Genomic DNA, 57,671 nt, shown 5'->3' on the forward strand with positions numbered 1-57,671 from the left:
TCAGGTTTTACGGATTCTACCACTTTCTCAAATGGGATGTCCTGATACTCGTATGCTTTTAGCGCTTTTTTTCTTACCTGCGACAAAAGTTCTTGGAACGTCGGATTTTCACTGAAATCAGCTCGATAAACCAACGTATTTGCAAAGAATCCAATTAATCCCTCAATCTCTTTCACATTTCGATTAGCGATTGGGCTTCCAACTATAATGTCGTCCTGTCCTGTATAACGAGAAAGGAAGCTTTGATACGCTGCCATCAATGTCATAAATAAAGTGCATCCTTCTTGCAGACTTAAATCTTTGAGCTTTTCCTGTAGGGAATTCGCCACTATTAAGGACTGACTTGCACCACGATGGGTTTGAACTGCAGGTCGAGGACGATCCATCGGTAATTGTAAAACCGGTAGTTCCCCAGATAATTCTTCCTTCCAATATTGAAGATGCTGATTCAAATTCTCCTCTTTTTGCCATTCCTTCTGCCACATGACAAAATCTGCATATTGGATAGATAACTCCTTCAATTCCACTGGTTTTCCAGTTAGTGCTCCTTCATAAAAAGCCATCCATTCTTCAAGTAAGATTCCCATTGACCATCCATCTGAAATAATATGATGCATCGTACAAATGAGAACCCATTCTTCCCTGTCCACTTTCAATATTCGTGTTCGAATCAGAGGATCTTGTCCAAAATGAAATGGTTCCTCCGCCTCGTTTTGAATAAGGCGTTGCATTTCTTTTTCCCTATCTTCCAAAGAAAGATCTGTTAGATTCGTTTGAGGAATATGTCTGAACACATGAGATTGAACCTGTTGAAAAGGTTCACCCTCTTGTTCTAGAATTGTCGTCCTTAATGATTCATGACGCTCCAACAATTGATTCCATCCGACCTCCAATGCTTCAATTGACCATTTACCTGTTAAGCGACACGCTGCATGAATATTGTACATAGCACTATTTGGCATTAATTGATCAATAAACCATAGACGTTTCTGCGCATAGGAAAGTGGGATAATTTCTTCTCGTTTCATAGGTACAAGAGGAGCAACCTCTCGTTTTTTATCTTCTTTTCGTAACTGATCCACTCGTTTCGCCAATGCTTCCACTGTATCGTGCTTGAAAAGTTCACGTAATGGAATTTTAATTTGGAACAGTTCTTGCAATCTAGAGACGATTTGAGTAGCAAGTAGTGAGTGCCCACCACGTTCAAAGAAGGAATCCTGAATACCAATATTTTCCGTTCCTAACACTTGACTCCAAACCGAGGCAATAAGCTCTTCCGATGGCGTCCGAGGTAGCACATTTAAATCTTCAATAGCTTGCTCATCAGGTGTTGGCAAGGCCTTTCGATCAATTTTCCCATTCGGAGTAAGCGGGAAGTGTTCTAACTCTATAAAGTGCGCTGGAATCATATGATTCGGTAATTGGTTTTGTAAATACTCTCTCCACTCTTGGGTATTTCCATCGCTTATTACATATGCAACCAATCGTTGATCACCTGGACGATCTTCTCTAACTAATACAACAGCCTCTTTAATAAACGAACATTTTTCTAAAGTGGCTTCAATTTCTCCTAATTCAATCCTAAAACCACGTATTTTGACTTGATGGTCCATTCTACCTATAAATTCTATATTTCCATCAGTTAGATATCTTACTGAATCTCCTGTTCGATATAGTCGTTCTCCCAATTGGAATGGATGCGAAACGAATTTTTCAGCAGTAAGATTCGGACGATTTAAGTATCCACGTGCCAAACCAGCACCACCAATATATAACTCACCCTCAATTCCTATTGATTGCAAGCGTTGATTTTGGTCTAATACATATAATTGCGTGTTCTGTATTGGTTGCCCAATAGAAACAAATTCTTGATTAGGCTGAATATCAAATGCATTCACATAAATAGTGGCTTCAGTTGGCCCATAAAAGTTGGTTAATTTCACTTGTCCACTATAATCCCATTTCTGTTGAAAACGTCTAACTAACCCTGAACTTAGTTCTTCTCCACCAGAAAATACATGGCGTACGGACGAACAATTCATGTTCAATTCAATATGATTGAAGTGGTCTAAGAAAACAGATAACATCGAAGGTACAAATTGAACTATAGTAACCTGATGTTGTTTAATCACTTCAGCTATAATAGAAGGATCTTTTTCTCCACCTGGAGGTAGGAAAGATACACTTGCACCAACGTGAATGCCCCAAAACAATTCCCAAACAGAGACATCAAATGAGAATGGCGTTTTCTGCAAGACCACATCCTTTTCAGAAAGCGGATATTTATGTTGCATCCATTCTAGATAATTAATTACTGAATGATGCTCAATCATTACTCCCTTTGGATTCCCTGTAGATCCTGAAGTATACATAACATACGCTAAATTTTCTCCTGTTACACCACTTATACATGGGGTTGTTTCTTCTTTTTCAATTGCAGTGTAATCTTTATTCATACAAATCGTTTCTATATTTTCAGATACAAACAAATTTTTAGAATTCTCTTCCGTCACTAGTACTTCGATTCCAGCATCCTCTAATATATATCGAAGTCGACTCTCTGGATAAGTAGGGTCAAGTGGAACATACGCTGCTCCTGATTTTAGAATACCTAATAACGCTATCATCATTTGTAATGAACGTTCCATATATACCCCAACTAGAGACTCTGGGCCTACACCATGCTTTTGTAAATAATGAGCTAGCTGATTTGCACGCTTCTCCAACTCTTTATAGGTAATTTGTTCATTTTCGTAACTAGCCGCGATTGCTTCCGGTGTTTTTTTAACTTGCTCCTCAAACATCGTATGAATCATGCCTTCAGCCGAATAATTAACTTGAGTATGATTCCATTCCTCTAGTAACTGTATCTGTTCTTCTTCTGTTAAATGAGTAATTTCAAATAGTTTTGAATCTAGGCTCTTCGTCATCTGAATTAATATTTGCAATAAGTGATTCTGAATCCGATTTATTGCTTCTTCATTAAAATAGCTTCGATCATACATCAACTTTAAAGTAATTTTCTTACCGGGTATTACAATGAGTGTTAAAGGATAATTTGTTTGTTCCGTGCTTGTAACATCTAGTAATCTTAAATCATCATTTCTCTCACCTTGAATTGGATAATTTTCAAACACATACAAGGTATGAAATAAGGAGCTATTTCGCGGAACCTCACTCCAGCCTTGAATATCTATCAACGAATTATACTCATACTGTCTTCGTTCCATTTCTTTCATTTGTATTTTACGAAGCCAATCTACTACTGATGTATTATCCGCTAATCGAATTCTGGTAGGTAATGTGTTAATAAATAGCCCCACCATATTCTCTGCTCCCATTAAATCAGTAGGACGTCCAGCGCTAGTTACGCCAAATACGACGTCACTGTCACCGCTATACCTACTCATCAAATAAGCCCATGCACCTTGTACTAACGTATTCAACGTTAATCGACTATTTCGTACCCACTCTTGTAAATTCTCAGTAAGTTCCTCAGATACTTGATAAGCACACTCCCCATAACCCTTCTCTTGTCCTTGATCCTTTCTTTCCATTGCTAATGGAGTAGGTGCATAGAATCCTTTTAATTCTTCTTTCCAAAATTCCTCTGCTTGACTTTGATCTTGTTTATTTATCCATTGAATATATTTTTTATAAGGAAGAGATTTAGGAAGATTCAACAATTCTCCCTTTATCATCTTGAGATAAACTTCCATCACTTCACTAAAGACCAATGACACACTCCATCCATCTAGCAAAATATGATGATGTGTCCAGATAATTCTCGTTTCCTCTTTTGCTTCTTTAATCGCAGTGACTCTCATCAATGGTGCTTCATCCAATAAAAATCCTTTCCTACGATCTGCAGTCAAAAACTGTTGTAATTTCTTCTCCTTCTCCTCATGCGAATAGGTACTCCAATCCTCTTGATGAATAGTAAAAGGAAGACGTTCGTAAACTGCTTGTAGAGGTTTTTCTACTTCTTCCCAAACAAATACTGAGCGCAGAACCTCATGTCGTTGAATAACATATTCCCAAGCTTTTTCAAAAGTAGCAACATCCAATTGCCCCCCGAGCAAGAAACCTACTTGTACAATATAGGAAAAAGAATGTTCATCATCTTGATCGTATAAAGTATGAAACAGTATTCCTTTTTGCAAAGGTGATAAACCATATATATCAATAACGTCTCCCATTTTTACACCCTCTTCTTTGTTAATTTAAGTAATACTTTGCTTAAGCCTTCTTCCGTAAGATCCTCTGCATCAGCAAAATCTGATACCGTAAAAGCAGACTCTGTTGTTGGTTTATTTATAAGTTGACGGAGATGCCTTAACATACCATCTGCTATCACTTGAATTTTTAATTTAGAAAACTGTTCCCTACTATACATCCAAATAAAATGTAACTTTTCATCTTTCACCATTCCGATAACTTCAATTAGATGAGATGGTTTGGAATCTGGAGCATGATCTAAAAATGTAAATCCTGTCTCTTGCATAAACAAAGAGTCCCTTGAAAACACCTGATCAAATTGGCCCAAATAGTTAAAGCTTATTGAAGGCTTTTGCTGATAAAACGGAAGTAATCCTTTATTCAAGTAACGTAAAATACCATAGTCAACTCCGCGATTTGGAATTCGACGTAATTGTTCTTTGACAGCCTTTAACCCTTCAATAGGTGTCTGAGTTCCTTGAAAATTGAGATGAACGGGATAAATACTCGTGAACCAGCCCACTGTTTTTGATAAATCAATACCTTCAATCATCTCTTCTCTTCCGTGTCCTTCTAGATGAATAGAAACGGTTTGCTGATTTATACAATCAACGATAGCTTGTCCTAATGCCGTTAATAGTACCTCGTCAATCCTTGTCTTATGAGTGACTAGAACTTCGTGTAACAATGTTTGTGTTTCTTCTATTCCTAAAGTCCTCTTCACTTGATCAATCGATTCTTCTGTTGTTTCTTGTATTGGATAGTCCATTGGAATTTTCATCGTTTCTTTTTCTACTTGTTCATTCCAATAATTTTGTACTTCTTTTGAAATCCCCGAATCACTGTATGTCTGGAGTCGTTCAGACCACTCTTTAAAAGATGTACTTTTCGCAGGTAAGCGAACTTCTTGACCTTGTTTCATCTGGTTATATACCACCTGTAAATCTTCCAATAGAATCCTCCATGACACTCCATCTACTACTAAATGATGAATCACCCAGAATATTCGATCATTTCCAGTCAAGTTATCTTCAAAGTACACTACTCTCATTAACGGACCAGTAACTAAATTGAAACTAGCTTGATTAATGTTCATCTCTTCTTGTATTATTTTATTCCACTCTTTTTCATTAACTTGATTACGTTTTACAACATGGAGTACTGACAGCTCATCAGTCCCTTCATTTCTCTGCCTCCACGTTCCGTTTGGTAACTGTTCGTACCGGAAACGTAAAGCATCATGATGTTTCAGTAAATTTAATATCGCTCCCTCTAGTAATTTCACATTCAATCTTTCTTTTACTCTTAAAAGCATTGATTGATTCCAATGCTCTGTATGTGGATGTTCTTGCTCGAAGAACCAGCACTGAATTGGAGTAAGAGGCACATCACCTATCACAATTCCCTGCTCCGCTTGTACTCCCTGCGTTTCTATAGCCACTTGTGCCAGCTCAGCGATAGTTGGGCATTCAAACATTTGCTTTGGAGTAAGTTTTAACCCCACTTGACTTGCTTGAGATATGATTTGAATACTGAGAATCGAGTCGCCACCAATTTCAAAGAAATTATCATAGATTCCCACCTTTTTAACACCTAATACTCGCTTCCAAATGGTAGTCAGTATCTGTTCGTTACTATTCCGAGGGCCAACACATTCACTATTAATCTGCTTTTCCTCTGGCATAGGTAAGGCCTCACGATCAACTTTACCGTTAGCTGTAAGTGGAATAGCTTCCATCGCCACAAATCCCGAAGGAACCATATAACTTGGTAGTTTCGCTTTAAGATACTCTCTCCACGCATCTACATTTCCATCTCCTACAACATATGCTACTAATCTTTTATCGCCCGGCTGATCTTCTCTTACAATTACAACTGCCTCTGTTACAGATGCATATGTATTTAAAGTAGACTCAATTTCCCCAATCTCAATTCTGAAACCACGTATTTTAACCTGATGATCAATTCTTCCACGATAATCTAGATTCTCATCTGGCAAATACCTAGCTAAGTCTCCTGTCCGGTATAATCTTGCTTTCGGATTACTACTAAATGGATGAGATATAAAACGCTCTGCTGTTAATTCAGGTCTATTTAAATATCCACGTGCCAATCCTGCTCCACCAATATAAAGTTCACCATCAACACCTATAGGAACAGGTTGTTGATAAGCGTCTAGTATATACACTTCTAAATCGGGAATCCGCTTTCCAATATTACTTCTTGAAGCATGCTGCACATCATCTAGAGTAATTGGATAATATGTAACATGAACTGTAGTTTCTGTAATTCCATACATATTAATTAACTGTGGTTTTTTCTCCCCATACCTTTGAAACCACGGTAACAAGCCAATAGGTTCTAACGCTTCTCCGCCAAATATCACGTAACGCAGCTGCAAATTTTTATTCTTATCTTCTTGTTCACACACTCGTATTAATTGGCGGAATGCGGAAGGTGTCTGATTTAGAACTGTGACTTCTTCCTCCACCAATAATTGATAAAAATCCTTAGGTGATCGACTAATCCAGTACGGAACAACAACTAATTTTCCACCATATAATAACGCTCCCCAAATTTCCCATACTGAGAAATCAAATGCATACGAATGAAAAAGCGTCCAAGTATCTTTTTCATTAAACTGATACAAACAATCCGTCGATTTAAATAACCGTATAACATTGTGATGCTCTATCATAACACCTTTTGGATTTCCTGTTGATCCCGAAGTATAGATCACATATGCCAGATTTTGGGGACCGACACTAGAAACCGGCAAAGTCTTACTTTCTTTCCCAATCTCATCTTGATCACAATCCAGGCAAATCGACTCAACATTTTCTGGTAACCAGTTCAATTCTTTTAAACTTTCTTGCGTTACGAATAACTGAATGCTAGCATCTTCTAAAATATATTGAAGTCGCTGCTCTGGATATGTTGGATCAAGTGGAACATAAGCCCCACCAGCCTTCAAAATTCCTAAAATACCTACAATCATTTCGAGGGAACGTTCAACGCACAGTCCAACTAAAGTATCAGGTCCTACTCCCTTTTTCTGCAGATAATGAGCTAACTGGTTTGCACGTTCATTAAGCTCCTTATAAGTAATTTTTTCTTTTTCATACGTAACTGCAATAGCATTTGGATAAATCATCGCTTGCCGTTCGAACATTTCATGAATAGTTACTTGAGGTGGGACATCCAGTTTAGGATTGTTGAACTCAACTAAACTTTTTCTTTTATCTTCCTCAGAAATGATTTCTATTTCAGCCACCTTCTGCTTTGGGTTTTCAAAAATATTTTCCAGTATCACTAGCATAACGTTAAAGAATCGTTCTATCTCTTCCTTAGAAAATAGCTCCTCACGATAATCAATATGTACATGTAAAGAGTCTATATCAATTAGATTTTCAATATGAACTGCAAAATCTTGTACTTCTTCACGGTTTGGAATCCATAGTGAGTCACCACTTTCATCACGATCCCTATAATCAATCGTAGTTCCGAAAAGTCTCACATTACTGTTATTCTCTTTATTAATCTGCTTTAATAACAAATCAAATGGATATTTCTGGTGTCTTAATGATTTACTTTGTTTTCTGGACACTCTACTAATAAATGAAAGTACTTCTTCTTCTGGATCAATATCCATTCTTAAAGGAACTGTACTCACCATCATTCCAATCAATTTTCGTTCCATTTTAGTCATACGGTTGCCGTAAGCCATTCCTAAACCAATATCAAGCGATGAGGTCCACCGATACATGGACAACGAAAAAGCAGCAACAAAAAGAGTATATAAACTATTTTTGTAATCTTCAGAAAATTTTTCTATCTTTCTCTTCAAATGTTCCGTTAATATAAACGTCTCACGCGATGCTTTTGTACTAACTTGGTACGTATTATAAGGCTTCAATCCAGTCACAGATGGCAGTGTTTTAAATTCCTCTAACCAAAATTTTTGATCTTTTTGAAAGCGACTACTATTCAAGTATGTTTGTTCGTTGGTCAGAAATTGAACATATGAATTTTTAATTTCGCCTTCCTCATTCTCGTTATGCATGTCATAATAATATTTTGCAATCTGCTCAGTAAATATTTGAATTGATAAACCATCCATAATAATATGATGAACATTTCCAAAGACTGCACATTCATTATCGTTTAATTTTATTAAAGCGAAATAGTATAAATTTGAATTAAATAATGTAAACGTTTCTTTTGTTTTCTGCTCAATCCATTCCTCAAGCAAATTTGTATTCTCCACATTACTGAAATCAAAAAACTCAAATTCTTGTTCTTCATGTTTAGTAAAATATTGTTTCGGTTCCTGATGCCCATTTTCTTTTAACCTAATGCACAGACCGTCATTTTCACTGATAACGCGATTCACAACTTGGTTTAATTTTGAATAATTCATTTTTCGATGAAGTTTAAATAAAAATCTTAAATTACATATCCCTTTATCAGAATGAACGACTTCTGTATACCATATTCTTCGCTGCGGATGGCTTAATGGATAGCATTCCTCATTGGTCATAAAAATCTTCCCTTCAAAAATTATTTGCTCTTATAGGTTCGTGTTTATGTTTAGCCCATAAATATTTCTGCAGTGAAACTCCAATTACTCCAATAATAACAAGCCCAATCCCTCCATAAACATAGAGTTGAGTTACTCCAAACAAATGCACTAATGGACCACTCATAGCAGGAGAAATAATTAGAACTGCGTTTGTTAAACTGCTTTGTATACCAAATACTCTTCCTACTTGATCTTGATCGGATTCTATTTGTAAAATGACTTGATTAGATACAAGCATCAGCCCACTTCCGATACCAGCGATAAAACTAATTAAATAAGCTAAAACGAAGACCGTACCGGGCGTTATCAAACCAATCCCCCCAAAACCAATTCCCATTAAAACCATACCTCCACATACTACCCAGCCATATTGAAATTGTTTTAATTTCTGAGTTAGTAATGCACCAAGTATTCCGCCAAGACCAATAATAGAAATGATATATCCCATTTTACTTTTATCATGTGGGAATAAGCTCTTAAATAAAGTTGGGAATTGTGAGTCTACTAATTGTAATACTGCCATGGCTATTGTAACGAAAATCATGGTTGATAATATTATCCGATTAGATAACACATAACCCCACCCTTGTACCCAAGCGGTCCAAGTACTTTGTTTTTGCTTTTCAACAAATTCTTTCGATATAGTTTCTTTAAATTTTATTGTGGGTATCAGAACTAAGGTAGCTAATAAACAACTTATAGCTCTTATAATGAGGCAGAACTCTGGTTGAAACCAGCTCAACAACATGCCCCCTATAAGGGGGCCTACTATCTTGGTACCCTGCTCTACTATTCCGTTGATACTTACTGCTTTAGTAAGCAAGTCCGGGGATACAATCTGTCTTGTTAGTGTTTGCTGTGCAGGATAATAGAAAACAATAAAAATGGAACGAATCATTAATGCCACTAAGAGCCAGTGGATATCTTGTACAAATAAAAGAGCAATTGTTATTAGACCAACCATTAGATTACAGAACATCATAATTGGAATTTTTCTAAAACGATCTGCAATAACACCTGCCCATGAGCCAAAAATAATTCCAGGAAGTGCATATGCAACAGGAATCAATCCAATCATAGTAGGATCTACTTCCCATTCAAACCCAACTATAGTCATAATCGCTAACATATCAATAAAAACACCAAGCATAAGCAATGAATAGGCAGAGAAAACTTGTAAATAAACCCTATTTCCTAATAGGCCTTTTGAATCAGTAGTTTTCATAAAAGCAAGCTCCTTAGGTTACTAATATAAACGCTTTTGCGTATAAGGTACCTCTTTATTAAACCTAATTAATCATTATTGACATCTCACCTAGAATTTAACTTCGCCAAAACTCAAACCGGTCTTATTTTTTATTTATTTAAAATAGTCAGACAAACGAAAGCGTACCTATTTCTTCATTTTTATATCAACTGTTACAAAATATATCTTTACCTTACACTAATAACAGCTAAACGTTGCCTTAATATAACCCTTTACAGTCGTTTACACATTCAATTCACATCCTTTTTAAAGTTGGCTTTTTTCTATCTCAAATACTATCACACAAATATTTCACCTACTATATTCATAAAGTTGAAATATTTGAATCAGAAAATTCGGATAAAAAACCAAATCCACAAATCATAACAAACTATTATTTATTTATATTTTCATTTTATAGATAGCTTTAACCATAAGGGTATCAAGAATTAAGTTTTTTAATTTTATTAACATAATAGTTTAAAGAGACCGTAAATCCTACTAAACAAAAAAATATACAATAAAGTATATTTTTTTCTTATCCTACATATTTTCTATGCAAATTAATCCCAATAACTAAAGTTGATAATAAAAATATAATATTACCAATCACTAATGTACTCATAACAAGAATTGAATAATATAGTATTAATACTTCTGCACCTACTACCTATTTTATTTATTGGATATTTATACTTCAAAAAATTACACATCATTCACAATTAGGATACATACCCAAAATATGTTTTGAACGTTTTATTATATTTTAAGATAATATAAAATCAGTTTTTCTATAAGAGAACTTAATTTTTATGTAGTACGAAACTGTTAGTAATACAGTATATACTAATTTAGTTATAAAAACATTTAAAGACCACCTATTTCCATAAGTGATCTTTCTTTGTGATTCTGTATTTGTGCACTACTGTAGAAATATATCGTAGAAACGCTTTGTTTGCTAAATGTTTAGTTCTTTCCATTTACTAAAAAACATAGCTTCATACACTTAATATCATATTCGTTACATTGCAAACTATTATTTTGTCTTCTGTACAGGCAAACTACTAAAAATTAATTCAGCAACTTTTACATATCCTTTTGAGTTTGGATGAATTAAATCCTTAGACCAAAGCGTATTGTCATTAACTAAATGATGATTCCAAAAATCAACATGATGAAGCTTATACTCTCTGCTCAGTGAATGTATAACTTCATTTGCCTCTAATAATTGTTCTTTTATTACTTGTTTTTTTTCAGAAGCAAAAGGAAGCCTAACTGTAAAATCTGGAAGGTTTGCTATAATAATATCAGCCCCTGCTTTACTTAATGTATCTATTATAAATTCCATATCGTTCTTATATGCATCGTGATTCCAACGTCCTTTTAAAACATCGTTTGCCCCTGCAATGAGACTAACCAAATCTGGATTAAAAGTTAGCGCTTTTTCCAATTGCTGCGAGCGAATTTCTTTAGTTACTAACCCACGCTTTGCAAAATTGGCATATTCTATATCGTTTTCACACAGTTGAACAAAATAATCTACCCAGCTTTTTAATGCAATTCCCTCAACTTCATCCCCTATCCCCTCTGTAAAACTATCGCCAATTGCTACAAATCGCTTCCACATATGTATTCCCCCTTTATTATTAACCATATCTATACTATACAATAGCTCACACCGTAATTGTTATTTCTAAGTGGTTTTCGATTTCAATTATATTCCACTTTACTATATTTATATTTAGAATCCAAAATTGACCGATTCCTAAGTATACTTAAGAATCGGTCATATTCATAAATTTACTAAAGAGATAAAATCTATCTAGAAATTATACTTTTTTCAAAAAATTTATTGTTCTTTGTTTTGCCCAGTTGATACATTTCTTTTCGATTAAATGATATGAAACTATAGAAAAAAGTAGTGTCATTGCAATGCACAAAGTAAGAAGGAAAAAGATAGGTATCTTTGTATACAATAGTTTAAATAGTACCATCATGATTGGAAAATGACACAAATAGATACTGTATGAAATTTCTCCTAAATATACAAATACACTCTTATTTAGAAATGCTTTTACTTTTAGGTTACTCATAGCCATTATAATAAATATACTAACCCCCATTACGACACCCCAATCTTTTAATAAGAAAGTTGTATCATTACGGGAAAAACCATAAATTAAAATGGAATATAAATATAGGATAACCCCTAATGCAATAAGAAATCCTTTTTTAAATTTTTTCATATTCCTATATGAGTAGATAAGTTTTTCCTGATACTTAAAAAGTAACATTCCAACCATAAACATAGATGTAAAATGCAGTGTATCAGCATAACCATTATAAAATCCTTCAGCTTTCCCAATATGCAACATATTAAGAACAACACTAATTAATGAAAAGCTCAAAGCAAATAGTATCGTTTTCTTCCAATTCAGTTTATAAAAAAGAAGGAATAACAAAGGAAACACAATAGATATACGCATTTCTTGAGCCAATGACCAAATAACTGGATTATAATTTTCCGTAAAAAAGTTATTAAGAAGCACAAAGTGGTTTAGAATATCTAATTTTGTTATAGACCCTTGCCACCTATCATAGAACCAATCCCGTAATCCTACCACTTCATACGACGAAAATAAAATAAATAAAACAAAGGTAACGATTATCCAAAAATAATAAGGAATATAGATTCTTACAAATCTCTTAATTAAATATCCCCAATAATTTGTTTTTGAATGATAAAGTGCCATAGATAACACAAAACCACTTAGTACATAAAAAACGATAACAGCTTCCCCACCCGCCCATAAAAACCTAAGCGGGGAAAATTTAATAGAATTAGGCAACGATGGTAGCATTAAACAAAAATGTCCAAATACCACAGTAAGTGCCGCTAACCCTCGTATCGAATCTAATTCTTTTATTCTCTTACTCATAAAATGTTCTCCTTGTAAAATATAAATCTTGCTGTTCATAAAGGCCACTATAAGAATGTAGTGTAGAATTGTACATATTGTTTCTTTAAATTTCTAATATAAGCAGTACAAAGTTAATTTTACCTCCATTTCTTTATATACATAATTTAAAACAAAACATTTAATACAAAGAAAAGATTTTATTAAATTTTTATAAAGTGAAACATTTAGTTGTATCCTATAAAATTAGCTTTTTATTATATCAATCGCACTATCCCACATACCACTAAAAAAAGATCCTGTTTTACGCATAAAACGTGTAAACCACTTTGCTTGTTCCACATCAGATTTTGTTACAAGGTCTATTTGTAATGATTTACCTGATAAGAACCCAGGATCTGTATTATCTTTAGGCGAGATAATCATTTTACTAATTGTTACACCTTTTTTAATAGGCGCTTCTTGTTCTTTATTCAATACTTTAAATTCTTTTTTATAAATGTCTTTATTGCCCTTCGACATTGGAAGTGAAACAGCTTGCTTCGTTTGAACTACTACATCTTTGTCTTTTGCATTTGCCACTCGAACTGTTTCATATCCTTTTATTACTGAATCTTTTCCATAGAAATTCTTCACTTCAAAATTCGCAAATCCATAATCGTATAATTTCTTTGTTTCATCAAAACGTGCCGTATGAGATTTTGCTTTTATCACTACAGAAATTAGGCGCATACCATTTCTTTCTACTGTACCAGTGAAACAATCTCCCGCTTCTGGAGTCGTTCCTGTTTTCAAACCATCTACACCTTCATATTGCTTAATTAAACCTTTTAACATCCAATTAAAGTTCGCCATATCAATTGGATATTTACCACCCTCTTGGAATGTTTTTTTAGGAATTTTTGCTGTATTTAATATTTGGGGGAAATCTTGAATAAGACGTTGCGCTAAAATTGCACAATCCCTTGCAGACATTTTATTTTTCTCGTCTAGAGTTGTCCCTTCTGGGTGATATCCTTTTAAATCTTGATTTGTTAAGCCTGTAGAGTTTACAAATTTATAATCTTTCATTCCAAACTCTTTCGACTTATCGTTCATCATTTTTACAAAATTGACTTCTTTACCAGCAATCTGTTCAACTAAAGCAATTGTTGCACCATTTGCAGAGTAAATTGCCATTGCCTCATATAACTCTTTTACCGTATAAGAGCCACCATTTTCTAATGGAACGTTTGATAATGAACGATCTTGCGAAATCTTATGTGCATATTCAGAGATTTTAACTTTTTGATCCCATTTAAGTTTTCCTTTATCCACCGCTTCATGAACTAAGTATTCGCTCATCATTTTTGTCATACTAGCAATTGCCAATGATTCATCTGCATTTTTTTCATATAAAATTTTTCCGGAATTTGCTTCTATTAAAATTGCTGATCCCGCTTCAACGTCTATAGCAGAAACTGTTTCCGCTGCTGCTCTTCCAAATGTAACGAACATGCTAAAAAATAGTGTAAGCACTGTTACTATTGCAATAAATCTCTTGCAAAACATACCTTTCACTTCTGTTACCTCCAATACCTTTGTACTCAAAAAAACCGTTATTCTAACATAATCTCAAAAAAATAGACAGTGTTCTCAAATTATATATACATATTAGACGTTAGGATCGCTTTCATATAGACCATCTCATCCGACACTTTTAGGTGCCCTGATACTTTGTACTCCCACACATATCCCTATTTTTAATCCCCTTATATTTTTCAAAATGATTCGCACTTTCATATTTTTTAGGATTACAATTAATAGACAATCTAGATGCTACATTTGTTCCATATTTACAAAAAATAAAGTGAAACTTTAATCAGTGGGAGTCTTACTGCCCGTTAATGCTTTATTAGCTATCAAGGATTTTAATTATTCAATTCAGCTATTTGCTAGACCTATATTAGAGATGAATTTTATTTAGTCTAAACTATTAGTTTTTTGTAATAAAAAAACTACACCCTATACTGGATGTAGTTTTTCTAACTGATTTATTTATTTTTCACTTCATTTTTATAAAAAGCAAATAATGGTTCGATGGATGGACTAGATAACAGCGGAATTGCCTTCTCAATCAATTTCCTATCCCAATCAAACCAACGCATTTCCATTAACATATTTGTCTCTATATCAGTGAATCGTTTCTTTATTTCCTTAGCAGGATTTCCACCAACTATTGTATACGGCGGAACATCTTTACTTACGACAGATCCTGCAGCAACAATTGCCCCTTCACCAATAGTAACGCCAGGCATTATTATAGCATTCATTCCAATCCAAGCATCACTTTGAATGACTGTATCGCCCTTTGGTTCATATGATTGTTTGATTTGCTCAGCGAATGGATATACTGTAATCCATTCTGAGTGATGATTATGATTACCACCCATTAAAATGACTACCCCACTTGCAATGCAAACATAATTCCCAATAATGAGTTTATCAAGATGCCATCCCATCTGTTCAATTGGATTGAAAAGTGCTTGAGACTTAGCATCTCCCCACAAATACCTTACACAGCCATCTTCAAAATTTTGATGGCTATAATAGCCTGAATAATAGGAGTACTCTCCTACTTCAATGAGTGGATTTGTTACTATATCTTTTATATACTTTGTTTCTGACCAATGATTAAATAATGGATACTTCATAACTTTATTCCTCGCTTCTAAGTATTATATATTTTGCTATTTACTTAGAAGCTTACTACGACTGCTACATTTTTTAGCTTTCTCAAACGACGAATCATTATCTTCAAGCCTTTCTTTTATACTAAAAAAAGCATAACGCAATATATTACACTAGTCAAATTGTGTAATTTTGAACACATCTTAAACAGCGTAATACTGCAATAAGAACATGAAAACACTCTAACTTTGATCCAAATAATATATTGATTACATTTAGTTTATATTTTGTAAAAAAATTTTAATTGCCATGACAAAGCAAACAATAACCACTATTGGTCGTATTAATGACGTCCCTTTTGTAAGCACCATCTTCGCTCCAATATACGATCCTATAATTTGACCAAGCATCATAATCAACCCAATTGTCCAATCGATTTGGCCAAAAATAATAAAATATAACAAAGCAGCGAAATTACTTGTAAAATTCAAGATTTTAGCATTTGCAGTTGCTCTCGTAGCACTATATCCACATAAAAGAATGAACGCTAAAGCAATTAAACTACCTGTTCCTGGGCCGAAGAAACCATCATAAAATCCAAGGAATGGAGCCACTGTTAACGCAAACAACAACATACTTATTTTTCTCGGTCGATCTTCGTTTGCTATATTTGGAGATAATAGAAAATAAAGACCAATAATAATAAGTAAAAAAGGTAATATCATGATTAAATATTCTGCTCGTATCTGTAAAACAAGCCATCCACCCAAAACCGATCCCAAAAAGGTCATTAAGATGGACAAACGCATTTCTTTAAGATTAATTTCTTTCTTCTTAATAAAAAACACTGTTGCCATGAGAGTTCCGCTACTCCCTTGTAGTTTATTAGTCGCTATCGCTACAGAAGGAGACATACCTACTAATAACATTATCGGGATAGTTATCATACCACCGCCCCCAGCAATCGTATCTATCCATCCTGCTAATACAGCTACTAAAAATAGTAGTATAAGTAATTCAATAGTAAAATCCATACAAAGAATATGGGGAGGCTTGAGCTATTATAACCCAAACCTCCCCATCGTCCCTCCTCTCTTTAAACTAGTTAATTAAATCTGTAAAGTAACTTTCTTTTTGATCACGTAATCGACTGGAAACGTATTGTCTGCAAACAATTCTTCTTCCATATTTATTGTTTCCAATCGGGATTTTATATTCTTCCTCAGATAACCTTTCCCTACCATGAGTTACATTTGTTTGTTTACCATAGTATGAATTTGGTATAAGTAATAAATCTTCAGATGTAAGTGGAACCTTATAAGTAGGCGTTGTTCGTAAGAGTTCTAAAAACATGTCAAATTTCAATTTTTCTTCTTCACTTTCTCCCACATAAATTAATCTATTTTCCGCTCCATTCAAACAAGTTGCAATAATATCACCATTATCATCTAAAAATATAATTTGGTTTATTTCTCCTACAAATCCCGATATTTCACCATCAGCCATTCCTGAGATATGAGCAATAGGCATTTTACTTACCGCCAATATGTCATCTTTACTGAAGTGATTTTCTTCAAGATGCTTTTGCAGTAATTTTGGCGTTCCAATATGAGTTTGAGTTTTTAAATTTAACACTCCTTTTAATAAAAGAGCATCAACTCTAGTAAATTTTCCACAAGTAATTTCAGACACTATTCGTTCCACGGATTTATTAAGTCTATTTGATACAATTTCTAAATTCGTATTGAATGTTTTCAATCTTGCTTCAATATCTGATTGATCTTTCATATCTGTATACACTGTGGCATCGTTATGTTGATAAAAGTTCCCGCCACCGGTGCTTGCACCGACATTTCGCAAAACTTCATCGTTGTTTAAAGGTGAAATAAGATGAAATCTATTTTTCCCTGCATGTTCGGATGGGTGAATTAAAGCATCATAATTAAAAAGTGTGGCAAAAAGCCATGTGACCCATTCTGCATAAAAATATTTTTTCATTCTATCGTGTTCGTCTTCGCCATAATTAAAACCTCTGCGATTTTCCCCAGGTAATAGTGTTTCCATAGGATCACATGGAGTATTTTTAATAAGAGTAGGTGGTACGTTTCCGCCACAATTCGCTATTTTTATTATATGTAGTAGGTTTTTCATATCTGAATTCGGATTTTTCTTTGAATAGTCAATCAAACAATTAAGCCACTCTTTTGAAAAATATGCTGCTATTTCTTGATCACAAGTATAAGGATTATGAGTTTTCAATTCATTTTCTATCAGATTCTTCATTTTATCCTTCAATACATTAGGAATGCTAATTTCTTCAATTTCTGTAATCTGCAGTATTCCTTTATTCATTATAAAACCTCCGTTGTTTTATTTTTTATACCCTATCTTCTATTAAACAAACTATCCATTTCTTTTTTGCTCCTTCGCTTTTCGTCAGAGCTATTAGAACTACCGATTTACAAATAAAAAACGTGGATTATAAGAGATTTCTTCTTAGGTACATTTCCCCGACGAACCTCTATTGAATTGGTAAATTTAATTTAAAAATCTCTTTCATTTTCTAAAGTTTTCCTAATTTTAAAATCAGAATTTTCAATACAAATATGTTAACATTAAAAATATAACACGAAACCAAAAAATGTAAATGAATAGTTTTTTTATAAAAAATAGTCAGACTATTTATGAAGTAATTCGTATTCCATTGAACGAACTACGGCCCCTCAATTTTATTGATAACAATAAAAAAACCCCTAAATTGATAGAGGAATTTTTTTCAAGTATATTCTATTTTAAAGTTCTTACTTACCTTTTACCCCGCTATTTGCCGGGCAGTAAGACCCCTACCTTAAAATACAGCGGAAGCAAAGAAGTTAGGTGGGGGTTCGGGCTGCCCATAAAAGCAAGATTGGTGAGGGCTGATAATCAGTGGGGATGAACAAAACTCCCCCTGATTAAAGTTTCACTTTATTTTAAAAGATATTGCTGTAACTTCTTTATTAACAGTTCCATCCCGTTTGGACTTACAATAATCTTCCCATTCGCTAACGAAATATTGCTGTCTGAAATATCCCCTGTAAGTGCACAAGCTCTTGGAGATTGATATTTTCGTAAAATAATCTGGTCCTCTTCTATAAAAATTTCAAGAGAATCTTTTTCTACAATTCCTAAACTCCGTCTTATTTCCATTGGAATAACAATACGCCCCATGCTATCTGCTTTACGAGTAATTCCTCTTGATTTCATAAAATGCCACCCTTTATATTTATCTAATATTACGGTATTTATTTTAGCAATAAACAACAATTAGGAATAGTTCGTATTACAGTACTTTTTTTAGAAAAAAATAACAATTAGGAATAGTTTATGTTAGAATTCTTTCTTGTTTATTCTTGATTTTTAATATATTTTTCCTTGATCATTTTTATATATTGTTTTCTTTCAGTTAGTTCAAATATAAATAATGCTTTTTTTATGTCTGTTAAACCAACTTCATTAGAGTGCTGAACTTTCAATAAAATTGCACCTTTTTCAAAAAATAATTCACCTAATAAGTATAAAGTATTCATATTTATCGCTAATTTTATACCTATTTCACTATACTTTATTGCTTCTTCATATTGATTTGCAAGGTGTAAACATTTTGTTAACGTATGAATGAGTCTTAATTTGATTTCTTTTTCTCTAGGAAATTCTATCTTATTAAAATTAATTAAACTTTGTTTTAATATATTTATACTTTTCTCATACTCTTCATTTTCTGCATGTATTATAGCAATTGAATTCATTATGCTTATTTCTTTTTCTGATAAAAAGTTACTACTACTTAAGGTTTGTTTTAGTGCTCTATTTAAAATGTCAAAGGCATTACTTGTTGCTCCATTTACATAATATATAGCAATCGCTTCATGCCATAATAGAAATTGTTTATCTTCTTTTGATTGAAAATTATTCTCATCTTTCTCTTTTTTTACTATTTCGTAAAGCTCATTATATTGTTTTTGTTTCACACAATCTCTCATTACACATTTTACATTTTCAATATATTTTATTTTTTTATTTTTGGTTAGTGCGAATATATAATTTGGATCAATACCAAGTCTTTCAGATAATTGATACAACAATATGCTAGATGGATAAATAATACCTTTTTCTATCTTACTAATTTGACTTTGTGAACATATTCCATGACATAATTCAGATTGTGACATGTTTTTTTTCTTTCTAAGTTCTTTAATAATAATACCAAGATTGTAGAATTCCATCTTTCCTCCCTCAAATGTAACACTTTATGAGTATAAGAATATTTCCCAACTTTTAATGTAATGTAAAATTAATATAGTTACAATTACTAATTATATGGATTTATAGTTTCTTTTACAAACTTGTATTACAATACGAGAAATTATTAAAATATGGTTCACTAATAATTAATGGGAGTTTTATCCCCCCACTGATTATTAGTCCACTCCAGGCAGGCTTTTACAGGGAGTTCGACTTCTTTGCCACATCTAAATTTTGAGGTGGGAGTCTTACTATCCGCAAATAGCCTGATTAAAATAAATATGATTTTTCACCTTTATTTCTTTTAATAGTTTCTTTTGATTTTTATATAAATAATTTCGAAGGAGCGTATTTTATGAAAAGAATGTTGACCGAAAGAGAGTTAGAAGTAGCTATTTATGTAGCAAAAGGATATACAGATGCAGAAATTTCCAAAAAAATATATGTTACCCCTCGAAGAATTTCAACGATAATTAATCATATTAAAGAAAAATGGCATATTAATTCTAGAGTGGAATTAGGTATTTTAGTTTATCATTATGGTTTTATAGATGCACCCTTATTTTCAAATAAAAAAATTCAGCTATGTAAAAAGGTTGTACAATAGATAGCGGAATATAACGAGTTTAAATTGCAAATAAAAATAGAAGAGCAGACAAATTTTTATTATTTGGTTTACTCCATCACTTTTTAAATTTCATACATTAATATAAAAAGGTTAGAGAATTAACTTCTCTAACCTTTTTATATACACTATTAGGTTTCAAACAGTAAAGATGCCCTAATGCTACCATTGATCCTGTTCCCTATTCAACCCTGTATAAACACAAAAAAGAATCAGACATTACCACTATTCAAAACCAGTTACAATTCTCTCTTTCATTTTCTGTAATACTTCACTGCTCAATACTTTTTGACCAGTAGGAAGTTTTAATATGGCAGCGGCACCTTTACTAAGGTATATTTCTTGATCATTATTTTGATTTACTACCAATATTCCTTGCCCTTCAAATTCGAAATAACTAATATCTTTTGTTTCATTTGTATTATTCTTTATTGCTGTATATAATCCATATAAATCTTTACTTCTATTTTCTCCGCCCGTTCGAATCGGTTCAATATCATTCGCAACAATTAGTCCTTCTGGCTGCTCACCCTTCATAATAAACCACAGCTTTTCATTTGTTGGTAATAGTAAATTCTTAAATTCAGAGCTATTTAAAATTTGCTGTGCTGGAATTGTTGCATAGATTGGTAACGAAAATGGAGATGTTGTTATTTTTTCAAAACTTAAATTTTCAGAAGAACTTCCCTTACTATATTGATAATCTTTTAATGCGATCGATTGTACTGATTCACTTTTATTTTTTGATGCATAACTAATTTTACTAGCGAAAATAATAACGGTCATTAAGCACATGCACGGTATCACAAGCTTAAGTAGTTTTCCCATTTATGAACCCCCGCTTTTAATATTATTAGTTTGCATGGATATTATAAACAGTTTCACTCCACCAAAAATTATTATTGTTATGGAACGTACTGAAATTATGATTATAATGATCACCATACCAAGGGTCCATGTACGTTATATAATCTGTTCCATTTGTCCCTTTATAAAATCCATCAAGTACTAGAAAGTGTCCGATGTTAGCTCCATTTTGCCACATAATGAGTGCAATCATCGGCTGATTACTATTAATTTGTCTTTTGAACCAATCATATGATTTTGCTCCAGAACTTATAGCTGAGCTAACACCATATCCTGATAATCCATATTGTATTTCACGTGAAGTTGCAGGATTATTATATGATCCACCCTTAACATACCTAACGTACTGATCTTGTGAAGGAGTTTTCCCAAAATAATTTAAAACTGAAACCGAAGTGCCTGCCCAACACCAATTTGATCTTTCTTGTAATATGTTAGGTACAGATAATTTACGATCTATTGATGTATTTGGAGGATTTCCATTAATATACGCTGACGTTACATATACTTTTTTTCCATCTTTAAAATAATAAAACCAACGATTATCTAAATTTCCTGTCCAGTAATCTTTAACCGCTTCACCATACTCCCATCCTTTAAAAGATACTGTTGTATTTCCGGGAATCACATCTACAATATTTGCATTCAAACTTTTTGCCCCTCTAACATTTACATTCAATGGAGCTGTTGTTCCTGTAAATTCAACTTCCTCTGCTATTATTTTCTGAACACCAATAAAACTAAATGTGAAGAACAATAAAAACATACAAACAATAAAATGCTTTCTTCCCTTCATTTCTCCACCCCTTCATCAGTACTAAAAAACATCAACAATTCATCCTTATTAATTGTTCAAGCTTAATATTACATACTAACGAAAAATGACTTCTCATAAAGTGAAACTTTGATCAGTAGTGGTTTTATTCATCCCCCACTGATTGTTAGTTAAACCAATCGGGCTGCTCTGCAAATAGCGGGATAAATTCCAATACAAAAAAGGAGCCTATAAATTTTTATAGGCTCCTTTTTATTTCGTCGTTATTACTTAGCTAATTCTTTTGTACCCTTCATTACATCAATGAAGAATCCCCAGTTATTCACTACAGAAGAGATACTGATATGTTCATCTGGAGTGTGGACGTTAAAAATGTCTGGTCCGAATGAAATTGCATCTAATTCAGGCATTTTTTGAACGAATGCGCTACACTCAATCCCCGCATGCACAGCGAAGATTTCAATTTCTTTATTGTATTTTTCTTGATGCACTTTTTCAAATAAATTACGAATTTGTGAGTTTGGATTGTATGGCCATTCTGGATACTCTGACTCTATTTCAAATGTAGCACCAACTAATTCAGCAATATATTTTATTTCTTCTGCAACATGTTGTTTTAAACTACTTACAGAACTTCGCACTTCGTTACGTAATTTAATTTCATCTTGCAACGTTTCAATAACGCCTAAATTTGTTGAGCTTTCTACAAGACCTTTAATATCCATGCTCATACTTTGAATGCCATTTGGAATTAAGAATAATGATGAAATAAGCTGCTTTTGTGTCTCTTTAGCAAATACTTTTTCAACTGTTTCATCCAATTTTGTCAGTGTAACATGAACATCTGGATCAACAGCACGCATTTCTTCTTGTAATACACGTGTCCATGATTCTAGTTTTTCTTCTACTTGTCCTACATCTTCTGTACGAATTAAAATTGTAGCTACACTTTCACGCGGAATTGCATTCGTTTTTAATCCGCCGTGAACTTCACTTATGTTAAACTCCGTATGTGCTGATAAATCACGTAATACTCGTCCTAATACTTTGTTCGCATTACCGCGTTGTTTATCAATTTCCATACCAGAATGTCCGCCTTTTAGACCACCAACATATAGACGGTATGCATCCATATTCGCTGGCGTTTCATCCCAAATTACGGGAATTGTTTCAACAGCTTTCGCACCACCTGCACTACTTACAAGTAATTTATGATCTTCTTCAGAATCAATATTTATAAATATCTTTCCTTCAAAATGATTTGGATCAATAGCAAAAGCCCCGCCCATTGTCGTTTCTTCTTCAGTAGTGATAACGACTTCAAGTGCTGGATGCGTAATTTCTTTTGAATCTAATAAAGCTAATGCATACGCAACTGCAATACCATTATCAGCACCTAAAGTTGTTTGATTTGCATATAACATATCCCCAATGATTCTTAATTCAATTGGATCTTTTTCAAAATCATGTACTGTTGCTTGATTTTTTTCGCAAACCATATCCATATGACCTTGAATAATAATAGCTGGTACATTTTCATAACCAGCTGTTGCTTCTTTTTTAATAATGACATTTAATGCTTCATCTTGAATGACTTCTAAGTTACGCTCTTTTGCAAAGCCCACTAAATAATCACTAATTTCCTTTTCATTACCTGATCCTCTAGGAATCTTTGAAATTTCTGCAAAATGATAAAATACAGGGTGCTTTGTTAATTGTTCTAAGGTAGAATACATTTTTCAAGCTCCTCTCCAAATGACAAAATAATATGTAAGTCTCATATCATTATACCATGATTCATTATTTTACCTTTCTTTTAACTTTTATTGTTCATTTTATGTAAAACACTCTTACAACATTGTAAGGGCATTGTAATCTATATCGATTTTTCTCATTTAATAATAGCCGTATACTTTTTAAAGAAACACATTAAAGGAGATAAAGAAAATGAAAAAGTTTTTAGCAATTATTACACTATGTTTATTATTTTCTAGTTTTACTATTGGCTGTGAGAGAGCGTCACTAAATAGAATTGGTAAAGATGTATATTACATGCAGATAAAAGGCGAAGGAACTATCGAAAAGGTAGATGGTAGAAACTTACGAAACTATACGCTGCCCGCATATGATGAAGATGGCGTCAAAAAACAAATTACATTTAGAAGTACAAAAAAAGAAAACAATCATAAATTAAATGCAGACGCGTTTTTACGCCTTTATGTAGATCAAGATGATAATAATAAAAATGAAATATCATCAATTGAAGTAAAGTCCTATGAAGAGATTCAGAAAGCAGATTTGCCTGAAAAAATAAGAGAAAAGTTTACTATTAAATAAAAAAAAAAAAAGAAAATGCTCTATGCATTTTCTTTTGTTCTTTTCACCTGTATATATTTTGAACTACTATTATTCATCAGTTTCTCTAACCGATTTATATTCTCCGTTAATGCACCTTTCACAAGAGAGAAATCTGTATTTGATTCTTCTTTTTTTTCTTTAAAAAACGAAGACTTTTGCACATTGACTTCAGCCATCTCTTCTCCCCCTTTTCAAAAAGATACAACCTTTTATTTATATTATATAGCAAATGTAGAAAGAGTGTACACTTATGATTTTCTTTTTAATTCTTCTTCTAATTCTTCTACTTGCTGCAACGTATCCCCTTTTATTAAAGAGAAATCTGTTGTATCTTCGTTACCTTCTTTAAAAAAATCATTGTCATAATCTTTTACCACTACAATCACCTCTACATGCTAGTGTAGGAATGATTGTCCAATTTTATTCAACTTTGTCGGATTTTGTTTTTAATTTATGTATAGAAGAAAAGGACAGAAAAAGATTCTGTCCTTATTTACTAAAATAACTATGATGTATTGTTAAATTATATACATTTTCAAAATCCCGATCTTGCAGGTTATTTTTCTTTCCATCAATAACAATGAAAACGTCACTTACTATTTTTGCTGGTATAATCCCGACATTTTCTACTTGCACCGCTTTCTGCTCATTCAATTGCTCGATATGTTCTAACGGAACGATAATACTAAATTGCGAGCGAATACCACGAAAGTTTGTATTTAATTCCTTCGCGGCTTCAAAAACAACAATTTTCGCGCCAATCTTTTCCCCATATGAATCTAAAAATGCATTTAAGCTCTTTGTATATTCCTCTTCCGTATGCCATTCCATCGTACCGAATACTGCTGGATTAACATTTTGAATAATTGTCGTGTATATTTCCCCTCTCGCTTTAGATGCAATTAATGATCGTTTTATTGATTGAACTGTCTTGCCAATATCGCTAAATTTCGCACCCCATATTTCTGAAATATTAGGCGTTAAAATGAACGCAATATCAACAAAAATAACCATTGCAGTAAACATTAAAAGATTTTTCCAGAGGGTTAAATCAATTCCTTTTATCATGAAATACACGGTGACAGATATGATAAACAAACCATACCAAGTCTTTCTAATACGTTGCTTTTTCTCCTCGTACAACTCCTCATTTTTCCAATAAAAGAAAACAAGGACTACAAAGACAATCGCTAAAACAAATAAGCCAATTCGAATGTTAGAGATCATTAATCACATCACCCTCCATTCAAAAACTACTCACGATATCATTACATGCGCAAGCTGCTCTCTTTATGACAAAAGACGTGGACAAGCTTCTAAAATTAGCTACATCGCATATATATTAGAAAGTACCACGTCTTTTATCCTGTTATTTGTGGGAAATAAGACCCCCACTGATTAAAATTTCACTTTACCATGAGTCTATATTGTATATGTAGACAAGCATTCATTTCAAATTTTCGTATTAAAAAGAAATATGTTTCGGAATTTCCCCTTCAGGTACTTCTCCATCCATACTTAAATAATAATGACGAATCGGACGTAAGTTTTCGTCTAATTCATAAACAAGCGGAATGCTAGTGGGAATATTTAATGAAACTACACCATCACTTGAAAGGTTGTCTAAATATTTTACTAGCGAGCGAATTGTGTTACCGTGTGATGAAATAATTACTTTATTACCACTTTTTAATGTCGGCGCAATTTCTGAATGCCAATAAGCAAGTACTCTCTTCTCCGTATCCTCTAAACATTCAGTTAATGGAAATTCACCTTTTTTGAGTGTTTTATATCTTGGATCGGTCGCTTCATATCGAGGATCGTCTTCAGTGAGAGCCGGTGGTCTTACATCAACACTTCTTCTCCAAATATGAACTTGCTCCTCACCATATTTTTGTGCAGTTTCATCTTTATTCAGCCCTTGCAATGCACCATAATGTCTTTCATTTAGCTTCCAAGATTTATGTATTGGAACCCAAGTAAGATCCATCTCATGAAGTACAATCCATAACGTCCGAATTGCGCGTTTTAATACTGATGTATAAGCCACATCAAAAGTATATCCGTTTTTCTTTAATATTGCTCCTGCTTCTCTCGCTTCACTTAATCCATTCTCTGATAGATCAACATCTGTCCATCCAGTAAAGCGATTTTCAAGATTCCATAAACTTTGTCCGTGACGAATAAGTACAAGTTTTATCATTATAATTCCCCTTTCGGAAATGTGAATTTTATTGTTCCATTGCGTACACGTATAAAGTATCTAGTAATGTATCTTTTTATCCATTCACTCTATGACCAAATCATAGTTGCCAAATGTATGGATAAAATTTGTTCTTTTTCAAACGATAAAAACAGAAGTTTTTTCATTATTTTTGATCGACTGGTAGTTCACGTTTCGTTATCCAAGCATCAAAACCTGATCGGCTATTTGCCATTTCATTCATAACTTGGTGCCAATTGTCCTCACATGATTCACCAAATTTTGAAAAAATAGCACCCATTTGTTGTCTTTGTACATCACTCAGTTTTTTCTCTAAATCTGTACCTTTTTCTGTTAAAGACAACTGTTTCACACGTCGATCATGCATAGCTTCATTACTCTCAATTAAGCCCTTTTCCACAAGTTGACGTAGCGGTCCGTGGAGAGCTTGTTTACTTATTTCTAATAGTGATAATAACTCATTTACACTTATCCCTGGAAAACGTGCGATAAAAAATAAAATTCGATGATGTACTCGTTGAATGCCATATTCTTTTATAATTTCATCTGGCTTTTCAGTAAATGTTTTATATGCAAAATAAAATAATGCTAATGCCTCATTCATCTGTTCTTCTTTATGTTGTGTCATCTACTTTCCCCCTGTATGTAAATTATACCACAATCTAGTAATGAATATTTTAATCAACGCATTAGAACTTATTTAGTCTATTGAAACATTCATTGCATAATTAGGAGATGATTCATTTGAAAAAACAATATACTGTAAGTACATATTTATTGGATAGACTACATGAATTAGGAATTGAACATATATTTGGGGTTCCTGGTGATTATAATCTTGCCTTTTTAGATGATGTGGTAGCACATGAAAATTTAAAGTGGATTGGCAATTGTAACGAATTAAATGCTGCATATGCAGCAGATGGGTACGCTCGCATAAAAGGAATCGCTGCTCTTATTACTACTTTCGGAGTTGGAGAATTAAGCGCTATTAACGGTATTGCTGGCTCATATGCGGAAAACGTGCCAGTTATAAAAATCACGGGTACGCCACCAACAAAAGTAATGGAAAATGGAGCAATCGTCCATCATACGTTAGGAGATGGAAAGTTCGATCACTTTTCCAATATGTATCGAGAAATCACTGTGGCACAAACAAATGTAAAACCTGAGCATGCTGCTGAGGAAATTGACCGTGTTTTACGTGCATGTTGGAATGAAAAACGCCCGGTTCATATTAATTTGCCGATTGATGTATATAATAAACCAATTAATAAACCTACAGAACCAATTTTATATAAACCGATTTTAAGTAATAAAGAAGCGTTGGATAAAATGCTACTACATGCTACTTCAATAATAAATAACGCCAAAAAACCTGTAATTTTAGCTGATTTTGAAGTAGATCGATTTCACGCTAAAGAAAATTTACATCAATTTGTAGAAAAAACTGGGTTTCCCATCGCGACGTTAAGTATGGGAAAAGGAATATTCCCAGAAAAACACCCTCAATTTATAGGGATTTATACTGGTGATGTAAGTTCTCCGTACTTGCGAAAAAGAATTGATGAATCTGATTGTATTATTAGTATTGGTGTGAAGTTAACTGATACTATTACAGGCGGCTTCACACAAGGTTTTACAAAAGAACAAGTTATAGAAATCCATCCCTACACTGTGAAAATTATAGATAAAAAATACGGTCCAGTTGTAATGCAGGATGTTTTACAACATTTAAGTGATTCAATTGCGCATCGTAATAAAGATACTCTTGAAATTAAGCCATTTATTTCAGCACCATCACCTTTTACTGAAGAGTTCAATCCAAAAGCACAAATGGTCACACAAAAACGTTTTTGGCAGCAAATGTACCATTTCTTACAAGAAAACGACATCTTAATTGTAGAACAAGGAACACCTTTCTTTGGTAGTGCTGCTATCCCTCTACCTAATAACACTGCATATGTAGGACAACCGTTATGGGGATCTATCGGATATACACTGCCCGCTCTACTTGGTACACAGCTCGCCAATTTATCACGGCGCAACATTTTAATTATTGGTGATGGTTCTTTCCAAGTAACTGCCCAAGAGTTATCAACTATACTACGTCAAAATTTAAAACCGATTATATTTTTAATCAATAACAACGGATACACCGTTGAACGTGCCATTCACGGCCAAAACCAACCTTATAATGATATACAAATGTGGGATTACAATAAACTATCAATGGTATTTGGGTCAGAAGAAAAAAGTCTAACATTTAAAGTAGAAAATGAAGCAGAATTAGCAGAAGTCTTAACAAATATAACTTTTAATAAGAATCAACTTATCTTTATTGAAGTTATAATGAGCCAAAGCGATCAACCTGAATTGTTAGCTAAACTCGGGAAAAGATTTGGTCAGCAAAATTCTTAATATAAAAGCATAACCTAATTATACAATTGGTAGTGTAAAACTTGTTTTGAGAATAGTTTCGACACTCAAAATACATAAGGAAAAGGATGAAAGCACCATCCTTTTCTATTTTAAGAGCATTCTTCGACTGACGCCCCGTATGACAAGCAAAAATTCTTAATCCATCTTTAACTTTATAGCTTTTGTCGCAATAAATGTTTTAATATGCTTATCTAATATCCTTGTCCCACCAAAATCATCCTCATAAAAACCTGTTATAGCAAAACCAGCTTCAATTTGGCCTTGGATTTGGTCTTCTAAAGTATGCGCATATTCTATTGTTTGATTTGAATCGATGTAATCTTGAACTTCATCCTCTGGTAAATAATCCAATGTTGATGAAGGAATTGAATGTTTAACATCAAGAATACCTTTTTGCTCTTGGTTATCATCAAAAATCCATAGTAACGGATTTGTAAATCCAGCAATAAGAATACCTTTATTCTTTAAAATCCTAGAAACTTCATTCCATACAAGATGAACATCTTTTACAAACAAATTAGAAACAGGATTTATAACAATATCAAAATATTCATCCTCAAAATCACCAAGGTCTGACATATCTCCTTGTACTGTTTTCAAAGTCAAACCATCCCGTTTTGCTACCTTTTCATCTTGTTCCAATTGCTTCTTAGATATATCAGTAACTGTTACATCTGCTCCAGCAGCAGCTAGAACAGGTGCTTGTTGTCCGCCACCTGATGCTAAGCAAAGTATCTTTAATCCATCTAATGACTTTGGAAACCACTTTCTAGGAACTGATTTTTCCGTAGTGACTGTAATCTCCCATTCACCTGATTTGCTTTTCTCAATAACCTCGCTACTTACAGGCTGCGTGTATCTAGAACCTTCTTCAACCTTCTTATCCCATGCATTACTGTTTTGTTGTGTAATATCCATTGCGATTAGTCCTCCTAACGATCTAGTTGGATTTTAAGTGTAAACTTATTAACTATTTATGCTTTCCTTTTTCTATTAACCGGCCTGATAGTTCATACATAGTTGTCTATATTTATATTAACAGATAAACACTAATAATTACTAAAAATTCTAAAAAGACACAAAAAAAGCATTCCAAATCTGTTGACAGTTGGAACGCTTTTTTATGTTATTTCATTTTTCAAGCTTTTAACTAAATCCATTAAACAAATAAGCTATGCTTTTTCTTTTTTATTCAGCAAGAGTTAACTGCCAAGATACACCATACTTATCATTTAACCAGCCAAACTTTTTACTAAACGGATAAGAACCTAAAGGCATGAGAATTGCTCCATCCTGCGCTAGTTTATGAAAGACCGTTTCAATTTCTTCTTCTGTCTCACAAGTTACATAAAGAGACATAGCTGGAGTGAATGTAAAATTATGATTTACATAACTATCAATACACATAAACTCTTGGCCATTTAGCGTAAAAGTTGCATGAATTACAGTTCCCTCTTTACCAGGTCCATTTTCATCGTAGCGAGAAATACTTACAATTTCCGATTGATCAAATAGCGACGTATAAAAATTCATTGCTTCCTCAGCTTTGCCTTCAAACATTAAAAACGTAGTAATTTTTTGATTTGTGTTACTCATATGGAGACAGCCCCTTGTTATATATTTATGTAAAACATAAGTCGGCAAAAAACCGAACGTACATTCCTATAAGTGTATTGTCTATAAAAACGATGAGTTTGTCAATTATCTACTTTATTATTTCTTCTTAAATAATGCTGTCCAAAGAAATGATTCTCCAAACATTTCTTTCGGTTGTTTCATTTGTTTCATCCTTCTAATCTCAATTACCTCAAATTCTTTAAATATCTCTCTTAACTTTTCTTCCGAGTATGCAAGACCACCTTGTAGACTCCATCCTCTATATACATCCCAATCTGTTATTTCCGATCCATTTCGCTCATCTAAATCGCCTGCCGCAAAACATGTTAATCCGAAATAACCACCCGATTTTAATGAGTTTTTAATTAAATCCACATAATTTATTCTTCTATGCGGTGGAATGTGATGCAAACAGCCCGAATCGTATACAAAATCAAATTCGTTTTGAACCTCTAAATTAAAAATTGAATCACAAATAAAATGAATTGCTACCCCTTTTGCCAATGCCCTTTCTTTAGCCCAATTAATGCCTTCTACAGATAAATCCACTGCTGTTACATCAAATCCTTGAGTCGCTAAATAAATGGCATTTCTACCTGGACCACATCCAAGTTCTAATACCTTCCCTTTTGAAACTCTCTCTTTTTGTATATACGAAACTAGATTCTCATCTGGAACATTTTCAAAAAACGGAACATCCTTTTCTCTATTCTCATAAAAATCATTCCAAAATGGTTCTGCAGGTCTTAATAATGAATCAAGCATTTTTAAAATGTCTTCTTGTGTGTGTAACGTTTCAGTTTTCATTAATACCCCTCCACAAATTAATAGTCAGAAAATTATTATATATCTTTTCGAACTTTCAAACAAAGAAAAAACTCCTATATTCAATAGGAGTTTTTGTCTTTAAAATCCGAGTACAGCTAACCATTTTAACAATTTCTCTTCTCGCGCTTTTAAATCATCATTCCTAAACTTGCCTAGTTGTATTTCACTAACAACTTCTCCGTCCTCCATAAAAAGAACTCTTTCTGTTTTCTCTGCTACCTATACAACATGAGTCACTTAAGAAGGTTACTTTGCTGAAAAATAAAGCCGATTTCGTTAAGGGATATTTTTGCTAACGCCTCTTCTTTCATACATGTTATTTCATACAATCATACTTTTCTAATAAAATAACGCTTTTGTTCACTTTTTTGATACATTTACGAAACATTCATGTGTTACCTTCATTAAGTTCTTTTCTTTTTATAATGTCGTGTGAGATATACCAACAGAGGAAGCCCTAGATCCCCTAATCCTAGGGCTTTTTTATAAGAATTTTATACATTTTATTATTTCCACTAACTCTTTAAATTGTATATACATAATATAAAATTTTCATGTTGTTATATTTTTTGATGGCCTCTTATCTTTCCTTAAAAGGCTTTTTTTCAAATAACGCTTTTATTTAATTTATATTTAAAAAGTTCCTTTTCATAAAGACTTCCCTTATATGCTATACTCATTATTAAATAATTGTATAAGGAATGTTAAAAATGGATGATAGATCGTCAAGACAATGGAAATTGCGACAAAAGTTAAGAGCACTGAAAACCAAAAACAACAATGACACAAACCCTTTGTTTAGTGAATGCCTTGAATCCCTAGGAAACGAAACTCTCATTTTCTCCCAAGAAAAAAGCCAGCAGATTGCTATTATTTTAATGAATTCATTTCCTATAACTGTCTCGGGAAGAATAGATTGGGAACAGATAGATAACCAATTCATAGCTTCGAACAAAGAACAACTAATTTCCCTTATTAGAGCAAACCAACTAGATTTTGACGAACAGATTTTTATAATATGGGATAACTATGAAATCCCTGTAGTAAGTACAAATCTTGATAAAGTATTCCAATCATTAGTTGACGTTGATGCAGTCAGTTTTTATTACTGGATATTAGACAAAGAATATAGATTCGTAATTGAAATAAATGATAAAGAATTGATTAGGATTGGGTTTCGCTAATACTCTAAGCATATGAAGCTAGTTCCCTTCATTTCTTAATATTTTCTTCGTCACCACCGCTATTATTATCATTATGAAACTTATAGCTAATATAGGTAAATAAATTTTCGTACTGAATCCTTCAAACATAAAACCATATACGACTTGCCCAATTGGTGCCATACATTGAGATACCGCTGTTATAATTGCCATTACTTTTCCTAGATTTTCATTTGGTGTTTTCTTTTGGACTACAGTAATCACATAGATGGATACAATTGTCATAATCATTGCGATTAGAAGAGAAGAAAGTATAAAGAGGATAAATGGTGGATAGTATCCTAAATTAAGAGTAAACGGTGTAACTGATAGTGCCACTGGTATAACTAATAAAGCTATGATAAGCATCCAATTATATAATGTTTTCATCTGTAACTTTTTAGCAAAGAAACCGATTGACAATGCCCCTAATATGGTTGCAAAATCAATTAATCCCATTCCAATTCCATACATCGTATCGCTACTCTGCATAGTTACTCGTAATATAATAGGTCCTCCAACAACAAATAACGGTGTCAAAATTAAGTTTAGTAAAGCTGCAAGTAACATAGCCTTCAAAATAAAAGGTTGCTTTAAAACATAAAGAAAACCTTCTTTCATATCTTTTATAATTGTCGGTATGATATGGCTTTCTTGCGCTCTTTTTATAAAAGGTATTGTAATAAACATTTCTAAAATTGCAGATAAAAAGAAAGCAAGACAACTTATTATGACGAGCATTTTCAAACCAATTATGCCATATAATATTCCTCCTAGTACAGGTGCAACTATATTAGATAATGCTTGCACACCATTTATGATACCGTTTGCTTGTTCTAACTTTTTCTCTGGAACTAATTGCGGAATACTTGCCATAACAACTGGTGCGTACATTGCACTAACGACTGCTAGTAAAAACATAATTGTTCCAATCAATAAAATAGATACCGATTCAGTTAATAACAAAACTATAAAGCTTAATACAATAGCAGCGTTTATAAAATCCAAAATGACCATTACATTACGGCGGTTGAAACGATCTGCTATCGCTCCGCCAAGAGGAGCTAACAAAAACGGGATACTCGTTATGGCATATAACCCTGCAAATATATCGGCACGTCCTGTTATATCTAGCACATATAAAGACAGTGCAAAACGTAATAGTGTTGAACCTAAAATAGTAATAATTTGACCACTTACCATTAAGTGAAAATCTTTCAAGGAAGATTGAATACTTGCTGGCATCCTCATCACATCCTTCATTTAGTCTAGACCGACTGCCGGTCTATAACACCCAAACAGAAAAAAGCTATTTCTGTTTCATTAAAACCTCGATCATATAATCAAAGGACCCTTCTTTCGCTCCAACAGATACTTCCATCATTTTAATATAAGCCTTAGCTCTTCTCATCATTTCTTCCGGTTTCCACTGAAATAAACCATCATCAAATATGACTTGTGCTGAAGAGAGTAATAATTCAATTGTTTCTTGTGGGTATGGAGTATAAAATATGCCTTCTTCTATTCCTTGCTCTAAAACTTCCGTTAATACAGGAGATAAATGTATAATGGATTGCACTAAACTTTTCTGATGCATTTCTGCATTATTTGGTTGATGGAATTGTTCAATCATTTTTTCTTTGACATCTCCTGATTTTGGTGATTGTTCCATTAAAATTTTAAATAACTTATCTAAAACGTGGATATCGGGATTGGAGACAATCCTTTTCGCCTTAGTGACATCCTCTTTAATAATCCTCATAATGATTTCATCCATTACTTCCTCCTTCGACTTAAAATAATGATAAAACGTCCCCTTTGCTATACCAATTTCTTTTAAAATATCATTCACGGTTGTTTTCGTATAACCTTTCGTAAGAAACAAACGTTCAGCTGTTTCTAAAATTTCCTTTCTACGCTCCTCATACTCCTTTACAATTCGCATTCAAGTTCTCCTTCCTACCAGACCGACTGTCGGTCTATTAAAATTATATGTTTAGTTTGCAAAAAGTTTCCTATTATCGTACATATACAACACCATACTTTCTATTTCCTTTATAAATTTTTATTTTTTAACGTCCGCTCAATTTGTTTAAAACGTATCTCATGTTTCTTATCGTCACCTTTCATTTTAGGAAAAGAACGATGCCTCCGTTCGATCTATGTACTTATCAATGGAGTATTTTGTTGAGTTCCAATATGTAATATTGCATATTTCGTACTTTTATATTTTTATATATAATAATTTATTTATAAAAATATAAATTATTAATAAGGGTGATTTATATGAGCAAGTTCCGAAAGAAGATGATTAAATATTTGCAAACATTTTGGGGATGCTTAGCATTTGGTGTATTAATGTTTGCTATCTTCTTAATTACGGATTTAACATATGTATCTTTAAATATATTAGGCTGGAGAGACTGGCTAGGTTCTGTAGCAGGCGCAACCATTTTATCTGTTGGGATGTTTACTTTAAATAAATTGAATTTAAAATAAATATTCGGTCAATACTGAATGTGGGCTGTATGCCAACATTCATTTAAAGTAGTCTTCTCTGTATCTCCTTGTATTGAGCAGTTAGCTTTTGCTAGCTGCTCTTTTATTTTGTTCCGGTTCTTGCCTCTTAAAGAACTCTTTATCTACTTTTCCCCAATAAGTACACATATCTATTCCCCTTTGCTACAAAATGAAATTTTTATTTTGTTTTACGCGTCGCTTCTTCAATCAGCCAAGATACAATATTAAAATCATTAGCTTCACCCTTTAAAGATGTTCCGTTCCAAAAGCATTCTTTCATCACTTCAAGTAATTTTTCAACAGCTTCAATTCATCTCATATTCATTTTCCCTTTCTCCCAAATAACTATTTTGTTTTATTAATTAACTGATTAATAAAACAAACACCTTTATTAAACATTCCATGTTTCTTCACCCCTTGAATATTTTTCAAATAAAAATACATACTACTTTCAAGCTGCCGTGTCCATGGCTAATACCTCTTTCTTTTGATGTATATTTTTTAAGAAATCGAAAATAATACCAACAAGCTGTTTGAACTAGCAGCTTCACTCTTCTCGCAATGGGGATGCAAATTATCACAATTAGCTAACTCATTGAACTCACTGGCAGACAACCAAAATCGTTGTCTGCTTTTTGTATGAGATTTTTCGTTTTACATATACTACTTTTGAACCTGCAGACCAATACGAGCCATTTTGGTACTTGGGATTTCCCTTCCGGGGATAAGTATTTTTTACTTATCCCTTTTTTGTATAGACACGTATATTTAGGGTAAAACTAATTACAAGCAGATTTTCTGTTTATGCCTAGTTCTAAACAAGATTACTTTTTCTCCTATTAAAGGACGGCAGGTACGACTGCTAGTCCTTTTTTCTTATTTCGCATATTATCACTACATTACCTTCATCGTCGTCGTAAGCAATTTCCCCATAAGGATGGCAGTGGTGCTTCTCGAGTTCCTCATCGATAAAAACTAACAAATTAGTTTTCCAGTTTCCAACGATCGTACACCAATACGAGTTTAATCCTTCATAAACTTCTCTTGTTCTATTTCGATAATTGCGGAATGTATAATGAAAATACTCGCTCGCTTCAATACCTTTTCTTTTAACCAAAGTGTTCTGCTGAATGACAGTAATACCCTTTCTCTACTGGTTTTGAACTATAAAATTCCCTTTATAAATTTCAAATACGGTGAATGAAATTTTTCTTGCCATCATCCTTGTTGTATACAAACAAAAAAAGAGCCACAATATTTCGGGACTCTTTTACAATTATAACTATTTAACGACCACGTCTTTGCTGACCTTGCTTTGTACTACCTTTTTTATTACTTGGCTTATTAAATGATCGGTTATTTTCATTTCTCGAACTATTTCTTGAATCACTTCTCGAGCTATTTCTCGAATCACGTCTTGATTCACTTCTTGAACCTTCGCGGCTATCTCTTTGACGATTTTGACCTGATTTCTTCGGAGCCGGCTTTGGTACCGGTTTTCCATTTTCATCTACACGTTTTATCTTCGGTTGTTCGATTATTTCTCTTTGTATTGGTGCACCAAGCGTTTTTTCAATTTCTTCTAAATGTTTTTCATCTTTCGCTGCAACGAACGTAATTGCAAGACCTGATCCACCTGCACGTCCTGTTCGGCCAATGCGATGAATGTAACTTTCTACATCTTCAGGGATATCATAGTTAAATACGTGCGTTACACCATCTACATCAAGTCCACGAGCTGCTACATCCGTTGCGATTAAGTACTGAATTTTAGCTTCGCGGAAACTCTTCATAACTCTTTCACGTTTCGCTTGAGGTATATCACCATGAAGTTCAGCACAATTATAACCTAGTCCTTTTAAATTATCATAAAGCTTACTTGCTCTAACCTTTGTACGACAGAAAATAACAGCTAAAAATGGCTGATCACGATCCATAACAAAACGAAGTGCATCTGGCTTTGCACGGTCTGTCGTCTCAATGACACGCTGCTCAATTGTATCAACCGTTACTTCTTCACTTTGTACTTGAATCATTTGCGGTTCATCCATATAACGCTTCGCCAATTTTTTAATATCTTTTGGCATCGTTGCTGAGAATAACATCGTTTGTTTACTACCTGGTGTCTCATCTAAAATATCTTCAATATCATATAAGAAACCAAAATAAAGCATTTGATCCGCTTCATCTAGTACAATCGTTGAAAGATTACTTAAATCAATTGTTTCACGTCGTATATGATCTAATAATCGTCCTGGTGTTGCAACAACAATATGTGTATTACCTTTTAATTTTCTCAATTGTTGTGCTACATCTTGCCCACCATAAATCGCTAGTACATTAATATCTTCTCTTTGAACAAGCATTTTTTTAATTTCAGTTGTAATTTGCAGAGCTAGTTCCCTTGTTGGTGCAACAATTAAGGCCTGAACATCACTAGATTCTGGATCGATTTTTTCTAAAATCGGTAACACGAATGCTAACGTTTTACCCGTTCCTGTTTTCGCCTGCCCAATAATATCTTTACCTGACAGAATAACTGGAATTGCCTTCTCTTGAATTGGTGTTGCTTCTGTAATTCCATTTTCACGTAATGTATGATTAAAAGTTTCACTAATTCCTAATTCTAAAAAGTTTTTCAAATAGACCACTTCTTTTCCTTATTTTTCACATTAGCTTTCATTGTACCATTTGTTTCGCCAAATATGAAAAATAAAAAAATTCTTATCTTCTTTTTTTATATTCATCCTGTACTAGATGAACAAATTCTTTTTGCTTTTTCTCAGATTTTATTAATGCTTCCATGTTAGTAGAAGACAAAATATACTTTTTAATTTTTCTATTACTCCAAATTAAACTTGTATACTTCGGATCTTCATTTAGATTTCGAAACCACTCTAATTCACTTAATTTTGCGATATAGTGTTTCAATTTCATGTCATTTCGAGGATAAAATAAAATGATATCTGCTATTACATCAAATAACGAACCCATTTTCTCCCCCCTATACCCTTGCTCAAATTATATATATTCTTCTTTACATATATATTTCAATTTTACCGAAATATAATGTTACTGATTTGGTTGAAATCGCAAAATATATGAACTAAAAAACCGATCTTTTCGATTTAGGAAAGACCGGTTTTCATTAATTTATACAGTAAGCTTTCCTCCATGATAGCAATAATACTGTGCTGCTTTAAAACTTTTAATCCTATTTAAAGACTGTTTCGCTTTTTCTATATCCAAACAAAAATTCGGATTAGCTATTACTAACTCACGATTCTCTTGAACAGCCGCATCTCCCGTAATTACACAGTCTAAATTCGGAAAATATAATGAAATATGCCCCGAAGTATGTCCTGGCGTCGCTACTATTTGACATTCATTATTCAAAATCATTTGACCATCATGCACTTTTTCATCGACGGAAATATGTTTTATATTTTTTAACTGTTGTATAAACCATTTACCAAATTCTTTTTCTTCATTTGGCATACGTTCTAACATTTCTTCAGCTTGAACTAACCTCTCTGATTTTATATCACCACTAATATAGTTAGATTCAATTTCACTAGCAATAACATTAATATTTGGGTATTTCACTTTAAAATCATATACAGCCCCTATATGATCGTCATCATAATGGGTAATAATTATATTCTTTAAGTTTTTCATCTCATATCCATGTTTTAATATTGCATTTTCAATTAAAGGTAAAAAACTTGGATATCCTGTATCGACTAACGTTAATTCATTATGTAATATAATTAAACTTGGATAAATACATTGTTTTTGCCCGTTAAATTCGAATTCAATTGGTAGTTCTATTATTTTCATTTTTCTTCCCCCATACCGCTATAAAATGCATAATAATAACTAAATCATCCACATACATCTTACAATATATATACTATTTAGCGGAACACTGTGAATCGTTACATAATCCACATTATATTATTTTGAACAGGTATTCCCCTATTTTTATGGAAATATATAATTAAGAAAAACAATAAAATTGATTAATCTCTCTCTTCTTTGTCCATCCTTTTAAAAAATCTATGTTTTTGTAAAAGGAGTGTTTATGTGGAGAAACAGACCCTTTGGAAAAAGTTCAAAAAAAGCTCTGTAAACCTCGGTAAATCCAGCGTATATGAAAGTATTATTTTATTCTATACAATGAAAAAGAAAGAATTACCTAATAAAGCGAAATTCATAATATTAGCCGCTTTATCTTATTACGTATTAACAATTGATTTCATTCCAGATATAGCTGCTATTATTGGGATCGGCTTATTAGATGATGTTTTAGCAATCGCTGTAGCGCATAAATACGTGATGAGACACGTAGATGCTGAAATTCGAGAGAAGAGCAAAGTAAAGATGGAGTCATTATTTACTTCAGCACAAGCATAATGAAACTATCTAGTCATTTACCATGAGAGCATTGCAGAATAAATTCCTAAACAGTAAAAGAATTTCTCTTAGTCCTCAAACCGTAAACAAATAGGGAATCAGCACTTGTTCCTAAGTTCTGACTCCCTTTTATTTATTCTTATATCTATCTGTTATACAGTTTCATGCGTTCCCTTATATAAACTGCTATTGCCGCTACTATAAGAATCATACCCATAAAAGCAGGTGCGGCATGACCAAGTGATACATAGATTTGTCCTCCAAGAATAGGACCAATCATTCTTGCTAAAGCTTGAATAGATTGGCTTCCACCTTGAATCCTTCCTTGTTCACTAGAACTGACAGACTTTGAAAGCATCCCGTTGAATGAAGGTCCGAAAATTGAATCCCCAAAACCATACATCAGCATCCCAACGATAAGTAGTGGATAGAGTGAAAACAAAGCTGATGCCGCAATAAAACTGTATCCTATAATCTCCGAAACCATCCCAAGAATTGCTATTTGTTTATCACTAAGCTTGATCAAAAGCTTTGGCATGATAAAACTTTGTGAAACAATGTCTTGAAAGCCCAAAATTGAAAACATAAGTCCGATTAATGCAGGTTTCCAACTGAAAGTATCCATTGTAAATTGCGTGAAAATTGATTGTAAAGATCCGTTAGGTATCCAAAGTAAAAACGCTGAGACAAGTAACCACTTTAAATTTTTCATGGAAAGTATGTTTGCTAGCTGCGCAAAAGGATTTAACCTTACAAACGTTATCTCTTTCAACCTATTATTTTTGTCAAGGCTCTCAGGCATATATTTGATCCCATATACAACATTTATTAACGTTATGATTGCACCAAAATACATAGGTACAGTATCACCAAACTTGGCAAGTACCCCCCCAATGGTTGGGCCAATGATAGTTCCCGCACCTACAACTGCACTCACCCATCCAAAGTATTTCGTTCTCTGCTCTTTTGGAATGATGTCTGCAAAATATGCGAAGATAGTACTTATGCTCCCACCTGTTATACCTTCTATTATGCGTCCAGCAAATAGTACCCATAAAGCTCCTCCTATTCCCAAAACTAAGTACCCAATTGCAGAACCAAATAAGCATATTAAAAGTAATGGACGACGGCCATACTTATCGCTTAAAGCTCCGAGTACTGGTGCAGTTAAAAACACGCAGGCCGCATATACGGAAGTTAGTAGTGTAACAACCAATGCTTGTTCTTCCGGATTACTTGTATATGGCTGTACTAAGAATGGGACTACAGGCATGATGATACTGAAACCTATACCACAAAGAAATACAGAAATAAGTCCGAATAGTAAAGCATGTTTATCTATGCTTTTTTCAGTTCCCCTTTCATTTTTCAATCTAAATATAGACATTTAACTTCTCTCCTAAAAAAATTGTTGCTTTGTCAACAAAAATAAAATAATAAAAAAGCAGCCTATTCTCATTAGAGTAAGGCTGCCCGTAAAAGCCCGATTGGTGAGGACTGATAATCAGTGGAGATGAAGCCCCTCACTGATTAAAGTTTCACTTTATTATTAAAATATATTACGATTTAATATGTATACCTTGTTTCTTTATTTCTGCATCCAAATGTCTACTATACTTTTCCACAAAGCTAATTATACTGTTGAATTCTTCTTCAGTCACTTGTTCAAATACAGCTTTATCTCGCTCTTGAAACTCTTTATGCAAATTTTCATGGATTTTATAAATTTCTTTCCCTTGTTCGGTAAGCCTAAAATAAATTTCTTTCTTATTTTCTGACTTTTGGTAACTTTCAACAAGGCCTTTTTGTATGAGCTTCTTAGTCATTCTACTTATAGCACCGCGAGTCACATAAAAAGCCTCTGCGAGTTGTGTCACGTTAGAATCTGCATTGTTTTCAATATATTCAATGCAGTGGACTTCAGAAGACTTAAAACCTTTAAGACCCTCTTCCATCTTATCTTTATTAAGCCAAACCAGCTTATTATATAATTCCCTGAAACCGTTCATGACCTGTTCTTCTTTATTCATGCCCTGCCCTCCTCACCGCTCATTAGCACATTAAAACTATTATATTAAATTTCTGCTTACGTTTCGACAATATTGAAATAATTATTATAACATTAAAGATATGTGTAAAAATAGGCGCTTAAATAAAATAATTTTTAAACAGCAAATTTTGCAAGTTTATTTCTACTTACAGTAAACGGTAGACAAAAAGTAAGAGCTAAGATCCTTTCTCTTAGCTCTTCTTTCATAAAACTATTTCACTTCATTAGCGACAAAAAAGTGCTCACATACACTTGATATGCGCTGTAAGTCCACATTCCCACCAGATATAACAGCCACTACTTTTTTCCCTTTTATATAACTATCAACTTTTCCTGCAAGAAGTGCAGCAGTTGCTAATGCACCTGCACCTTCTACAACAGCTTTCCCACGTTGTAATAAATCTTTCATCGCTACTTCCAGCTCTTTTTCTGATACAGTTACAATATCATCTACTAATTCTTTTACAATTTCAAATGTTAATTCACCTGGTATTTTAACTGCGCAACCATCTGCAATAGTAGGCGCCTCATAGTGTTCTACGATTGCTCCTTTATCGTAAGATGCCTTCATTCCATGAACATTATCTGCTTGGACACCAATTATATTAATGGATGGATTAAAAGATTTCAATGCTACAGAAATGCCAGAAATAATTCCGCCTCCACCAATTGGTACAATGACAGTATCTACATCCCACATATCATCAAGAATGTCTAATCCAATTGTACCTTGACCAGCCATTACCTCTACATCATCATATGGATGTAAGTATGTTTCACCTGTTTCTCTTATAATTTCTTCACATTTTGCCTTTGCATCATCAAAGGTTTCACCATGTAAAATCACTTCAGATCCATATCCTTTAGTTGCTTCAACTTTTGCCTGAGGTGCAGAAATTGGCATAACAATTTTACTCTTAATACCGAGTAAATGAGCAGATAATGCAACTCCTTGTGCATGATTACCTGCTGAACATGCAATTACACCTCTTTCTTTTTCTTGATCCGTGAGCCGCGACATTTTATTAAATGCGCCACGAAATTTAAAAGAACCCGTTAATTGCATATTTTCTAATTTCAAATGAATTTCTCCACCCGTTTTACTAGTCAAGTAAAAAGATTTTACTAATGGCGTTTTACGAGCATTTCTATCTAGAATTTTGTGAGCTTTTTTAATATCGTCTATATGTAATGGTAGTTTTCTAGTTATCATACTGACACCTCTTCCAATGTTCTATTCCTAAGTTTTCGTAAGTCGTAGCTCCTTTATACGAAAAGAAAAAGTCTTTATATATGTACCCCACTCTGAAATAAACACATTTGCAAACAATTTAACATCCTCTTCATATCGCGTTCTTTATAATGATTTAAACATGCAATTTGGATCCAATTATTCTTTTGTAAATAAGATGACTCATAATGAACGATGTATCCTTGTAATGCTAATGTATCGCCTACTACTTTAGAAGAATAATCTTCGCTCAATACAATAGTATGTATAATTGGCGCGGCATGTTCTTTAGGTGAAACAAGCTTTAAACCCATATCAGTAATAACTTCTTCAACATAATCATATGTCTCTTTAATTTTTACAAATGCCTTTTCATCTTCAAATCTCTTCAACGCTTCTTGCAATGCATAAATTAAATTCCATGATTGTGAGTATGGAATACTTTCATTTTCTTCATACATGCCAATGTCCATATAGGCCGGCACAGCCTCGTTTATTTTTACAATGTGGTTATGAAAAACGAAAGAAATTCCTGTATATGATTTAATCGCTTTACCGCTAACACCACTTGCAAAATACACATCCTTCAAGTCTAATGGTATTGCTCCAATTGAGCTTATGCAATCTACACACAGTTTCATTTGATTCTCGTTACAAAGAGTATTTAGCTCGTTTAAATCGTTTAACATTCCAGTAGATGTTTCATGATGAACAAACCAAATCCATTCATAATTTCCAGTTGTCATAATTTCTTCTAATTCGGTATAAATAAATGGATCTCCCATTTCCTTTTTATACGTATCAAAATGTAACCGTGCTCGTTTTGCATGTCCAACTAATCTATTACCAAATTCCCCATTTGTTAATACTAGTCCTTTCCCTTTTAAAGAACGTAACTGTAAAGCAATCGCATCATTTGCTAACGTCCCTGTTCCTAACATAAGCTGTACATGTTTTGCTTTTGTCATGTGAAGTAACCGTTTTTTCACATTGTCCATCATCACTTGAAATGACTTAGAGCGATGGGAAATAGGTCGCGTAGAAAATGCCTTTCGAACGTTCTCTTCAATATCTACTGGACCAGGTAAAAACGTATATTCTTTCGTCATAATCCCCCCAACACTCGACTCTTCAAACATAGCAGGGGTAACATACATTGGCTGGAAGGCTGCTTCTTCTGTACCAACTAACGTATGGAAAGATTTGAATCCCATTTGCTCATATAAAGCTAGTTCACGTGTTGTTGCAGAAATGAGTGCTAATTCATATCCATTTAGAAGCAAATAACGATGTAGAAAACGAATTAATCCTAACAACGCTCTTCCATTTCTATATTCACGTTCTACTGAAAGTAAACGAATTTCATACACTTTTTCTCCATGCTCTTGCAAATAAATATCTAAATTTGAAATTTTATAATCTAACGAGAATGGTCGTTTTCCCCGCACTGCGACCATACCTACTAATCTATCCTCATCTAAACAAATTAAATATGTATTTTCTTTATGAAACCGATCTATACGAAACCGTTCTTTCGTTTCTTCATGTTGTGGTATCTCTTCTACAAAAGTTTTATAATTCAATTTATGTATACTTTCAAATTCCCAATCTTGATCAGCAACTTTATAAATTAACCCCATGCCTTATCTCCTTTATCTATTTAATAAAAAATGATAAGTGGAGATTATCCCCACTTATTAAACATTCATTTTATTCTCGATTTACATATAGAATGAGTACAATAATTATTCCACTTAATATAGTGGTAACAATAGAATAAGAATAAAGAATCATACAAATTGGTAAACAAGCAATCGTAATTAGTCCTGGCTTCGTAAACCCTTTAAATATTAAATAAAATACAATAAAAATGCATAAGAGGGTAAGCGCTATCAAATAATCAAATGCGATTAGTCCTCCTATAAATGTTGAAATACCTTTACCGCCCTTGCCTTTAAATAAAACTGGATAAATATGTCCAATAATAACGGTCAATAATGTTAACATTACGAATGTAGGATCTTCAAAAAGGTATTTTGCTACAGCAACAACGATTGCCCCTTTAATTGCATCACCTAAAAATGTAGCGATGAAATACCCTTTTCCATATACGCGCCCCATATTTCTTGCGCCAGGATTTCCGCTTCCTTCATCCCTAATATCAACGTTATGTCTCAATTTTGTTACTATATAAGCGGTCAATATGTTTCCAATTAAATAAGAAGCCACCAAATATAAAAACTGCATACTATTAATCATGTAATCATTCACTTTCTACATGGGAATACATATACAATATTCAATTACTACGTATATTGTACGTTTTTAACATACATCCCTTTTTACATTTTAACATCATATTTTTACAAATCATACAAAAATTCTCATACCTATTTTTAAAAATATATATCCCTCATTAAATAATATGTTCCTTTCACTGCCATTTCTGCTTGTGATACGAATGTAATTTCTTTCATACTTTCTTCACACCATTTCTTAAATACAGCAAATATTTCAGGAACTAAACGCAATATACTGCCACTTACTGCAATTGGCGTTGAGTGCTTAAAGTTCAACTTGTTATAAACATTTACTGTAATCCTTGCTAATTCCTTTCCAGCTTGCATCATAATTTCATGCGCATCATCATTGCCATCTCTCGCTTCCTGAATAACTAATGGGGCGATTGCTGCAATTTTATCTTTAGAAGAAGTATATACTAAGCTTTTTATATGAGACGGTATCAAAAGTTGAAACTGCCTTTGAATATTCAAACTCAATGGACAAAGACTGATTCCTTGATCGAACTGAATTGCCATTTTCTTTAAAGCTTGTAATGCAATCCAATATCCGCTCCCCTCATCTCCTAAAATATGTCCCCATCCACCGCTATACTGATATACTTCTCCTTTTTTTCCTATACAAATTGCACCTGTACCACCTATAGTTAATATTCCATCCTTACCTTTTAAAGCAGCTGCATGTGCGATCATTGCATCATTAAAAATTTCAATTTTTGTTCCGTATTTCTTTTTTAAACGTAATGTTAATTCATTTGTATTCGCTCCGCTTATACCAGCTAATCCTAAACAAACACAAACACAATGCCCATTTATTAAACTCTTCTGGCATTGATTAATTGCTTCCATAATATGCACAAGAGCTTCTTCTAAATCTATTAATATGTTTCCAAAACCACTGGTAGCTCTTACAAGTTCATTTCCGTCTTTATCAAATGCAATTGCCTCGGTCTTCGTTCCCCCGCCATCTACTCCAATCATATACTTCATATGTTCGCCTCATTTTCATTTGCGTATGGAGGGAATGTTATATTCCCTAAAATTATGGAATTCTTAGCACCTGTTGCGCTCGGCACATTACTCGGATTACGATGATACGTTTCGTTTGCTAAAATAGCAAATGCAATTGCTTCTTTCGCTGCTGAAGAATGACCAATATCTTCTTGTATACATATGCTACATTTCTCTTCTCTTAATCCATTCCGTAACATTTCAACAAGTGTATTATTATAACTTCCACCACCACCTAAAATCACCTCATCAATTTCATAATACGGCAAAATAAACGCCTTATAATGATGAACAATTGAACATGCTGTAAACATCGTGACAGTTGCCAATATATTTTCTTTACTATGCTTTTTAAATCGATTCAATAATTCAGTCACAAACGCTTCTCCAAACTGTTCTCTACCTGTTGATTTTGGTGGTTTCATGTTCAAAAATGGATGGTTCATACAGTATGTTAAAATTTCATCTACAACTACCCCCTGCTTTGCAATCCAACCATTTTGATCATATGGTACATGAAATAATCTTTGACATACTTCATCGATTACCATGTTGCCTGGTCCAGTATCGAAAGCAATAACACTCTCTTTACTTCGTTTACTTGGAACCACTGTAACATTACCAATCCCACCAATATTTTGTAGTAGTCTATTTTTAGTTTGATGCCGATATAAAATAATCTCTGAATATGGTACAAGTGGTGCACCTTGTCCCCCTGCCGCCATGTCCATCGTTCGGAAATTCGAGATAACCGTCGTGTTCGTTTCATATGCTATTACTGCTGGTTCCCCAATTTGCAATGTTGAAGAAATAATATTCCCTTCTTGCTTTGGCTGATGATAAATCGTTTGTCCGTGAGAGCCTATTAAATCTAATTGTCTCAAAGGAAAATTGGCCTCTTTACAAACTTCCTTTACAGCATTGGCGAAGCATAAACCAAGTTTAAAATTTAAACTACATATAAGTTGGACATTCGAAGTTTCAATTGATAACGCTTGTTGGATCTCATTTTTCATATCATTACAAAATGGAACAGTAGTAAAATGGATGAGTTCGATTTTAGAATCTACACCACTTCCTTCTATATGAACGAGCGCTACATCTATTCCATCTAATGAAGTACCAGACATTACCCCTGCAATATACATAACGTGCATGACCTCCTATTTACTAAAAAACAATCATGTAAGTAACGAACGTACAACCAATCGAAAACAATATAAATCTAAAAAACAACTGAGATTTCGATGCAAACGATCCATCAATGAAAGAAACAACTACCGTAAGCAAAACGCTTGCCGCAATACTTGTAACAAGCCAGATACTATGCATTTGTGATAGATTTAGCATGCCTAATAAAGGGACAAAAAGTAAATTTGCACAAATCACTCCAAATAATAATAAAAATACGCCTTTATAACTAAATTTTATATTCATTCTATTTCCCCCTTTCTAGTTTTAATGTGAAAGAAGTGATAGACAAAAAGTCTATCACTCAAAATAACAGCGTGCAGATTAAGGATTAACAGATTCCCCGTCACCATTTTTTTCAATTTCAAGCATATTTTTGTCGTACATTTTAAAGAATGGTAAATAAATAAGGAACGATATTGCTATATTTATAAAAACTAATACAATCGCACGCCAATCTCCACCTGTTGCTAAATATGCACCAATTGGAGCAGGTAATGTCCATGGCGGCATAATATGCGTTGGTGTTACAAATCCCATCGCAGTTGCTGAATATGCAACAGTTGCTGTTACAAGTGGTGTAATGATAAATGGGATAATTAAAATTGGATTTAGTACAATCGGTAATCCGAATATGACTGGTTCATTAATATTAAAAATACCCGGAACAATACAAGTTCTTGATAATGCTTTCGAATATTTCGATCGACCAAATACAATCATAGCTAATACAAGCCCTAACGTCGCACCAGAACCGCCAATCCATATAAACCATTGATATAACGGCTCTGGTGAAATAAATGGCAACTGATCTGCTCCACTAGCAACTGCTTCACCATTTTTCCCTAGGTATACTTCCCATAATGGCCGAGCAACAGTTCCAACAACCGACACACCATGGATTCCGAATGACCAAAAAAACGTAATTAAAAACACTGGAATCATTACACCGAAGTAACTATCCCCAGCTTTTACCAATGGTGCTGCTAATTTATCAACAACATGGTGTAAATCAATGCTAAAAACGACAGTTACTAGACTCATTATAATAATAACGAATGCTGCAGGTATAAGTGCTTCAAATGAACGCGATACAGATGGCGGTACTTGTTCTGGCATTTTAATCATTACATTTTTCTTCTTACAAAACCTTAAAATCTCTACGGATAAAATAGAAACAATCATCGTCACAAATAATCCATGACCTCCGAGATTTGTCATCGGAAGCATGAATCCTTTTTTATCAATTAACTCAGGCGTTAATGTTAAAAGTAGTGAACATACCGCGAGCTGTGCTCCTGATAAAGCATCTAATTTATAACTTTTCGCTAAATTATATCCTATTCCAAATGCGATATATAAGGACATAATAAACATGGTTAAACGATATGGTATCAATATACTTGTTTGATTCTTTAATGCCCAAACTGATATAAAACTATCTTTCGGCAGTGGTGGAAATGCTACTATTAAAAAGAAGCTTCCTACTATAATAAATGGTAACGCCGAAATAACTCCATCACGGATTGCTTGTAAATGTCTCTGCTCAGAAAGCCTTGCCATCGGTCCAGATAAGTTTTTATCAAGAAACGTGACAAACTTATTCATAACGTTTCCCCCTAACTGATTAATTCATTTACAGTTTTTAATAAAGTCGGGCCGCCAAGCGGTGTGTATGCTTGCGGCGGTATGATGCCACACGGAATAGATTCCTCCTCTGCAAATTTTTTTACAGAGTCAAATCGGTGTCTTATTTGAGGTGCCACCATTACGACATCCCAGCCATTCTTTACTTCTTCCTCTACCTCATTCGTTCCAATTGCATGCACTTCCATGTTCACACCATTTTTCTCCGCTTCTTTTTTTAAAGCGTTTACAACAATTGCACTGGACATTCCTCCAGAACAGACGAACAAAACTTTCATTTATTAATCCTCCTATACTTATAATTTATTACCCTTCAAATAAAAGGAAGTTTCACTTTACTAACAAGCATATGAAGTAGTAAATGAATTTAGTTATAATGAAAGTAAATTTCATTAAAAATATTTTTCCTATTAAATTAATGTTTCAATATGCAATTTTCTCTATTGCAAGGTCAACCTCGCCTCAGATATTATTTTAAATAATCATATGATAGGGAGGCGTATAAATGATCGTTAAACGTTTATTAATGATATGTTGTATCGTTATCTTGTTCATCCCTTTCTCTTTCATTCCCCCTCACTCTACTTATGCTGAAGTAAATACTACGTACAAAAAACATGAATTACGTGCTGTATGGATCGCATCAGTTCTGAATATTGATTGGCCCTCAAAAACTGGCTTACCTATTGAAAAACAGAAGCAAGAATTTATAAGATTATTAGACGATGTAAAAAGCACTGGTATGAATGCAGTTGTTGTACAAATTAAACCAACCGCTGATGCTTTCTATCCTTCAAATTACGGTCCTTGGTCTGAATACATTACAGGAACACAAGGAAAAGATCCTGGTTATGACCCGCTCGCATTTATGATTGAAGAAACTCATAAAAGAAATATAGAATTCCACGCTTGGATTAACCCATACCGAATAACGATGAATCACACCGATATAAATCGATTATCAAATAATCACCCTGCAAGGCAACATCCCGATTGGGTTGTCACTTATGGCGGAAAGTTATATTACAATCCCGGTATTCCGGAAGTGAAAAAATTTATAACAGAAGGCGCTTTAGAAATCGTACAAAATTACGATATTGATGCGCTGCATATGGATGATTATTTTTACCCATATAAAGTAGCCGGTGAAGAATTTCCAGATCAGAAAACATACGAAACATATAATAATGGTAGATTTACAAATATAGAAGATTGGCGACGTAATAATGTAAATGAACTTGTAAAAGATTTAAATACTGCTATAAAACAAGAAAAATCATATGTAAAGTTTGGCATTAGTCCGTTCGGCGTATGGCGAAATATAGCTGACGATCCCACTGGCTCTAACACAACCGCAGGCCAAAGAAACTATGATGACCTTTATGCTGACACACGTGAGTGGATACAAAAAGGATATATTGACTACATTACACCGCAAATATATTGGAATATAGGTTTCACCCCAGCTGCATATGACATATTAGTAGATTGGTGGGTTAAAGAAACAAATAACAAACCGCTTCACCTATACATCGGTCAAGCGGCCTATAAAATTAATAATAACTCCGTCCCTGCTTGGTCTGATCCAGAAGAATATCCAAAACAAATTGCATTAAACCGGCTATATCCTGATATAAAAGGTAGTATGCATTTTAGCTTAAAAGATATTAATAACAATCCACTCGGAGTTAAAGATAGACTTTCAAAAAACATATATAAACATCCTGCATTAATCCCGCCTATGCCTTGGCTTGATCATGATCCACCAAAACAACCGACTTTAAAAGGCGCCATTCCAAGAGATGAAGGTATTGCAATCGGTATCATTGACAATAGAGATAATGATTCTGCTTATTACGCTATTTACCGCGTGAATGGGAAAAATGAAGTGGATATACAAAATCCCAAAAATTTACTTACTACTGTAAGAAAAACAAAACTTGGAGAAATTTATGTAGATAAAACCGCTATTTCCGGAGAAACGTATACCTATGTCGTAACTGCAGTTGATCGATTGCATAATGAAAGTGTGGCTTCTAGTAAATCTACTATTCAAGCAAAATAAAAGTAAGAGCCCCCATTTTTTTGAATGCGGGCTCTTACTTTTATTTTCGTAGTTCACTATATTGAATATGAATTCTATTCTCAGGATTTTTATCTACTGTGTAAAGTACAAATAAGAAGAACCATTCTAGTGGCTTCATTAAAATATAAACAAAATCAGCCGACCATTTCGTATTAATATGTTTACTAATTGGATAACCGTATTTATCATAAAAATTACGAATCACTTTATGACATTTTGGTACCCGCTCCTCAATTACATTTTCAAAAGCGTTCGCAATTAATAACTGTCGATTAACTGTAATTCTTTCCCCATGCCTAATTCCTGCTCGTAATGGCTTAACGATGTTTTTATGGCCTTTCACAGAAACTGTACATAAATAATGCCCATCCCCGGAGACAATTTGAGGACTTGGGGCAGGAATCTTAGAATAATTAAAACTACTTGTTTCCATAAACACTCTTATAAAACTATCTGGTTTTTGGCCAAACAGTATTAAAATAAATTGAACAATTAACAAGACAGGAAATAAACTTATCATCCAGACTGTAGCCATTTTTTGATATCCAAAAGAAATACGATACAGCAATAATATAATTCTGTTGCTCTGCGTATAATCTTTCTCATTCTGAGATTGTATGAAATAACCTAATGTATTTCTTAATTTAGCTAAGAATAATAGACTAAAGGCAACCATTCCAACTTGAATACAAAAGACTGGAATGTATCTCAATCCTCCGAGTTCCGTATAAAAGGCAAAGCCTGTATGGGTAATATAGATGAATGTATATACAATGTTTACTATCATTAAAGTACTATAAAAAATATAAAATATTGGTGAAAGTTTTATTAAGCCTGTTGTTAATTTCCAATACGAAACTCCACCTAAAATAACTAAGAGAACTACTATCGTAATGTGGTCATGGGCTAAAGAAGCATATTGATCAGACATCATTCCGTTCTTTTCAAATTTATGTAATGGTATTCCTGCTCTTACATCATTTGCATTCCACATAATACCTAAACCAAAGATAAAATAACTCAAACCCAGTGATAATATTTCCTGTGGCTCGAACTTTAGTATACTTGAGGAATTTTCCTTCTTCGATTGGAAACTATCCCAAGCTTTACTAATGGGATAGCCCAGAAATAAAAATAAAATTACAAATAGGATGACTAACTCAAATAACACAATACCATACCCCTTTTATAATAATTATTTACACAAAGTACAAAAAACCACTCTATATTTTACCATTTATTTACGTTTGCATATACAATTTTACAAAAGATTAAACGCTCTCAATTTACAAAAAAAAACGCCTAAAAGCTGAAACATTCAACTTTTTAGGCGATCTCTTCTATTTATTCTTAAACTTCTCAGTCGCTGCTCTCATCTTCACATTTAAATCGTGATCAATTGAGTCGCGAATATCTCGCTCTACTACTTCCATTTCTTTTTGGAAATTTTCCAAGTAGATTTTCAGTTCTTCTTCCTTCTCTGGTCTTTGTGAAGGTGGTAATTGTACTACCAGCGATAACATGGCCGTTAAATCTTTCATTAAGAATGTTTCAAGTTTATGTTGTTGTTCAAACATGCGTTGCTCTTGATAGTACGGAAGTGCATTTAATACTGAAATTGTAATATCATCAACCGTTCTTTGTAATGAAGGATTTATTGAGCGTTTATACGCTTGAATTGTATTTAATGCGTCTGGATAACGGTCATAAAAATACAATTTGTAAAATGATAAGTCTGTCGGTTTTACAGTTTGCTGCGCTTCTTGTCTTAAGAAATCTTTCACTTTCATCGTAGCCACATCAATATCTTCATTCGTAAGCTTTTTCGTAGTTTTTGCCATTACATGCACTTTTTTCTGCTTTTCTTTCGGTAACATCGAGAAGACTTGCTCTCTCGTACGTTGACCTGATGCACAAAATAGAGTATTTAATGTATTTTGTTCTTTCTTTCCTTCGGTGCGAATCCAGCGATAAAACAGTGGATGTTGTGTAAATTCTTGTAGAAACGGTATTGATTTGTTTGATATCTTATCTAAAGAATCTTGCGCTCTTTTATATGGCTTCGTCCATGAAAAATACAGTTTCCGCCCGAAGTATACGACTAAAACAACGACAGTAAATGCTATTAAAAGCAATGTACCGAGTAGTAATAGTACTGTTTGAATGAAACTCATTTGTTCACCTCCTCTAATAATCCGTTATTTCCTTGGACGCTGAATGAGTTTCTGCTTCATCTCATCATTAAATGTGTCTAGTTCAATAACGAACTTCTTGCTTGACTCAATAATACGTTCTGACGATTTTTCAGATGCTTCAATTGCAGCGAACACATTTTGGAATGATTCACGTAATTTATCCATGCTAATAGCAGGGTTTTCAAGCAATTTCGTCGTTTCTTCTGTATTTTGTTTTAACGCTTGAGAATTACTTAATACCATCGATTCAATTGCTTCATTCGTTGCATTTACCGCATCAATTGTTTTACGTTGATTCGTTAATGCAAGCTGAATAGCAGCTGAAACTGTTACAACGTTTTGCGTCATCGTAATTGCATTACGTATTGCCTCTGTTAATTTTTCATTATTTTTCTTAATGATGTCTACAGAAGCTATAGATTGTAATAATACACTTTTCGCTTGCTGCATATTACGTGTACGTACAAGTATCTTTTCTAATGCATCGTTAATTAACGGAATATCCCTTTGACGCTCTGGGTTTTGTTTCTCAGCTTCAAGCATGCCAGCAAGCTTTTTCCCTAAGTATACTTGTTTATCAAGAGCATGAATTTTATCGTGCGATTGTTCTTTTAACATTTCAAGACCAACTGTATCCTCTTGTAAGTTATCACGACCAATTAGAAGGGATCTAATAATTTCCTCAATTTGCTTATCTATAGATTGATATTTATGCACGTATGTTTCAAGTGGATTTTTCTTAAATACTTTAAACATAATTTTCTTCATACCACTTGCTTTTAATGAATTCGGATCAAGCTCTGATACTACTTTGCGTAATTCTAACAATGTATTTGGAATTTCTTCATTCTTTCCATTCATCATCGCTGTGACAGGACGTTTTAATGCTGATAACGTTTGTCCTGCTGCTTGTTGTTCTTTATCCCCCAAATCTCCTAGCTGCGACAATACTTTCGATAAATCTGTATTTTGCTCGCTATTTAACTTTTGTACATAAAGATCGGCTTCTTTATTTAATTCATCAAGTTCTTCATCTTTTATAACTGTATCAACCACTACTTCTACATTATTATCTTTCACAATGGATACAGGTTCTTTTTTCTCGAGTTCAGTCAACAAAATCGCTCCTTTATTTATATGTGCGAATTTATATGCACTATATTTCATCAATTATATCGTATTTCATACACATTCTGATTGCTTGAAATCGATTTTTTTAGAAATGTCTGTTTATGCAGTCATTCCCTGTTTCTTACTATAAGTATACCTGTAATCAACATAATTTTCCTCAGACTTAAGACCTAGAGAACTACATGCTGAAGGCGGATTCTTCATATATTTCCTAAATAATTTACGTTCTTTTAATCGTGCTACACTCAATCTTTTGACATTCACCCGTTTTCAATGTGATAATTCTATTACACTCACTTCTATTTATTTTTGCGAGCTACAAATGCTCCCTTTTGAAACGCTAATAACACTGTTTCAAACGTATCATCTTCTTCAATCATTTTTATAAACTCATCTAATTCACTTGCATGAGAAGTTGCATTATCAACAACAAGAAAACCTTTTGGCTGTAACATACGTTTTATATGCTCAAACCACCACATGTATTGCGTGCGCTCTGAATCTAGGAAAATAAAATCAAATGAATGATCTAATTGGGAATCTAAAAATGCCCCTGCTTCTTGATTGTGAACATCAATCCTTTGTAAAAGGTTTGCCTTTTCAAAATTGACAAGTGCCTCTCCAACTCGTTCTGAAGAAAGCTCTACAGTTGTTACATTTCCATTTGTTTCTTCTACCGCATTAGCCAACCACAATGTAGAATAACCATTAGAAGTTCCAATTTCTAAGATATTTTTTGCATTACACCCTTTTACTAAAATTGATAAAAATTGCCCCATCTCACGAGAAACATTCCGTAATTTTTCTTCCCTTGTTTTTTTATTTCGATCATGCTCTTCTCCATATTGTTCAAGTTGTAATAATAATGAATCTACTGTATCCATTCTTTTCATCGCCTTTCCAAGCAATATGATGAAAAAGCTCTTGCTGCCCGTCTACTTTTTATTATATGCGAAACAAAAACCTTTTTCCTGTTATATGACAAAGATTTATAATTTTTTATAGCATATTGTTTCGTTTTTTGGTAAAGTTAATTTCTACGTGCAATTATTCCATTCATATTATTTCATATAAAAATTGCAGTTATTAAATTATATAAACCCCATTTAAATGAATCGGTATTTCAAATTCAATTAAGCGCCCTTTTCGGACGCATTTTCTTTGTTTATATATTTCCAGAAGAAAGGATGCTTACAAATGAACGTGATTAGCTTAGATGCTGCTCGAAAACGAAAGCAGCATAAAAAATTAATGATTACTATACCGATTATTACACGTATTTATGAAGAAGACGGGGAAATTAAATTTGAGGTAGCTGGCGAAAAAGATGTACCTCTTGAAATGTTAGAAAAATAATAAAAAACGCATTTCTGAAGAAATGCGCTTTTTTATATTTTTACATTTAAATGCATAAGTTTTTCAGGATTAACCATCATATAAATATTTGAAATCTTCTCATCCTCAAATGCAAACGAAAGAACATAAGTTACTTTATTATTTATTGTAACTATAACTCCTGGTATACCATTTACCATTTTGAAATCAACAGTGTACTCTTCTGTCAATCGTTGTGCAATCCCAAAGAACAAACGTATAATTCGATCTGCAGAATAAATCGGATTGATCGCAGTCGTAACTTTACCGCCACCATCAGCTTTGAGTATAGCATCTGTTTTTAATACTTCTAACATACCTTCCGCATCCCCACACTGTAATGATGATACAAACTTTTCAACATAAGAAGCCATTTTCTCCGTGCTTAATTTTGATTGCTTCGGTTTCTCCAACATACTTTTTCGTGCACGTTGAAAGATCTTCCTGCAGTTCACACTACTCTTATTAACAATTGAAGCTATTTCTTCGTATTCATAACTGAAAACCTCTCTTAATATGAAAACAATCCTTTCTATCTCAGATAGTTGTTGTAAAAGTAATAAATATGCGGCGGAAAGGGATTCTTTCATTATAAATGACTTTGATGGCTCATCACTCTCTTCTACAAGTGGCTCTGGTAACCACATCCCTACATACACGTTACGTTTATGCGCTGCCGATCGTAATTTATCAATTGAACGATTTGTCGCCATCTTACATAAATATGCTTTCATATTTTCTATAGATTGTGGATCTTCTATATTATTTAGCGAGATAAATACATCCTGAACGATATCCTCAGCATCCATAACACTCCCAAGGATTCTGTATGATAACGAAAATAATAATGGTTGATACGCTTCATATAACTGCTCCGTTTCCATGATGAACTGCCTCACTTTCATATTGCTTTAAAATGTGTAACGCTGCACGTTTCCCGCTTGCTACCGCAGCATCAGCTAATATTTCATCATGCCCTGCCCAATCTCCTGCAACATAAACACCTGGCATTTCAGGTATATTAGGACCCGGCTTTTCAACACGGTCAATATGAGGAAAATCATGTACTACTGTTATTTTCGGTAAATATTGCTGTGCAACAACTTCTCTTTTCCAATTTGGGTGTAACAACTCCATCGTACTTTCCAACTGTTCTTTATCTTCATGAATATGATTCATCTCTAGCACAGGATTATGGTACTTAATTAGACTCACTGCAATTGATCCGTCTTCACTTAATTTAGCTGCTCTCGATTGATTTGTGAAAAATATAGGTTGATCTAATCCTAATACAAATTGATGTGTAGGATTGGGTAATTGTCTCAAGCCAATATCTAATGCACCAACAGTAACCGGTACCGATTGTTCACCCCATTTATGCAAACTTGTTCCTTCTGCACCTTTTATTATTTTACAAGCCTCTTTCGGCGGAGTCGTCACGATGACTGTACCTACTTCAAAAACCTCATCATCAACACAATGTATTCTTTGTTTACCTTCGGAATGCTCAATTTCCACAACATGCTTTTTAGCCAAAAACTGCACCCCGATATCATTTGCTATAGCTCTTAATTTTGTTATTATCGTCTTCCAACCACCATCTACATAAAGCACTCCTTCTTTTATAGAAAGCTGTATTTGCTTTAGTACAGATGATGCTAAT

The 57,671-nt window shown here is 33.5% G+C and carries 50 protein-coding genes and 2 pseudogenes (2 of these 52 cut by a window edge); 8 read left to right on the top strand and 44 right to left on the bottom strand.

What is annotated here, in order from left to right:
• The 11 genes from ACUN13_RS11885 to ACUN13_RS11935 form a co-directional block, all read right to left on the bottom strand.
• Positions 1-4,199, bottom strand: partial view of an amino acid adenylation domain-containing protein gene (locus ACUN13_RS11885; protein ID WP_445423789.1) — the 5' portion only. The gene continues 2,272 nt to the left of window position 1, outside the view; only the first 4,199 of its 6,471 coding nucleotides appear in the window; the start codon lies at positions 4,197-4,199; its stop codon lies off the left edge, out of view.
• 2 nt (positions 4,200-4,201) lie between these two features.
• On the bottom strand, positions 4,202-8,758 hold the full coding sequence (locus tag ACUN13_RS11890) for an amino acid adenylation domain-containing protein (RefSeq protein ID WP_445423790.1): 4,557 nt from the start codon (positions 8,756-8,758) through the stop codon (positions 4,202-4,204).
• Positions 8,759-8,771: 13 nt separating this feature from the next.
• Entirely contained in the window at positions 8,772-10,025 is a 1,254-nt protein-coding gene (locus ACUN13_RS11895) for an MFS transporter (protein WP_000858613.1), read from the bottom strand.
• A 1,057-nt stretch (positions 10,026-11,082) separates the two neighbouring features.
• A complete protein-coding gene (locus ACUN13_RS11900; protein ID WP_142292967.1) occupies positions 11,083-11,673 on the bottom strand; it encodes an SGNH/GDSL hydrolase family protein in 591 nt (196 codons plus the stop codon).
• Positions 11,674-11,875: 202 nt separating this feature from the next.
• Positions 11,876-13,024: an acyltransferase family protein gene (locus ACUN13_RS11905; RefSeq protein WP_025687556.1), complete on the bottom strand. Its 1,149-nt coding sequence runs from the start codon at positions 13,022-13,024 to the stop codon at positions 11,876-11,878.
• A gap of 186 nt (positions 13,025-13,210) precedes the next feature.
• A complete protein-coding gene (locus ACUN13_RS11910; protein ID WP_000677650.1) occupies positions 13,211-14,524 on the bottom strand; it encodes a D-alanyl-D-alanine carboxypeptidase family protein in 1,314 nt (437 codons plus the stop codon).
• Positions 14,525-14,997: 473 nt separating this feature from the next.
• On the bottom strand, positions 14,998-15,657 hold the full coding sequence (locus ACUN13_RS11915) for a CatB-related O-acetyltransferase (RefSeq protein WP_025687555.1): 660 nt from the start codon (positions 15,655-15,657) through the stop codon (positions 14,998-15,000).
• A 252-nt stretch (positions 15,658-15,909) separates the two neighbouring features.
• The gene (locus ACUN13_RS11920; protein WP_000347994.1) at positions 15,910-16,668 is read right to left on the bottom strand and encodes a TSUP family transporter; all 759 of its coding nucleotides are present in this window, start codon (positions 16,666-16,668) and stop codon (positions 15,910-15,912) included.
• A gap of 67 nt (positions 16,669-16,735) precedes the next feature.
• The gene (locus ACUN13_RS11925; RefSeq protein WP_025687554.1) at positions 16,736-17,986 is read right to left on the bottom strand and encodes a hypothetical protein; all 1,251 of its coding nucleotides are present in this window, start codon (positions 17,984-17,986) and stop codon (positions 16,736-16,738) included.
• 615 nt (positions 17,987-18,601) lie between these two features.
• The gene (locus ACUN13_RS11930) at positions 18,602-18,880 is read right to left on the bottom strand and encodes an AbrB/MazE/SpoVT family DNA-binding domain-containing protein (RefSeq protein WP_025687553.1); all 279 of its coding nucleotides are present in this window, start codon (positions 18,878-18,880) and stop codon (positions 18,602-18,604) included.
• 140 nt (positions 18,881-19,020) lie between these two features.
• Positions 19,021-19,899, bottom strand: coding sequence for a helix-turn-helix domain-containing protein (locus tag ACUN13_RS11935; RefSeq protein WP_000397979.1), 879 nt, complete (start codon positions 19,897-19,899; stop codon positions 19,021-19,023).
• A 374-nt stretch (positions 19,900-20,273) separates the two neighbouring features.
• On the opposite strand from ACUN13_RS11935, the gene ACUN13_RS11940 reads away from it, so the two are divergent.
• Positions 20,274-20,525 carry a response regulator transcription factor gene (locus ACUN13_RS11940; RefSeq protein WP_000827560.1) on the top strand — a complete coding sequence of 84 codons (252 nt, stop codon included), beginning with the start codon at positions 20,274-20,276 and terminating at the stop codon, positions 20,523-20,525.
• Between the two features lie 243 nt (positions 20,526-20,768).
• Here the strand turns inward: ACUN13_RS11940 and ACUN13_RS11945 are convergent, their stop codons facing one another.
• The 3 genes from ACUN13_RS11945 to pepD form a co-directional block, all read right to left on the bottom strand.
• Positions 20,769-21,371: a hypothetical protein gene (locus ACUN13_RS11945; RefSeq protein ID WP_000517271.1), complete on the bottom strand. Its 603-nt coding sequence runs from the start codon at positions 21,369-21,371 to the stop codon at positions 20,769-20,771.
• 25 nt (positions 21,372-21,396) lie between these two features.
• Positions 21,397-22,206, bottom strand: a complete 810-nt coding sequence (locus ACUN13_RS11950; RefSeq protein WP_342761833.1) for a papain-like cysteine protease family protein — start codon at positions 22,204-22,206, stop codon at positions 21,397-21,399.
• A gap of 245 nt (positions 22,207-22,451) precedes the next feature.
• Complete coding sequence (gene pepD / locus ACUN13_RS11955) at positions 22,452-23,921, bottom strand: beta-Ala-His dipeptidase (RefSeq protein ID WP_000287548.1); 1,470 nt, start codon at positions 23,919-23,921, stop codon at positions 22,452-22,454.
• A gap of 211 nt (positions 23,922-24,132) precedes the next feature.
• Here pepD and ACUN13_RS11960 point away from each other — a divergent pair, with 211 nt between their 5' ends.
• Positions 24,133-24,522, top strand: a complete 390-nt coding sequence (locus ACUN13_RS11960; RefSeq protein WP_000713869.1) for a YxeA family protein — start codon at positions 24,133-24,135, stop codon at positions 24,520-24,522.
• A gap of 20 nt (positions 24,523-24,542) precedes the next feature.
• Here ACUN13_RS11960 and spoIISB read toward each other — a convergent pair whose 3' ends face one another.
• The 5 genes from spoIISB to ACUN13_RS11985 all read right to left on the bottom strand — a co-directional run bounded on the left by spoIISB (position 24,543) and on the right by ACUN13_RS11985 (position 27,395).
• A complete protein-coding gene (gene spoIISB, locus ACUN13_RS11965; protein ID WP_000852629.1) occupies positions 24,543-24,719 on the bottom strand; it encodes a stage II sporulation protein SB in 177 nt (58 codons plus the stop codon).
• Positions 24,720-24,791: 72 nt separating this feature from the next.
• Complete coding sequence (locus tag ACUN13_RS11970; RefSeq protein ID WP_000237819.1) at positions 24,792-24,920, bottom strand: hypothetical protein; 129 nt, start codon at positions 24,918-24,920, stop codon at positions 24,792-24,794.
• Positions 24,921-25,032: 112 nt separating this feature from the next.
• Positions 25,033-25,770 carry a type II toxin-antitoxin system SpoIISA family toxin gene (locus ACUN13_RS11975; protein WP_000624977.1) on the bottom strand — a complete coding sequence of 246 codons (738 nt, stop codon included), beginning with the start codon at positions 25,768-25,770 and terminating at the stop codon, positions 25,033-25,035.
• Positions 25,771-26,008: 238 nt separating this feature from the next.
• Positions 26,009-26,746 carry a 2,3-diphosphoglycerate-dependent phosphoglycerate mutase gene (gpmA, locus tag ACUN13_RS11980; RefSeq protein WP_000594152.1) on the bottom strand — a complete coding sequence of 246 codons (738 nt, stop codon included), beginning with the start codon at positions 26,744-26,746 and terminating at the stop codon, positions 26,009-26,011.
• Between the two features lie 166 nt (positions 26,747-26,912).
• Complete coding sequence (locus ACUN13_RS11985) at positions 26,913-27,395, bottom strand: MarR family winged helix-turn-helix transcriptional regulator (RefSeq protein WP_000191889.1); 483 nt, start codon at positions 27,393-27,395, stop codon at positions 26,913-26,915.
• A gap of 116 nt (positions 27,396-27,511) precedes the next feature.
• Here ACUN13_RS11985 and ACUN13_RS11990 point away from each other — a divergent pair, with 116 nt between their 5' ends.
• On the top strand, positions 27,512-29,188 hold the full coding sequence (locus ACUN13_RS11990; RefSeq protein ID WP_141435937.1) for an alpha-keto acid decarboxylase family protein: 1,677 nt from the start codon (positions 27,512-27,514) through the stop codon (positions 29,186-29,188).
• Between the two features lie 156 nt (positions 29,189-29,344).
• On the opposite strand, the gene ACUN13_RS11995 is transcribed toward ACUN13_RS11990, so the two are convergent.
• The 4 genes and pseudogenes from ACUN13_RS11995 to ACUN13_RS12010 all read right to left on the bottom strand — a co-directional run.
• Positions 29,345-30,127, bottom strand: a complete 783-nt coding sequence (locus tag ACUN13_RS11995) for a class I SAM-dependent methyltransferase (RefSeq protein WP_342761832.1) — start codon at positions 30,125-30,127, stop codon at positions 29,345-29,347.
• Between the two features lie 270 nt (positions 30,128-30,397).
• Positions 30,398-30,805, bottom strand: coding sequence for a VOC family protein (locus ACUN13_RS12000; protein ID WP_000072495.1), 408 nt, complete (start codon positions 30,803-30,805; stop codon positions 30,398-30,400).
• A gap of 117 nt (positions 30,806-30,922) precedes the next feature.
• Entirely contained in the window at positions 30,923-31,633 is a 711-nt protein-coding gene (locus tag ACUN13_RS12005; RefSeq protein ID WP_025688183.1) for a class I SAM-dependent methyltransferase, read from the bottom strand.
• Between the two features lie 99 nt (positions 31,634-31,732).
• Positions 31,733-31,873 (bottom strand): annotated as a pseudogene (locus ACUN13_RS12010) (ABC transporter ATP-binding protein); the annotation flags it as partial.
• 491 nt (positions 31,874-32,364) lie between these two features.
• Here ACUN13_RS12010 and ACUN13_RS12015 point away from each other — a divergent pair.
• A complete protein-coding gene (locus tag ACUN13_RS12015) occupies positions 32,365-32,838 on the top strand; it encodes a CDI toxin immunity protein (RefSeq protein WP_000342724.1) in 474 nt (157 codons plus the stop codon).
• An 18-nt stretch (positions 32,839-32,856) separates the two neighbouring features.
• Here ACUN13_RS12015 and ACUN13_RS12020 read toward each other — a convergent pair whose 3' ends face one another.
• Positions 32,857-34,101 carry an MFS transporter gene (locus ACUN13_RS12020; RefSeq protein ID WP_017658000.1) on the bottom strand — a complete coding sequence of 415 codons (1,245 nt, stop codon included), beginning with the start codon at positions 34,099-34,101 and terminating at the stop codon, positions 32,857-32,859.
• Positions 34,102-34,165: 64 nt separating this feature from the next.
• Entirely contained in the window at positions 34,166-34,801 is a 636-nt protein-coding gene (locus ACUN13_RS12025) for a TetR/AcrR family transcriptional regulator (RefSeq protein ID WP_001223578.1), read from the bottom strand.
• Positions 34,802-35,142: 341 nt separating this feature from the next.
• On the opposite strand from ACUN13_RS12025, the gene ACUN13_RS12030 reads away from it, so the two are divergent.
• Positions 35,143-35,355: a hypothetical protein gene (locus ACUN13_RS12030; RefSeq protein ID WP_025688175.1), complete on the top strand. Its 213-nt coding sequence runs from the start codon at positions 35,143-35,145 to the stop codon at positions 35,353-35,355.
• 1,307 nt (positions 35,356-36,662) lie between these two features.
• Here ACUN13_RS12030 and ACUN13_RS12035 read toward each other — a convergent pair.
• The 3 genes from ACUN13_RS12035 to ACUN13_RS12045 all read right to left on the bottom strand — a co-directional run bounded on the left by ACUN13_RS12035 (position 36,663) and on the right by ACUN13_RS12045 (position 39,216).
• Positions 36,663-38,027 carry a DEAD/DEAH box helicase gene (locus tag ACUN13_RS12035; protein WP_025688173.1) on the bottom strand — a complete coding sequence of 455 codons (1,365 nt, stop codon included), beginning with the start codon at positions 38,025-38,027 and terminating at the stop codon, positions 36,663-36,665.
• 73 nt (positions 38,028-38,100) lie between these two features.
• The gene (locus tag ACUN13_RS12040; RefSeq protein ID WP_025688172.1) at positions 38,101-38,370 is read right to left on the bottom strand and encodes a hypothetical protein; all 270 of its coding nucleotides are present in this window, start codon (positions 38,368-38,370) and stop codon (positions 38,101-38,103) included.
• Positions 38,371-38,529: 159 nt separating this feature from the next.
• Positions 38,530-39,216 (bottom strand): MBL fold metallo-hydrolase, encoded by a 687-nt coding sequence (locus ACUN13_RS12045; RefSeq protein WP_025688171.1) that lies wholly within the window; start codon positions 39,214-39,216, stop codon positions 38,530-38,532.
• Between the two features lie 246 nt (positions 39,217-39,462).
• On the opposite strand from ACUN13_RS12045, the gene ACUN13_RS12050 reads away from it, so the two are divergent.
• Positions 39,463-39,792: a YkvA family protein gene (locus ACUN13_RS12050; RefSeq protein ID WP_025688168.1), complete on the top strand. Its 330-nt coding sequence runs from the start codon at positions 39,463-39,465 to the stop codon at positions 39,790-39,792.
• A gap of 152 nt (positions 39,793-39,944) precedes the next feature.
• Here the strand turns inward: ACUN13_RS12050 and ACUN13_RS12055 are convergent.
• The 10 genes and pseudogenes from ACUN13_RS12055 to ACUN13_RS12100 all read right to left on the bottom strand — a co-directional run bounded on the left by ACUN13_RS12055 (position 39,945) and on the right by ACUN13_RS12100 (position 49,500).
• A pseudogene (locus ACUN13_RS12055) lies at positions 39,945-41,179 on the bottom strand (MFS transporter).
• A 172-nt stretch (positions 41,180-41,351) separates the two neighbouring features.
• Positions 41,352-41,822: a MarR family transcriptional regulator gene (locus ACUN13_RS12060; protein WP_001030904.1), complete on the bottom strand. Its 471-nt coding sequence runs from the start codon at positions 41,820-41,822 to the stop codon at positions 41,352-41,354.
• Positions 41,823-42,053: 231 nt separating this feature from the next.
• Positions 42,054-43,055: a bifunctional threonine ammonia-lyase/L-serine ammonia-lyase TdcB gene (tdcB, locus tag ACUN13_RS12065; RefSeq protein ID WP_000632955.1), complete on the bottom strand. Its 1,002-nt coding sequence runs from the start codon at positions 43,053-43,055 to the stop codon at positions 42,054-42,056.
• Positions 43,056-43,129: 74 nt separating this feature from the next.
• Positions 43,130-44,713 (bottom strand): aminotransferase class V-fold PLP-dependent enzyme, encoded by a 1,584-nt coding sequence (locus ACUN13_RS12070; RefSeq protein WP_445423791.1) that lies wholly within the window; start codon positions 44,711-44,713, stop codon positions 43,130-43,132.
• A gap of 70 nt (positions 44,714-44,783) precedes the next feature.
• Entirely contained in the window at positions 44,784-45,332 is a 549-nt protein-coding gene (plsY, locus tag ACUN13_RS12075) for a glycerol-3-phosphate 1-O-acyltransferase PlsY (protein ID WP_025688161.1), read from the bottom strand.
• Positions 45,333-45,469: 137 nt separating this feature from the next.
• Positions 45,470-46,363 carry a BadF/BadG/BcrA/BcrD ATPase family protein gene (locus ACUN13_RS12080; protein WP_445423792.1) on the bottom strand — a complete coding sequence of 298 codons (894 nt, stop codon included), beginning with the start codon at positions 46,361-46,363 and terminating at the stop codon, positions 45,470-45,472.
• On the bottom strand, positions 46,360-47,532 hold the full coding sequence (gene anmK / locus ACUN13_RS12085; RefSeq protein WP_000274965.1) for an anhydro-N-acetylmuramic acid kinase AnmK: 1,173 nt from the start codon (positions 47,530-47,532) through the stop codon (positions 46,360-46,362). The genes ACUN13_RS12080 and anmK overlap by 4 nt, the downstream gene beginning before the upstream one ends.
• A gap of 22 nt (positions 47,533-47,554) precedes the next feature.
• Positions 47,555-47,821, bottom strand: a complete 267-nt coding sequence (locus tag ACUN13_RS12090; protein ID WP_025688156.1) for a hypothetical protein — start codon at positions 47,819-47,821, stop codon at positions 47,555-47,557.
• A gap of 78 nt (positions 47,822-47,899) precedes the next feature.
• The gene (locus tag ACUN13_RS12095; protein WP_001032280.1) at positions 47,900-49,183 is read right to left on the bottom strand and encodes a PTS sugar transporter subunit IIC; all 1,284 of its coding nucleotides are present in this window, start codon (positions 49,181-49,183) and stop codon (positions 47,900-47,902) included.
• 11 nt (positions 49,184-49,194) lie between these two features.
• Positions 49,195-49,500 (bottom strand): PTS sugar transporter subunit IIB, encoded by a 306-nt coding sequence (locus ACUN13_RS12100; protein ID WP_000865907.1) that lies wholly within the window; start codon positions 49,498-49,500, stop codon positions 49,195-49,197.
• Between the two features lie 227 nt (positions 49,501-49,727).
• On the opposite strand from ACUN13_RS12100, the gene ACUN13_RS12105 reads away from it, so the two are divergent.
• On the top strand, positions 49,728-51,287 hold the full coding sequence (locus ACUN13_RS12105; protein WP_025688153.1) for a glycoside hydrolase family 10 protein: 1,560 nt from the start codon (positions 49,728-49,730) through the stop codon (positions 51,285-51,287).
• Between the two features lie 40 nt (positions 51,288-51,327).
• Here the strand turns inward: ACUN13_RS12105 and ACUN13_RS12110 are convergent, their stop codons facing one another.
• The 4 genes from ACUN13_RS12110 to ACUN13_RS12125 form a co-directional block, all read right to left on the bottom strand.
• A complete protein-coding gene (locus ACUN13_RS12110; RefSeq protein WP_088345788.1) occupies positions 51,328-52,479 on the bottom strand; it encodes a DUF6688 domain-containing protein in 1,152 nt (383 codons plus the stop codon).
• Between the two features lie 169 nt (positions 52,480-52,648).
• Positions 52,649-53,482 carry a DUF3974 domain-containing protein gene (locus tag ACUN13_RS12115; protein WP_342761828.1) on the bottom strand — a complete coding sequence of 278 codons (834 nt, stop codon included), beginning with the start codon at positions 53,480-53,482 and terminating at the stop codon, positions 52,649-52,651.
• A 24-nt stretch (positions 53,483-53,506) separates the two neighbouring features.
• A complete protein-coding gene (locus ACUN13_RS12120) occupies positions 53,507-54,619 on the bottom strand; it encodes a toxic anion resistance protein (RefSeq protein ID WP_000137402.1) in 1,113 nt (370 codons plus the stop codon).
• Positions 54,620-54,933: 314 nt separating this feature from the next.
• Positions 54,934-55,527 carry an O-methyltransferase gene (locus ACUN13_RS12125; RefSeq protein ID WP_002182747.1) on the bottom strand — a complete coding sequence of 198 codons (594 nt, stop codon included), beginning with the start codon at positions 55,525-55,527 and terminating at the stop codon, positions 54,934-54,936.
• A gap of 304 nt (positions 55,528-55,831) precedes the next feature.
• On the opposite strand from ACUN13_RS12125, the gene ACUN13_RS12130 reads away from it, so the two are divergent.
• A complete protein-coding gene (locus ACUN13_RS12130; protein ID WP_001100984.1) occupies positions 55,832-55,990 on the top strand; it encodes a hypothetical protein in 159 nt (52 codons plus the stop codon).
• Between the two features lie 32 nt (positions 55,991-56,022).
• Here the strand turns inward: ACUN13_RS12130 and ACUN13_RS12135 are convergent, their stop codons facing one another.
• Both ACUN13_RS12135 and ACUN13_RS12140 read right to left on the bottom strand, forming a co-directional pair.
• Complete coding sequence (locus tag ACUN13_RS12135; RefSeq protein ID WP_445423793.1) at positions 56,023-56,892, bottom strand: sigma-70 family RNA polymerase sigma factor; 870 nt, start codon at positions 56,890-56,892, stop codon at positions 56,023-56,025.
• On the bottom strand, positions 56,870-57,671 hold the 3' portion of the coding sequence (locus ACUN13_RS12140; protein WP_025688146.1) for a phytoene desaturase family protein. It continues 509 nt past the right edge of the window; only the last 802 of its 1,311 coding nucleotides appear in the window; its start codon lies off the right edge, out of view; its stop codon occupies positions 56,870-56,872. Before ACUN13_RS12140 ends, ACUN13_RS12135 begins: the two co-directional genes overlap by 23 nt.

Source organism: Bacillus cereus group sp. Bce041, assembly GCF_052646455.1.

Excerpts from the sequence above, each read along its gene's own strand:
- ACUN13_RS11890 (WP_445423790.1), bottom strand. The coding sequence starts at position 8,758 with ATGACCAATGAGGAATGCTATCCATTAAGCCATCCGCAGCGAAGAATA.
- ACUN13_RS11895 (WP_000858613.1), bottom strand. The coding sequence starts at position 10,025 with ATGAAAACTACTGATTCAAAAGGCCTATTAGGAAATAGGGTTTATTTA.
- ACUN13_RS11900 (WP_142292967.1), bottom strand. The coding sequence starts at position 11,673 with ATGTGGAAGCGATTTGTAGCAATTGGCGATAGTTTTACAGAGGGGATA.
- ACUN13_RS11905 (WP_025687556.1), bottom strand. The coding sequence starts at position 13,024 with ATGAACAGCAAGATTTATATTTTACAAGGAGAACATTTTATGAGTAAG.
- ACUN13_RS11915 (WP_025687555.1), bottom strand. The coding sequence starts at position 15,657 with ATGAAGTATCCATTATTTAATCATTGGTCAGAAACAAAGTATATAAAA.
- ACUN13_RS11920 (WP_000347994.1), bottom strand. The coding sequence starts at position 16,668 with ATGGATTTTACTATTGAATTACTTATACTACTATTTTTAGTAGCTGTA.
- ACUN13_RS11925 (WP_025687554.1), bottom strand. The coding sequence starts at position 17,986 with ATGAATAAAGGAATACTGCAGATTACAGAAATTGAAGAAATTAGCATT.
- ACUN13_RS11930 (WP_025687553.1), bottom strand. The coding sequence starts at position 18,880 with ATGAAATCAAGAGGAATTACTCGTAAAGCAGATAGCATGGGGCGTATT.
- ACUN13_RS11935 (WP_000397979.1), bottom strand. The coding sequence starts at position 19,899 with ATGGAATTCTACAATCTTGGTATTATTATTAAAGAACTTAGAAAGAAA.
- ACUN13_RS11940 (WP_000827560.1), top strand. The coding sequence starts at position 20,274 with ATGAAAAGAATGTTGACCGAAAGAGAGTTAGAAGTAGCTATTTATGTA.
- ACUN13_RS11945 (WP_000517271.1), bottom strand. The coding sequence starts at position 21,371 with ATGGGAAAACTACTTAAGCTTGTGATACCGTGCATGTGCTTAATGACC.
- ACUN13_RS11950 (WP_342761833.1), bottom strand. The coding sequence starts at position 22,206 with ATGAAGGGAAGAAAGCATTTTATTGTTTGTATGTTTTTATTGTTCTTC.
- pepD (WP_000287548.1), bottom strand. The coding sequence starts at position 23,921 with ATGTATTCTACCTTAGAACAATTAACAAAGCACCCTGTATTTTATCAT.
- ACUN13_RS11960 (WP_000713869.1), top strand. The coding sequence starts at position 24,133 with ATGAAAAAGTTTTTAGCAATTATTACACTATGTTTATTATTTTCTAGT.
- spoIISB (WP_000852629.1), bottom strand. The coding sequence starts at position 24,719 with ATGGCTGAAGTCAATGTGCAAAAGTCTTCGTTTTTTAAAGAAAAAAAA.
- ACUN13_RS11975 (WP_000624977.1), bottom strand. The coding sequence starts at position 25,770 with ATGATCTCTAACATTCGAATTGGCTTATTTGTTTTAGCGATTGTCTTT.
- gpmA (WP_000594152.1), bottom strand. The coding sequence starts at position 26,746 with ATGATAAAACTTGTACTTATTCGTCACGGACAAAGTTTATGGAATCTT.
- ACUN13_RS11985 (WP_000191889.1), bottom strand. The coding sequence starts at position 27,395 with ATGACACAACATAAAGAAGAACAGATGAATGAGGCATTAGCATTATTT.
- ACUN13_RS11995 (WP_342761832.1), bottom strand. The coding sequence starts at position 30,127 with ATGGATATTACACAACAAAACAGTAATGCATGGGATAAGAAGGTTGAA.
- ACUN13_RS12000 (WP_000072495.1), bottom strand. The coding sequence starts at position 30,805 with ATGAGTAACACAAATCAAAAAATTACTACGTTTTTAATGTTTGAAGGC.
- ACUN13_RS12005 (WP_025688183.1), bottom strand. The coding sequence starts at position 31,633 with ATGAAAACTGAAACGTTACACACACAAGAAGACATTTTAAAAATGCTT.
- ACUN13_RS12015 (WP_000342724.1), top strand. The coding sequence starts at position 32,365 with ATGGATGATAGATCGTCAAGACAATGGAAATTGCGACAAAAGTTAAGA.
- ACUN13_RS12020 (WP_017658000.1), bottom strand. The coding sequence starts at position 34,101 with ATGCCAGCAAGTATTCAATCTTCCTTGAAAGATTTTCACTTAATGGTA.
- ACUN13_RS12025 (WP_001223578.1), bottom strand. The coding sequence starts at position 34,801 with ATGCGAATTGTAAAGGAGTATGAGGAGCGTAGAAAGGAAATTTTAGAA.
- ACUN13_RS12030 (WP_025688175.1), top strand. The coding sequence starts at position 35,143 with ATGAGCAAGTTCCGAAAGAAGATGATTAAATATTTGCAAACATTTTGG.
- ACUN13_RS12040 (WP_025688172.1), bottom strand. The coding sequence starts at position 38,370 with ATGGGTTCGTTATTTGATGTAATAGCAGATATCATTTTATTTTATCCT.
- ACUN13_RS12045 (WP_025688171.1), bottom strand. The coding sequence starts at position 39,216 with ATGAAAATAATAGAACTACCAATTGAATTCGAATTTAACGGGCAAAAA.
- ACUN13_RS12060 (WP_001030904.1), bottom strand. The coding sequence starts at position 41,822 with ATGAATAAAGAAGAACAGGTCATGAACGGTTTCAGGGAATTATATAAT.
- tdcB (WP_000632955.1), bottom strand. The coding sequence starts at position 43,055 with ATGATAACTAGAAAACTACCATTACATATAGACGATATTAAAAAAGCT.
- ACUN13_RS12070 (WP_445423791.1), bottom strand. The coding sequence starts at position 44,713 with ATGGGGTTAATTTATAAAGTTGCTGATCAAGATTGGGAATTTGAAAGT.
- plsY (WP_025688161.1), bottom strand. The coding sequence starts at position 45,332 with ATGATTAATAGTATGCAGTTTTTATATTTGGTGGCTTCTTATTTAATT.
- ACUN13_RS12080 (WP_445423792.1), bottom strand. The coding sequence starts at position 46,363 with ATGAAGTATATGATTGGAGTAGATGGCGGGGGAACGAAGACCGAGGCA.
- anmK (WP_000274965.1), bottom strand. The coding sequence starts at position 47,532 with ATGTATATTGCAGGGGTAATGTCTGGTACTTCATTAGATGGAATAGAT.
- ACUN13_RS12090 (WP_025688156.1), bottom strand. The coding sequence starts at position 47,821 with ATGAATATAAAATTTAGTTATAAAGGCGTATTTTTATTATTATTTGGA.
- ACUN13_RS12095 (WP_001032280.1), bottom strand. The coding sequence starts at position 49,183 with ATGAATAAGTTTGTCACGTTTCTTGATAAAAACTTATCTGGACCGATG.
- ACUN13_RS12100 (WP_000865907.1), bottom strand. The coding sequence starts at position 49,500 with ATGAAAGTTTTGTTCGTCTGTTCTGGAGGAATGTCCAGTGCAATTGTT.
- ACUN13_RS12105 (WP_025688153.1), top strand. The coding sequence starts at position 49,728 with ATGATCGTTAAACGTTTATTAATGATATGTTGTATCGTTATCTTGTTC.
- ACUN13_RS12115 (WP_342761828.1), bottom strand. The coding sequence starts at position 53,482 with ATGAGTTTCATTCAAACAGTACTATTACTACTCGGTACATTGCTTTTA.
- ACUN13_RS12125 (WP_002182747.1), bottom strand. The coding sequence starts at position 55,527 with ATGAAAAGAATGGATACAGTAGATTCATTATTATTACAACTTGAACAA.
- ACUN13_RS12130 (WP_001100984.1), top strand. The coding sequence starts at position 55,832 with ATGAACGTGATTAGCTTAGATGCTGCTCGAAAACGAAAGCAGCATAAA.
- ACUN13_RS12135 (WP_445423793.1), bottom strand. The coding sequence starts at position 56,892 with ATGGAAACGGAGCAGTTATATGAAGCGTATCAACCATTATTATTTTCG.